This window comes from Alteromonas sp. BL110, assembly GCF_003443615.1.
In the GTDB taxonomy this organism is placed as follows: Bacteria; Pseudomonadota; Gammaproteobacteria; order Enterobacterales; family Alteromonadaceae; genus Alteromonas.
The window spans coordinates 461372-519042 of record NZ_CP031967.1 but is presented as its reverse complement, the minus strand read 5'-3'; the positions used below and the strand labels follow the sequence as shown (position 1 = coordinate 519042).

51 protein-coding genes (2 of these 51 running past the window's edge) are annotated in these 57671 nt (G+C 44.2%); 27 read left to right on the top strand and 24 right to left on the bottom strand.

The window, feature by feature from the left end; all coding sequences use genetic code 11:
- Together argS and D1814_RS02300 are read left to right on the top strand one after the other, a co-directional pair.
- Positions 1-483, top strand: partial view of an arginine--tRNA ligase gene (gene argS / locus D1814_RS02305; RefSeq protein WP_118489916.1) — the end only. It extends 1248 nt beyond the left edge of the window; the window shows 483 of its 1731 coding nt (coding positions 1249-1731); its start codon lies beyond the left edge, outside the window; its stop codon occupies positions 481-483.
- Positions 484-688: 205 nt separating this feature from the next.
- Positions 689-1255, top strand: coding sequence for an NADPH-dependent FMN reductase (locus D1814_RS02300; protein ID WP_118489915.1), 567 nt, complete (start codon positions 689-691; stop codon positions 1253-1255).
- A gap of 158 nt (positions 1256-1413) precedes the next feature.
- On the opposite strand, the gene D1814_RS02295 is transcribed toward D1814_RS02300, so the two are convergent.
- A complete protein-coding gene (locus tag D1814_RS02295) occupies positions 1414-2121 on the bottom strand; it encodes a PEP-CTERM sorting domain-containing protein (RefSeq protein ID WP_118489914.1) in 708 nt (235 codons plus the stop codon).
- 632 nt (positions 2122-2753) lie between these two features.
- Here D1814_RS02295 and D1814_RS02290 point away from each other — a divergent pair.
- Positions 2754-4286, top strand: coding sequence for an acyl-CoA carboxylase subunit beta (locus tag D1814_RS02290; protein WP_118489913.1), 1533 nt, complete (start codon positions 2754-2756; stop codon positions 4284-4286).
- Positions 4287-4298: 12 nt separating this feature from the next.
- On the opposite strand, the gene D1814_RS02285 is transcribed toward D1814_RS02290, so the two are convergent.
- The 5 genes from D1814_RS02285 to D1814_RS02265 all read right to left on the bottom strand — a co-directional run bounded on the left by D1814_RS02285 (position 4299) and on the right by D1814_RS02265 (position 10227).
- Positions 4299-4967: a pentapeptide repeat-containing protein gene (locus D1814_RS02285; RefSeq protein WP_118489912.1), complete on the bottom strand. Its 669-nt coding sequence runs from the start codon at positions 4965-4967 to the stop codon at positions 4299-4301.
- A 65-nt stretch (positions 4968-5032) separates the two neighbouring features.
- On the bottom strand, positions 5033-6883 hold the full coding sequence (locus tag D1814_RS02280) for a methanol/ethanol family PQQ-dependent dehydrogenase (protein WP_118489911.1): 1851 nt from the start codon (positions 6881-6883) through the stop codon (positions 5033-5035).
- A gap of 243 nt (positions 6884-7126) precedes the next feature.
- On the bottom strand, positions 7127-7762 hold the full coding sequence (locus D1814_RS02275; RefSeq protein WP_118489910.1) for a response regulator transcription factor: 636 nt from the start codon (positions 7760-7762) through the stop codon (positions 7127-7129).
- Positions 7763-7867: 105 nt separating this feature from the next.
- On the bottom strand, positions 7868-9124 hold the full coding sequence (locus D1814_RS02270; RefSeq protein WP_118489909.1) for a DUF2891 domain-containing protein: 1257 nt from the start codon (positions 9122-9124) through the stop codon (positions 7868-7870).
- A gap of 59 nt (positions 9125-9183) precedes the next feature.
- Complete coding sequence (locus D1814_RS02265; protein ID WP_118489908.1) at positions 9184-10227, bottom strand: PLP-dependent cysteine synthase family protein; 1044 nt, start codon at positions 10225-10227, stop codon at positions 9184-9186.
- Between the two features lie 414 nt (positions 10228-10641).
- Between D1814_RS02265 and D1814_RS02260 the strand changes: the two genes are divergently transcribed.
- On the top strand, positions 10642-11856 hold the full coding sequence (locus D1814_RS02260; protein WP_118489907.1) for an endonuclease/exonuclease/phosphatase family protein: 1215 nt from the start codon (positions 10642-10644) through the stop codon (positions 11854-11856).
- Positions 11857-11950: 94 nt separating this feature from the next.
- Here the strand turns inward: D1814_RS02260 and D1814_RS02255 are convergent, their stop codons facing one another.
- Positions 11951-12817 (bottom strand): DUF417 family protein, encoded by an 867-nt coding sequence (locus D1814_RS02255; protein ID WP_118489906.1) that lies wholly within the window; start codon positions 12815-12817, stop codon positions 11951-11953.
- 231 nt (positions 12818-13048) lie between these two features.
- On the opposite strand from D1814_RS02255, the gene D1814_RS02250 reads away from it, so the two are divergent.
- Positions 13049-13507 carry a hypothetical protein gene (locus D1814_RS02250; protein ID WP_118489905.1) on the top strand — a complete coding sequence of 153 codons (459 nt, stop codon included), beginning with the start codon at positions 13049-13051 and terminating at the stop codon, positions 13505-13507.
- A 53-nt stretch (positions 13508-13560) separates the two neighbouring features.
- Here D1814_RS02250 and D1814_RS02245 read toward each other — a convergent pair whose 3' ends face one another.
- The gene (locus D1814_RS02245) at positions 13561-13938 is read right to left on the bottom strand and encodes a hypothetical protein (RefSeq protein WP_118489904.1); all 378 of its coding nucleotides are present in this window, start codon (positions 13936-13938) and stop codon (positions 13561-13563) included.
- A gap of 278 nt (positions 13939-14216) precedes the next feature.
- Between D1814_RS02245 and D1814_RS02240 the strand changes: the two genes are divergently transcribed.
- On the top strand, positions 14217-14654 hold the full coding sequence (locus tag D1814_RS02240; RefSeq protein ID WP_118489903.1) for a DUF2177 family protein: 438 nt from the start codon (positions 14217-14219) through the stop codon (positions 14652-14654).
- Here D1814_RS02240 and D1814_RS02235 read toward each other — a convergent pair.
- Together D1814_RS02235 and D1814_RS02230 are read right to left on the bottom strand one after the other, a co-directional pair.
- Positions 14632-15795 carry a fatty acid desaturase family protein gene (locus tag D1814_RS02235; RefSeq protein WP_118489902.1) on the bottom strand — a complete coding sequence of 388 codons (1164 nt, stop codon included), beginning with the start codon at positions 15793-15795 and terminating at the stop codon, positions 14632-14634. The genes D1814_RS02240 and D1814_RS02235 overlap by 23 nt on opposite strands.
- Entirely contained in the window at positions 15792-16850 is a 1059-nt protein-coding gene (locus tag D1814_RS02230; protein WP_232368960.1) for a flavin reductase family protein, read from the bottom strand. Before D1814_RS02230 ends, D1814_RS02235 begins: the two co-directional genes overlap by 4 nt.
- Before the next feature lie 351 nt (positions 16851-17201).
- Between D1814_RS02230 and D1814_RS02225 the strand changes: the two genes are divergently transcribed.
- A complete protein-coding gene (locus D1814_RS02225; RefSeq protein ID WP_118489900.1) occupies positions 17202-18179 on the top strand; it encodes a transposase in 978 nt (325 codons plus the stop codon).
- Positions 18180-18446: 267 nt separating this feature from the next.
- Here the strand turns inward: D1814_RS02225 and D1814_RS02220 are convergent, their stop codons facing one another.
- Positions 18447-18671, bottom strand: coding sequence for a hypothetical protein (locus tag D1814_RS02220; protein WP_118489899.1), 225 nt, complete (start codon positions 18669-18671; stop codon positions 18447-18449).
- Between the two features lie 336 nt (positions 18672-19007).
- Here D1814_RS02220 and prfB point away from each other — a divergent pair.
- Both prfB and lysS read left to right on the top strand, forming a co-directional pair.
- Positions 19008-20106, top strand: a protein-coding gene (prfB, locus tag D1814_RS02215) for a peptide chain release factor 2 (protein ID WP_118489898.1) whose coding sequence is annotated in 2 segments (ribosomal slippage) — positions 19008-19082 and positions 19084-20106 — 1098 coding nt in all. Because the reading frame shifts where the segments join, the coding sequence is not laid out codon by codon here.
- Between the two features lie 23 nt (positions 20107-20129).
- Positions 20130-21698, top strand: coding sequence for a lysine--tRNA ligase (gene lysS, locus D1814_RS02210; RefSeq protein ID WP_118489897.1), 1569 nt, complete (start codon positions 20130-20132; stop codon positions 21696-21698).
- Positions 21699-21706: 8 nt separating this feature from the next.
- On the opposite strand, the gene D1814_RS02205 is transcribed toward lysS, so the two are convergent.
- Genes D1814_RS02205 through D1814_RS02195 form a run of 3 tightly spaced genes read right to left on the bottom strand, consistent with a single transcriptional unit; the run spans position 21707 to position 24046 of the window.
- Complete coding sequence (locus D1814_RS02205; RefSeq protein WP_118489896.1) at positions 21707-22648, bottom strand: ketopantoate reductase family protein; 942 nt, start codon at positions 22646-22648, stop codon at positions 21707-21709.
- A gap of 34 nt (positions 22649-22682) precedes the next feature.
- Entirely contained in the window at positions 22683-23486 is an 804-nt protein-coding gene (locus D1814_RS02200) for a pseudouridine synthase (protein WP_118489895.1), read from the bottom strand.
- The gene (locus D1814_RS02195; protein WP_118489894.1) at positions 23486-24046 is read right to left on the bottom strand and encodes an Hpt domain-containing protein; all 561 of its coding nucleotides are present in this window, start codon (positions 24044-24046) and stop codon (positions 23486-23488) included. The genes D1814_RS02200 and D1814_RS02195 overlap by 1 nt, the downstream gene beginning before the upstream one ends.
- 335 nt (positions 24047-24381) lie before the next feature.
- On the opposite strand from D1814_RS02195, the gene D1814_RS02190 reads away from it, so the two are divergent.
- The 6 genes from D1814_RS02190 to D1814_RS19670 all read left to right on the top strand — a co-directional run bounded on the left by D1814_RS02190 (position 24382) and on the right by D1814_RS19670 (position 31310).
- Complete coding sequence (locus D1814_RS02190; protein WP_118489893.1) at positions 24382-27252, top strand: M16 family metallopeptidase; 2871 nt, start codon at positions 24382-24384, stop codon at positions 27250-27252.
- Between the two features lie 74 nt (positions 27253-27326).
- Positions 27327-28925, top strand: a complete 1599-nt coding sequence (gene gshA / locus D1814_RS02185) for a glutamate--cysteine ligase (RefSeq protein WP_118489892.1) — start codon at positions 27327-27329, stop codon at positions 28923-28925.
- Positions 28926-28992: 67 nt separating this feature from the next.
- Positions 28993-29631: a transglycosylase SLT domain-containing protein gene (locus D1814_RS02180; protein WP_118489891.1), complete on the top strand. Its 639-nt coding sequence runs from the start codon at positions 28993-28995 to the stop codon at positions 29629-29631.
- A 338-nt stretch (positions 29632-29969) separates the two neighbouring features.
- The gene (locus D1814_RS02175) at positions 29970-30395 is read left to right on the top strand and encodes a hypothetical protein (protein WP_118489890.1); all 426 of its coding nucleotides are present in this window, start codon (positions 29970-29972) and stop codon (positions 30393-30395) included.
- Positions 30396-30563: 168 nt separating this feature from the next.
- On the top strand, positions 30564-30983 hold the full coding sequence (locus tag D1814_RS02170; protein ID WP_118489889.1) for a hypothetical protein: 420 nt from the start codon (positions 30564-30566) through the stop codon (positions 30981-30983).
- Positions 30984-31184: 201 nt separating this feature from the next.
- Entirely contained in the window at positions 31185-31310 is a 126-nt protein-coding gene (locus D1814_RS19670) for a hypothetical protein (protein ID WP_259462646.1), read from the top strand.
- A gap of 21 nt (positions 31311-31331) precedes the next feature.
- Here the strand turns inward: D1814_RS19670 and smrB are convergent, their stop codons facing one another.
- Positions 31332-31982 (bottom strand): endonuclease SmrB, encoded by a 651-nt coding sequence (gene smrB, locus D1814_RS02165; RefSeq protein WP_118489888.1) that lies wholly within the window; start codon positions 31980-31982, stop codon positions 31332-31334.
- A gap of 152 nt (positions 31983-32134) precedes the next feature.
- Between smrB and prmB the strand changes: the two genes are divergently transcribed.
- From prmB to D1814_RS02150, 3 genes are all read left to right on the top strand, one after another.
- Complete coding sequence (gene prmB, locus D1814_RS02160) at positions 32135-33070, top strand: 50S ribosomal protein L3 N(5)-glutamine methyltransferase (RefSeq protein ID WP_147402524.1); 936 nt, start codon at positions 32135-32137, stop codon at positions 33068-33070.
- Positions 33071-33079: 9 nt separating this feature from the next.
- Positions 33080-34177, top strand: coding sequence for a chorismate synthase (gene aroC / locus D1814_RS02155; protein WP_118489886.1), 1098 nt, complete (start codon positions 33080-33082; stop codon positions 34175-34177).
- A 144-nt stretch (positions 34178-34321) separates the two neighbouring features.
- Entirely contained in the window at positions 34322-35539 is a 1218-nt protein-coding gene (locus D1814_RS02150; RefSeq protein WP_118489885.1) for an MFS transporter, read from the top strand.
- Positions 35540-35567: 28 nt separating this feature from the next.
- On the opposite strand, the gene D1814_RS02145 is transcribed toward D1814_RS02150, so the two are convergent.
- The 4 genes from D1814_RS02145 to sodB all read right to left on the bottom strand — a co-directional run bounded on the left by D1814_RS02145 (position 35568) and on the right by sodB (position 41252).
- The gene (locus tag D1814_RS02145) at positions 35568-37115 is read right to left on the bottom strand and encodes a SpoVR family protein (RefSeq protein ID WP_118489884.1); all 1548 of its coding nucleotides are present in this window, start codon (positions 37113-37115) and stop codon (positions 35568-35570) included.
- Between the two features lies 1 nt (position 37116).
- Positions 37117-38403, bottom strand: coding sequence for a YeaH/YhbH family protein (locus D1814_RS02140; RefSeq protein ID WP_118489883.1), 1287 nt, complete (start codon positions 38401-38403; stop codon positions 37117-37119).
- A gap of 102 nt (positions 38404-38505) precedes the next feature.
- Entirely contained in the window at positions 38506-40428 is a 1923-nt protein-coding gene (locus tag D1814_RS02135; RefSeq protein ID WP_118489882.1) for a PrkA family serine protein kinase, read from the bottom strand.
- 242 nt (positions 40429-40670) lie between these two features.
- On the bottom strand, positions 40671-41252 hold the full coding sequence (sodB, locus tag D1814_RS02130; RefSeq protein ID WP_025254504.1) for a superoxide dismutase [Fe]: 582 nt from the start codon (positions 41250-41252) through the stop codon (positions 40671-40673).
- A 349-nt stretch (positions 41253-41601) separates the two neighbouring features.
- On the opposite strand from sodB, the gene D1814_RS02125 reads away from it, so the two are divergent.
- From D1814_RS02125 to D1814_RS02105, 5 genes are all read left to right on the top strand, one after another.
- Positions 41602-41952: a Grx4 family monothiol glutaredoxin gene (locus D1814_RS02125; protein ID WP_118489881.1), complete on the top strand. Its 351-nt coding sequence runs from the start codon at positions 41602-41604 to the stop codon at positions 41950-41952.
- 333 nt (positions 41953-42285) lie between these two features.
- On the top strand, positions 42286-44856 hold the full coding sequence (locus D1814_RS02120) for a TonB-dependent receptor plug domain-containing protein (protein ID WP_118489880.1): 2571 nt from the start codon (positions 42286-42288) through the stop codon (positions 44854-44856).
- A gap of 165 nt (positions 44857-45021) precedes the next feature.
- The gene (locus tag D1814_RS02115; protein ID WP_409049197.1) at positions 45022-45579 is read left to right on the top strand and encodes an RNA polymerase sigma factor; all 558 of its coding nucleotides are present in this window, start codon (positions 45022-45024) and stop codon (positions 45577-45579) included.
- Position 45580: 1 nt separating this feature from the next.
- The gene (locus D1814_RS02110) at positions 45581-46636 is read left to right on the top strand and encodes a FecR family protein (protein WP_118489878.1); all 1056 of its coding nucleotides are present in this window, start codon (positions 45581-45583) and stop codon (positions 46634-46636) included.
- 241 nt (positions 46637-46877) lie between these two features.
- Positions 46878-49808 (top strand): TonB-dependent receptor, encoded by a 2931-nt coding sequence (locus D1814_RS02105; protein WP_118495285.1) that lies wholly within the window; start codon positions 46878-46880, stop codon positions 49806-49808.
- Between the two features lie 141 nt (positions 49809-49949).
- On the opposite strand, the gene D1814_RS02100 is transcribed toward D1814_RS02105, so the two are convergent.
- Positions 49950-50144: a bacterioferritin-associated ferredoxin gene (locus tag D1814_RS02100; RefSeq protein WP_118489877.1), complete on the bottom strand. Its 195-nt coding sequence runs from the start codon at positions 50142-50144 to the stop codon at positions 49950-49952.
- A 285-nt stretch (positions 50145-50429) separates the two neighbouring features.
- On the opposite strand from D1814_RS02100, the gene D1814_RS02095 reads away from it, so the two are divergent.
- Positions 50430-51035 carry a peroxiredoxin gene (locus D1814_RS02095; protein WP_118489876.1) on the top strand — a complete coding sequence of 202 codons (606 nt, stop codon included), beginning with the start codon at positions 50430-50432 and terminating at the stop codon, positions 51033-51035.
- Positions 51036-51110: 75 nt separating this feature from the next.
- Here the strand turns inward: D1814_RS02095 and rnt are convergent, their stop codons facing one another.
- Entirely contained in the window at positions 51111-51746 is a 636-nt protein-coding gene (rnt, locus tag D1814_RS02090; RefSeq protein ID WP_118489875.1) for a ribonuclease T, read from the bottom strand.
- A gap of 340 nt (positions 51747-52086) precedes the next feature.
- Here rnt and D1814_RS02085 point away from each other — a divergent pair, with 340 nt between their 5' ends.
- Positions 52087-52959: a flagellar protein MotY gene (locus tag D1814_RS02085; RefSeq protein WP_118489874.1), complete on the top strand. Its 873-nt coding sequence runs from the start codon at positions 52087-52089 to the stop codon at positions 52957-52959.
- Positions 52960-52996: 37 nt separating this feature from the next.
- Here the strand turns inward: D1814_RS02085 and glpQ are convergent, their stop codons facing one another.
- Positions 52997-54229: a glycerophosphodiester phosphodiesterase gene (gene glpQ / locus D1814_RS02080; RefSeq protein WP_232368958.1), complete on the bottom strand. Its 1233-nt coding sequence runs from the start codon at positions 54227-54229 to the stop codon at positions 52997-52999.
- Positions 54230-54301: 72 nt separating this feature from the next.
- Complete coding sequence (gloA, locus tag D1814_RS02075) at positions 54302-54697, bottom strand: lactoylglutathione lyase (protein WP_118489873.1); 396 nt, start codon at positions 54695-54697, stop codon at positions 54302-54304.
- 856 nt (positions 54698-55553) lie between these two features.
- Here gloA and cspE point away from each other — a divergent pair.
- Positions 55554-55766 carry a transcription antiterminator/RNA stability regulator CspE gene (gene cspE, locus D1814_RS02070; protein ID WP_118489872.1) on the top strand — a complete coding sequence of 71 codons (213 nt, stop codon included), beginning with the start codon at positions 55554-55556 and terminating at the stop codon, positions 55764-55766.
- A 167-nt stretch (positions 55767-55933) separates the two neighbouring features.
- A complete protein-coding gene (locus D1814_RS02065; RefSeq protein ID WP_118489871.1) occupies positions 55934-56113 on the top strand; it encodes a hypothetical protein in 180 nt (59 codons plus the stop codon).
- Between the two features lie 261 nt (positions 56114-56374).
- Here D1814_RS02065 and D1814_RS02060 read toward each other — a convergent pair whose 3' ends face one another.
- Positions 56375-57671, bottom strand: partial view of a M20/M25/M40 family metallo-hydrolase gene (locus tag D1814_RS02060; RefSeq protein ID WP_118489870.1) — the 3' portion only. 119 nt of this gene lie beyond the right edge of the window; 1297 of the gene's 1416 nt are visible here — the last part of the coding sequence; its start codon lies beyond the right edge, outside the window; the stop codon is at positions 56375-56377.

Genomic DNA, 57671 nt, shown 5'->3' with positions numbered 1-57671 from the left:
AAAGAGGTTGCCCGCAAGGTAGGTATTGGCGCCGTAAAATACGCTGACCTATCTAAAAACCGCACAACTGATTACATGTTTAACTGGGACTCAATGCTAAGCTTTGAAGGTAATACTGCGCCATACCTTCAATATGCCTATACCCGTGTGAAAAGCTTGTTCAGAAAAGCGGGTGTGGATATGGCAACTATGCCGGTAGATATCAATATACTTGAGAAACAAGAGCACACGTTAGCTGTGTTACTTATGCAGTTTGAAGAGGTTATTGGCACAGTATCTCGTGAAGCGACACCTCATGTATTGTGTACGTATCTATACGATGTGGCTTCAGCGTTCATGACGTTCTACGAAGCTTGTCCAATGTTAAAAGACGGTATCGAGCCAACTGTACGCGACAGTCGTTTAGCACTGTCAGCTTTGGTTGCCAAAACCCTAGAGCAGGGTTTAACCCTACTTGGCATCGAGACACTAGAAAAAATGTAGCGTTCGCGGTACAACATAGTTATTGATATTGAGAAGGCTGACATAGATTGTCAGCCTTTTTTTATGCTTAACGCAAACGGCTAAAGCTACAGTTCATCAGTGCAAACATTTACTTTTATCGTTTATTCAGAACAGGAAAAGGCGCTGAATGCTTAAAAGTCGGAAACTACAAAAATATAACTCAAAATAAAGACAGGAAAATCTAATGACTAAGATCCTTGCATTTGCAGGTAGTACTCGCAAAGGTTCGTTTAACCAAGCTATTGTTAACATCGCTGCTGAAGGCGCCCGCGAGGCTGGCGCAGAGGTTACCGTTATAGATCTAGCCGATTTTCAAATGCCACTGTTTAACGAAAATGAGGAAGCCGAGTTTGGCATGCCGGAAAAAGCACAGGCGTTCAAAGAATTGCTAATGAGTCATGATGGTTTTCTTATTGCCTCACCAGAATACAACTCTAGCTACCCAGCACTGCTAAAAAATGCTATCGATTGGGCATCACGCATGGGGGAAGGTGAAAAGCCATTACAGGCATATCGCGGTAAAGTGGCTGGTATTATGGCCGCGTCAGCGGGTGGGCTAGGCGGTATGCGTGTGCTGGTGGTACTAAGAATGTTACTTGAAAACCTTGGTACTATGGTGCTGCCAAATCAAAAGGCTATTGCGAAGGTCAATACACTTATGGAAGATAGCGTAATTACGGATGAAAAAACCATTAAGCAGCTTAAGAATTTAGGTAAAGAAACTGCTGAGTTGGCCAGAAAGGTAATATAAGTTACTAGACTGCCTAACGAACGCTGATAAGGTTCTTAGAGCCTTAAATATGTTTGTTCAGTGGAATTTAAATAATGAAATTACACTAAAAGTGCTAGTCGGCATAACCGACTAGCATCGAACCTTTAAATTAGCAAAGTCTACAAATAATAAATATCTTAACCACGACTAATGACTTGTCTGCGACGTCTGAAACCTAACAAACCAAGACTACTTAGCGCAAAAATTCCTAACGATGTAGGTCCATTTACGTTCGTTGGAGCAGATGCGATATCTTCGGTAATACCAGCGTAAAGCACGTCAGACTGACTATAATTGTAAAAACCAAATGAACCATTGGCAAAGTTGCCAGAAACACTTAATTCCAGTTCTTCGTCTACAAAAACTTGAACCATCGAGGATGTAAATACTAAATCAATTGAATAGGTTGTATTGTCATTCCAGCCGGTACTTCCTAGTGTTGGGCCTCTTTGTAACTCTTGAAATCCTGACGTACTTTCATGTTGCCAAAATGTTGGTAGGTCTATGGCACCAGTAACACGAGAGATAGCTAGACCAGCGTTCGCTGTTCCTCCAAACCACTGCTGATTACTTTGTTTCCAATCTATTAAAAGGTAATCGGCGTTAGAATTATTAATATCTCCTGCATTATAACCGAGCACAAAACCGATGAAATCATCATCTGATGTGGTTCTTACTGTTATTTCACCCGATAAGGACAGCCCTTGACTATCGATACCACTAAAAAATACAGTGGGGTCACCGTTTGTTGACTGATAGACAGTATCGTTACCTGATTGTAAAGTCCAACTCCCGGCCCCTTCCGCTGTCCATGAACTTAAATCAACCAGTGCAGCTTGAGACATTTAGCTCATACAAAGTCCAACACCGCATAAAATACTATTTAATTTCCTGTTTCTCACATTTATTCCTTTATTATCCTGTGTACTTCTAGACAGTGATGAAAATTCACGTCCGCGGCCCAATAAGCAATTTTGGTGCATGTGAAATATTGCTTATTTTTCTTTAGGATAGCGTCATATGCGAGGAGGTTGGTCTAGACTTGTAAAGTTTTTTAACGGTGGCGGAGAGATGGGGGATTCAAATAATTAGCCAATTCATAGAGTATGTTAAGAATATTTAGGCATACTAAGTTGTACTTTTAATATCCTGTCGGTGAACGAATAAAACAGCTAATATTGATGTAGATAGCGCAAACTGATGCAGCCTGATTCTGGGTGGTACAACACTGCATTTTATATGCGCTTATAACTCTTAAACGGAAATATAAATCTCGGCAGCTTTCACATCACTTCCCGAGAATGTGCTATAAGCGATTCCCGCAATAACTACCCCTTCCCAATAGGGGCTACTAAAAAATTCGCGTATAAAAAAATATGAGAGACGTCTATAACAGCAATAAATGGTAGGGATGTCTTTATGCTGATATTTATAGAGCTAGTAAAGCGAATAATTTTTGGATAGAGGCACCTGTTTAATGAGTAGTGAAAAAAGTTACAAAAAAAATGCACTCGCACAGGCGCACGAAAGGTCTCAATCTACCCTAGATCACATGCGTACCGAGCTGTATCAGAAACGAAAAAGTAAAGGCTTTAATAGTGCAAGGGAAAACCTTTCACTTCTCTGTGACCCAAAAACATTTCAAGAGTATGGTCAATATGCAGTAGCGGCTCAGCGCCAGCGTAGAGGTTATGAGTCGTTAAAATCAACTACGGCAGCAGATGGCGTAATTACGGGGGTGGGGTGTGTCAATGAAGGCTTTTTTACAAAACAACAGAGCGCGGCTGCAATTATTGTCAACGACTACAGTGTTCTAGCTGGCACTCAGGGGTACTTCCATCACCTAAAGTTAGACCGTATATTTGACGTGGCGAAGCAAAAGTCTTTGCCCGTAATTATGTTTACGGAAGGGGGGGGCGGGCGACCTGGTGATACTGACGTCACAACGGTCAACTCAGGGTTACAGTGTAAGTCTTTTTCTTCATGGGCGGGACTTTCAGGAGTAGTACCTAGAATAGCGGTAAATAACGGCTACTGCTTTGCTGGCAATGCGGCACTATTTGGTGCCGCTGATATAACCATAGCGACAGCAAACTCATCGATAGGTATGGCTGGGCCTTCAATGATTGAAGGTGGGGGGCTTGGTAAATATGCGCCACAAGATATAGGACCTGTCGCATCTCAGGCGCGAAATGGCGTGGTCGATATTGTTGCTAAGGATGAAAATCACGCTGTCGAGGTGGCAAAATTTTGTTTGAGTTTTTTTCAAGGGGAAATAAAGCCTCAGCAAAGCTACTCTCAAGACGATATTTTTAGCTTATTACCAGATGATAGACGCTATAGTTATGAAGTGCGTAACATCGTTAATACATTGGTTGATAAAGACTCTTTTATTGAATTAAAAGCACAATACGGCCGTGCAATCATTACGGGCTTTTGTCGATTCAATGGTAAAGCTGTAGGGCTCTTTGCAAATGATTGTAGAGTACTCGGTGGGGCAATCGACGTTGATGCGGCAGAAAAAGCCGCGGAGTTTCTTGATATGTGTGAAGCTTTTCAAATACCTGTGGTGAGCTTGTGTGATACACCTGGCTTTATGGTTGGGCCTGAGCACGAGAAACAAGGAGCTGTGAGGCGATTAAATAAGCTTTTTGTTGCAGGCGCTCGTTTAAGTGTTCCGTTTGTCGCGGTAGTTTTGAGGAAGTGCTACGGGCTAGGCGCGCAAGCGATGCTTGGTGGCAGTACATCTAAGCCTGATTATACCGTATCTTGGCCTACTGGTGAGTTTGGGGCCATGGGGTTAGAGGGGGCAGTGAAGTTAGGGTTTAAGGAAGAGCTAGCTCAAATCAAAGGCGAAGCGGAAAGGCTTCAGCATTTTGAGAAATTGGTTCAATTGGCTTATGAGAAAGGTAAGGCGATAGAAGTTGCATCGGTACTAGAAATTGACGCGGTGATTGACCCAATTGAAACCAGAGATATTATTTCACATTTTTTGACGCAATCTTCCTAATGCCATAAAAAATCACCAATCAGTAGGGCAATTTATGCATTCATCCATAAACGTGCCTTGAAATGTAGCGTAATGAATGCGCGTACCGGTCAGATTTGCTCTGTACAAACTAGCATCGTTCAGTTTTGCTTCCTGAATATTGGCGTTAATCAGTGAAGCACCTTCAAAGTTTGCTTTGTTCATCCAAACCCGCTCTAAGCGTGCGGCACGTAAGTTGGTGTTTACCATTGTCGCACCTGATAAACGCGCTTGGTCCAAGTTAGCACCTGAAAAGTTGGAGCTAGTGAAATCAACCCCTTGACCGAAAAGCGCCCAGCCATCTACGCCTTCTAAGTTAGCATTGCGAACTTTTGAGCTGCGTAAATCTGCGTGTTTTAAGTTGGCGGTAGCTAAATCAGCGTGATCTAGGTTACTTTTCTTAAACGTCGCATAGCTTAAGTTGGCGTGCCTTAAATCTGTTTTGTTGAACTTAACGTTGGTGAATACTGCCCCGTCCAAATTTGCATGGCTCAAATCAGCACCGCTTAAGTCTGTATCGCTACACACTGTCTTTGGTTTTATTTCACATCCGTTGATAATTTTCACGTCATCTTCGAAATCGGGAATGGCACTGGCAGTTGCTGAATATAGGACAACTAATAATATGGGGAGTTGTTTGGTTGCTTGAAAACGTAAGCGCATGAGAGCTCCTTAATGCCAAGAGGCGTTTTCACCGCCTCTCGGTTGGGTTTGTTGCAAAGATAAAGCTATTGTTTAGCTAGGTTTTGCTTTTTATTGTGATTAGGAAGTTTAAATACCCAGAACGAACCACCTTGCGCGACAGGTTTGGTAAGTTCAGCCATATCTCCTCCCCACAGCGGTACTGCACCACCATACCCTGACGCTAAGCCGATGTATTGCTCACCATCCTCTTCCCAGGTGATAGGGCATGAAATGATGCCCGAGCCCGTTTGGAACTTCCAAAGTTCTTCACCGGTTTCCTCATCGAAAGCTTTGACATAGCCATCGCCCGTTCCGGTAATAATGAGTCCGCCTTTCGTCGCCAGTACCCCAGCCCACATAGGGAGCTTTTCTTTATGCGTCCATTTAATTTCACCTGAAATGGGGTCTACGGCACGAAGTACGCCTACGTGATCGTCATACATGCGCTTAATTCTAAAACCCTGTCCTAGGTAAGCTGCACCTTTCTTATAAGTCACTTCTTCGGTCCAGTAGTCTTCTTTCCAGTGGTTTGCGCCCATATAGAACCAGCCGGTATTCTGGCTGTAGGCCATCGGGTTCCAGTTCTTCCCGCCCAAGAATGGAGGCGATACCTCTATTGACTTTCCTCGTTTTTCACCCGGCTCAGGCATTGGTGGGCGTTGTCCGTCTACTTCAACTGGGCGACCCGTGTCAGGATCTATATGTGTGGCCCACGTAATGTTATCTACAAAGGGAAAGCCTCTGATGAATTCACCGTTTTGTCTGTTTACTACATAGAAAAAGCCATTTCTGTCTGCATGAGCCGTCGCTTTTATTAGCTTTCCATTATCGTAATAGTCAAATAGAACAAGTTCATTGTTGCCAGAGAAATCCCATGCGTCGTTAGGTGTATGTTGATAGAACCATTTAACCTCACCAGTGGTTGCATCTACACCCACTTGTCCGGAAGTATAAAGGTTATCCCAATCTCGCGGATCGCCGCCTTTGGCGGTGCGTTTCCATGTATTCCAAGGAGCGGGGTTACCTGCACCTATGATGATAGTGTTAGTTTCAACATCGAAGCTTGCACTCTGCCATGGTGCACCACCACCGTGGTGCCAAGCCTCAACCATTTCGCCGTTTTCATCCTTCGGCCACGTTGTCACCTCGTATGAACCACCGGTAGGCGTGCTGTCTTTTCCATTTAATCTTCCCATGTGTCCTTCTACAAATGGACGCATCCAAATCTCTTCACCTGTTTCAGGATCGCGTGCAAACAGTTTTCCTACAACACCAAACTCATCACCTGATGAACCGTGAATAAGCATGACCTTTCCTGACTTTTGGTCTTTAACAATCGTAGGTGCTCCCGTCATGGTGTAGCCTGCACGATAGTCTTCAAAGCGCTTCTTCCATTTTACTTTGCCCGTTAGCCGGTCAAGGGCAACAACGCCAGCATCCAGCGTACCGAAAAAGACTAAGTCACCATAAATTGCTGCGCCGCGATTTACCACGTCACAACACGGTCGAATCCCTTCTGGTAGGCGGTGGGCGTAGTCCCACAACTTCTTACCTGTTTTTGCTTCATAGGCGTAGATACGGGAGTAGCTACCGGTTACATAGACAATACCGTCGTACACTATTGCCTGGGACTCTTGACCCCGTTGCTTTTCATCACCAAAACTCATCACCCAAGCCGGAGATAGCATGTGTACATTTTCTTTGTTGATTTGATCAAGTCCGCTGTAACGCTGAGCTTCAGGACCCATACCATACATCAGCACGTTCTCAGGCGTCTTGGCATCATTTTCAATGTCTGCCCATGTCACGCCATCATCCGCATATAAATGTGAACTCGTACCTAAACCAATAATTACGCTTAAGGCCAATGAAGCCTTTGAATAGAACTTAGCCATAGTTTTATTTCCACTGTTACCTTGATGTTGTGTTAACAGTATGTAACTAAGTAGAGGCTCTGATAAACGGATTCCGTCCTTCAAAATGCGGGAAAAATTCCCTTAGATTGAAGTGTAATGAAAATGCTAATATATTGATTTACATGGTATATCTTTATCATGAGACAAAGTCTGTACCAAAGGAGTATAAAAAAGATACGAAAGTACAGGGAAGTTTTCCCGACCTTATTTAGTGGCGCTTGTTTAGCTGGCAATTTTGATGTAACCCTGCTTTATGGCAAGGTGAACAAACTCGGCATTTGTCTGTAGCTCAAGTTTTCGCTTGAGCTGGGTGATAACGTTTGAGACCGTCTTTTCAGAAATATTGAGGCTTTCAGCGACCTGTTTTCGGCAAAGCCCGTTCGCTATACCAAGGAATATATCCAACTCTCTTTGTGTCAGATCTGTTAAGTTGCCTCCGGAATGTGACAGGTTGAATGTAGCGAGCTCAATTGCTGTATTGTGTTCCAAATAACGCCGGCCTTTAATGATAGAGGTCACCGCGCTTATCAGCACATCAGGTTCACTTTGTTTGCTAACATAGCCCATTGCCCCAAGTTTCATAGCTCTATCGATGATGGAAATATCATCGAACATACTGAACATAAGTACTTTTGCGTGCTCCCAGCGCTGAACAATATATTCTGCTAGCGTGAGTCCGCTGGTGGTTCCTAAATTAATGTCTAAAATAATGAGGTCGAAGTAGTTGGCTCGGAGTGCATTTGTGGCTTGCTGCGCATTTTTTGCATTGGTGACGACAGCGCCTTCGAGTACCGACGATAACAGCGTAGAAAAGCCTTCTCTCACTATCGCGTGATCATCAACAAGTAAAATTTCCATAGCTGCGCTTTATTCATATCACCATAGAATGAGCATGCCACGGTAGGCGTGTGAGACGAATAGCACTTTAGTGCCCAATCATCTCACACTTTAGAAGGATATAAGTTAATTTAAACCTCGCTGTGTTACTAAGTAGCTAGCAAAACTTCCAAGCCAGTGGCTTCCCATGTAGTGCATATCACCAAACACAGCGTTTAATCCTGTATCACGGTGTTCTTTTAGCGTTTTCTTCAGTATTGGTAAGCGTGCGTCATCGTCTGGTAAAGCGCTCATGATGCCTTCAATCATCCACGCACGACTGATATTCAGTCCGTCTAGGTGAGCGAGCTTACCATCCGTTTTGTCTGTCACAGTTGCAGGCGCTAGCCAACTAGATGTTTTAGCAGTTAGAGCTGGGAAAAACGCTGAAAGCCATTGGCTGTAGTCTTTTTTAGCCATTACTCGGCGCATTAGGTCGGCTTCGGCCAAACACGGTGATAGGAAATCCTGTCCTGAAGGCTCGTAGACTAGGGGGCACTGCTTGTCGGCCTGATAATAATCTTTCACTCTAGACGTTAGCAGTGCTTCAAACTCCTTGTTATCTGCAACCTTCGCCCAGTCTAACATTAATCCAAAAGCAAAGGCGGTTTGGCTATGCTCCCCCGTTCGGATAGGGTAAGCCAATTTAGGTAACCACGCGCTTACTCTGGCTACAATTTCTTCCTCAAGCGGTAATAACGTGTCTAGCCATATTTTTGCTTCTGGAATAGGTGATTGGCGTAGTTCCGCGGTTAATTGTAGAAACCAAGCAAGGCCATAGGGACGCTCAAATGACGCGTTATTTGAGCGCTTAAGGCTAGCCAGTTCACCTTGAATGTTCTCTGTTGTAAAGCTGGTGTTGAGCTTTCTAATGATTAAGTTTTTATCAATAGTGTCTTGCGCTGTGTTTAGCATTCTTACTAAAAGCCAATGGCCATGTACCGACGAATGCCAGTCTAAACAACCATAAAAGGCTGGGTACAGTTCATTAGGCGCTTTAACGTCATCGGCACTATTCATCATGTGTTTTACTACATTCGGAAATTCTTGATGAATGCAGTGAAGTGCAAGATTGGCAAAAACGCTTTCGTAATTGTTGTTAGAAGTACCTATGGAGTAACTTGCATCTGTACTAATACTGCTGGTGCTATCGGCTTCAGCTGTTGGTGTACTAGTGGCGAAGGCGTTGTGGGTAGCGATTATGGCAGTTAACGCAACACTGCGGCGAATAAAGTTCTTTATTTTCATCTTTTTTTTAAGCATGGCTTCGTGAGCTTTTTCAATTACAAATCTATCGCCAATGTATAGTGATAGGTGATTTGAATAAAGTGCTGCGCGACGTATAGCGTGCCAGCACTTTAAGTAGCGGCTTAACGTGTAAACCGAGCGGCCTTAGTTTTAATTCAGCTTTCGATACTTTCTAGTTTGTCAGTAAACTCACTCGTACAACCAATATTTTTTAGCACCCACTGTGCGTTGTAATAGGTGTCGCCATACCTTTCCCCGCTGTCACACATAAGTGTAACAATTGAACCCGCTTCACCCTTTTGCTTCATTTGTTTGGCAATGCTAAGCGCGCCCCATAAGTTAGTTCCGGTAGAGGGGCCGGCTTTTATTCCCATGGTATTGTTTAACCAATGCATAGTAGCAATACTGGCTGCGTCTGGAACTGCAATCATGTCGTCTATAACGTCGTGCTGAAAAGAGGCTTCCACTTTAGGTCGTCCAATTCCTTCTATGCGGCTTCCACGGGTAGCAGTGAGTGTATGAACCTTATCTTTGAAGCTATCAAAAAACACACTGAATTCCGGATCGACCACAATAAGTCTAGAAGAGAGACCTTTGTATCGTATGTAGCGGCCTATGGTTGCTGATGTTCCACCTGTGCCGGCACTCATAACCACGGTGTGTGGCACAGGGTGGGGCTCGGCTTTCATCTGCTCAAAAATACTTTCAGCAATATTATTATTGCCGCGCCAGTCTGTAGCGCGCTCAGCGTAAAGGAATTGATCCATAAAATAGCCGTTAAGTTCTTTCGCTACTCTAGTAGCTTCGCTGTGCATTTGTGTAGGGCAGTCGACAAAATGACATTGACCACCGTAGCGTTCAATAAGCGCTATTTTACTTTGGGCGGTAGACTTAGGCATAACGGCAACAAACGGCACACCAATCATTTTTGCAAAGTAAGCTTCAGACACCGCCGTGCTGCCTGATGAGGCTTCAACGACCGTAGTTCCTTCTACAATTTTTCCATTACACAAAGCATACAGAAAGAGGGAGCGAGCCAAACGGTGTTTTAAACTGCCTGTGGGGTGAGTGCTTTCATCTTTTAGATAGATGTCGATACCTTGAAATGCTATTTGCTCAAGCTTTATCAAATGGGTGTCTGCAGAGCGCTGATAATCTGCATTGATGGTATTAATCGCTTTTGAAACCCAGCTTTTCATAACACTTCTCTCTTTCTATTAAATTTTTGCGCTTCACTTCGGAAATGCTTTCTGCAGTTAAAGTACAAGGACTGCAGTGCTTTCTTTAGGTGTCACGAAAAGATTATCAGTACAGTATGAGTAAATGGTTTTTTTATTCCATTTTATATCGGTTCTTATGAAATTAACTCGCACAGATGGGTTTATAGGCGCAATAATATTCCAAGTTATAAATGTGGGTAAGAATGGTAAAGATGAAAATTAATCTCAAGTGGTGAAGCCAAGGGGAAAAAGGAGCCGAAAGGAAGGTAACTTTAGATAAGGTTTATTGCACGTAACGCTAAACAGACCCTTGCTATTCTTCAGTACAAAAAAGTTCAGGATCTTCATGTATATTGGTATCTTTAAGTAACGACTTTACTATAAGGTAACAACATGAAAATTAGGGCGCTTTTCTTTGCAACTGCTCTTTTACCCGCATTATGCGTATCTACATTGGCTTATTCGGACGAAAAGCAAATGCTAAAAGTCGCTACGTTTAATGTAAGTATGGAAGCCACTAACTACAAAGCCTTGGGCATGAAGCCGAGCGACAAAGTACTTCAACACGTTCTGTCTACGGGCGAGCACCCTCAAGTTAAAAATATTGCTGAAATCATTCAACGTGTGAACCCTGATATTTTAATGTTGAACGAATTTGACTACATCGCAGATAAACGCAAAGGGGTAGAGGCTTTTATAGAAAACTACCTGAACGTTTCCCAGCAAGGGCTTGAACCGGTTGACTACCCTTACACGTACGTTGCGCCCGTAAACACTGGCGAACCCACTACATTTGACTTAGATAATAATGGTAAGGCCGAAGGTATGGGTGGCGATGCCTATGGATTTGGATTATATCCAGGGCAATACGGAATGGCGCTACTCTCAAAATACCCTATAAATGTGGATGGTATCCGTACCTTTCAAAAATTCAAATGGCACCATATGCCTCATCCCCAAGCCCCTGTTATTCCTGATGAAAATGGCAATGTGGACAATGGCACCCCTTGGTACGATGTAAATGAGTGGGCTGCATTGAGGTTAAGTTCAAAGTCTCACTGGGACGTACCTGTTAACGTGGGTGGTAAGATCGTACATGTGTTAGCAATGCATCCGACGCCACCGAACTTTGATGGAAGCGAAGACCGAAACGGTAAGCGCAATTTTGATGAAATTAGGTTGATGGCAGATTACCTTTCGCCTGACAAAGGCGCCTATATCTATGATGACACGGGTGAAAAAGTTAGCCTAGCAAACAATACGCGCTTTGTACTTGTAGGCGATTTTAATGCTGCCGATATCGGCGACAAACACCGTGAGGGTGTAATAGAACAGCTAACTGAACACCCGCTTGTCAATAACGACACAATTCCAACAAGCGCTGGTGGTGCGGGCGCGTCCGGCACTGAATTTAGTAAGCGTTTTACCGCTTATTGGGGAGCAAGAGCCGACTATGTTTTGCCATCTCGTTATGGCTTTAACGTTAACGAAGCAGGTGTATTTTGGCCTGCCAAGACTAGTGACCTGCACCGACTAGTGAAAGATCGCGAAGCAAGCTCAGATCATAGGCTAGTCTGGGTAAGCTTGTTGCTAGAACAAGATAAATAAAGGCCATAAAACGATTGCCCATTATTTACTTGTTGTTTTATATCATTTGAAATGGCCGCGGCAAGCGGCCTTGTGTAGCCCAATTTGGCCCAATCTAGTTTAGTTGCGCTTTTCGGTTTTGATCTGATACCGAATTAAATATTGTGAAGTAGGCCACTACCGCTAAATTAGCGACAAACCAAAGGTCTTTAATAACGAACTGCCCTAAACGGTTAACAATGGTGGCACTATTAAAGGTATCAGGCACGCTAAATAAAAACGTTTGAGTCATCAAAAATACGGATAAACAAGCGATTCCACTCGCAATGATCATTGGCTTGTTCTTAGTGTAAATACCTAGGCCCAAAACAAGCGCAAAAAAGACGTCAAAACTACCTATTACATTCGATGCTCCCTGTACACTGAACACATCATAAAGCCATGACATAAGCGGTGAGGTTTCTACTAACCCAACAATTGCATTGGCTTCAAACTCGAAAAACTTCATGCTCCCTATCCATAGTAAAACCATGGCTACAGGTGCAAAGTTAAGGTAAGTCAGCTGTTTATACGAAAGTTTGTCGCGATAAAACAAGAACAGAAAAAGCGGTAATACTGCGAAGTACTTGATGATGCCTTGACCACTTCCAATAATCGGGAAGCCGCCTAAATCGGCCATCCATCGCCCGGGAGATAACAAGGTGAGTAGGGGGATTGCAGTGACCAATGCAGCGAATAGCATAACCGTTTTTGCTGACACTAGCTTAAATCGTGCAGCAAATGTCATTAAAGCTAGCAGCAATAATGTAATTCCAGTGATAGCACCAAGTGCACTTTCGCTAACCATTGCACCTAACGAATAGAAGTTAAAAGTAGTTATTAATGCATTAGGGTTTGCACCCAGTAAAAACGTTAGGCCAAGAACAGCGAAGCTGAAGGCTATTAAGGCGGTTACTAGGTTTTCGGTTTGGTGTAATGTCATAAAGCATCCGTAAATACTGCAAGTTTTGCGAAGTTTATGTAGAGACCCGCCTAGGTATCACTAAAATTTCAATGGTTTGATAGTTAATTGGGCACAGCGCAGCGCACGAATAAGGATTTATCGAAAAATTAAGAACTTATCTAATAGCAATGGTCATAAGTATCGCAGGTTTAAAAAAGCGCGGTTTTTAAGTAGTGGTTGTTTAAAAGTAAAAACAAATTGAGGGAAAGAATGAAACAGGCAAGCGTTAAGATACGGCATCGGTTTGGGGCCTGGTTGGTAGTGGGCTTGTGTGCAACTTTAACGGCGTGTGGTGCGCAGCCCCCAGAAGTTATTGAACAGCCTATAGCAAGTGTTGAAGACGTCGAAAAATTAGAGCAAGTTGTTGATACCTCATTACCTTTGGTACAGCAGGCCTATTCCATTGAGTCTGAAAAAGTGTGCGATAAACACGGGGGTAACTGGAAGAAAGTAGGCCGACAGCAGGCATATGCTTGTGTGCTACCCGCAAAGGACGCTGGCAATGCGTGTAATGACAGCAGTGAATGTGAAGTGGCTTGTGTTACAGGAAACAATCAGGTGGAAGCTGGGCAAAAAGCCAGTGGGGTGTGTTTAGAAACTACCGACCTATTTGGCTGCAGAGCTTATGTATCTAATGGTGTGGTAGAGCATACCCTGTGTGTTGATTAAGCGGACGCTGAATGAAGCGCACGCTATCTGCAATGCGCTTCATATAAAATGCGTTAGTTGACGTTCGGGAAGTCGAGCCTGTCCAGTTCGCTAGCCGTTTCATTACATTCGCCTAATAGGTGTAGCCTATCTTCGGTTTGATGTGTATCGATTTCGATATAGCCGGTTTGGCAGTAACCGGTCTCTTCCAATTTATCATCAAGAGAGGCATAGAGCTGCTCTGTCATTCTATCACTGCTATCTGACGATTTTTGTGATGAGCCTCCTCGGTTTTCCGGCCCTCCACGGCCGCCACGACCACCACCTTCACCACGGCCTCCTCTGCCGCCGCCACCTTTAGCGCTTTCTCGCTGTTTCATCAATGGAATGCTAAATGCGAATAGCTTAGTACCGTCTTGCTTGATCTTAGTTTCAAAGAATATCTCATCCATGTCTAAAGGCGGTGGCCTATGAGCACACGCACTGACAATTAAGGAGGTTGTTATTATTAAGAAAGTTTTTTTCATTTTATTTTACGCTTATTTGAACCACTTCTCTTCGAGAGTCAAAGGTCTTTTAAGTTGCGGCTGCAAGTGTAAGTTTTAGGTAAAGTAATCATGCGCCGTAAAAAGGTTTACCGTTTTACCATAGCGCTAATTGTGCAACACTTGCGTATTTATATTTCAAATAACTTATATCAGCAATTTTCTTATTTACAGGGATAGGTTCCATGCTTTCCAACATCATTTGTTTTGCGAAAAATATTGTTGTGTCGTTAGTGGCAATTTTTGTGTGCTTTGGCGTACTCGATTTCATTTGGCTTGGCGCTATTGCTGATGGCTGGTATCAAAATGAAATGGAATCGCTGCTCAGAAGCCAGTTCATCACGTGGCCTTGGGTAGTGTTCTATTTAATGTATGGATGCGTAGTGTTTGTACTTGCTGTGGTAGCAAACAGAGAGAAGTCGCTACTTTATGCTGGAATAGATGGCGCGCTTTTAGGATTAGCCAGTTATGGCGCTTACAACTTAACGGCATACAGCATTATTGAAGGCTTTACTTTGTTCATCATGCTAGTTGATTGGGCTTGGGGAACTTGCCTAACCAGCGCGAGCGCTATGGCCGGCTGGTTAGGGTTTCAGTTTGTTAAGGGAAAGAGTAACGAATAATACGCTTTAACACGCTGGCGTATTGTTTAAAAAAGCCGCCAGTGTTGTAGTGCATGGCGTGTTCTTTGAATACGGCTTCTACCTTGGGGGCCATTTCTCTGTAGCGCCTAGCAGGAATATTTGGGAACAAATGGTGCTCAATCTGAAAGCTTAAATGCCCAGTAAGAACGTGAAACAGGTTGCCGCCTTTGATGTTCGATGAGCCTAGCGCTTGACGATAGTACCACTGTCCTCGCGTTTCGTTAACGCAATCTTCCTCTTTAAATGTTTCTACATCGCCAGTGAAATGACCACAGAAGATGATAGTCGACGTCCACAAATTGCGCAGTAAGTTGGCAACAAGGTTACCTGCAAGTACCCATAAAAATAGGGGGCCTGCTATCAGAGGAAATAGCACATAGTCTTTTACCAATTGACGCGCCCCTTTACTGAAAAAGCGCTTCTTAAGCTCGCTATGGGTAACCTGATTCTTGCGGTTATCTTTCTTCTTTCCAAAAAAGACCCGCTCAGCAGCCATCTCGTGATAAGACACGCCCCACTGAAACATCACGCTAAGTACGATATAAGTCGCGAACTGCCATAGGTTTTTTATACGCCATCTGAAATCGGTAGACAGGCGAAGCAAACCGTAGCCAAAGTCTCTGTCTTTGCCAATAATGTTGGTATAGGTGTGATGTTCGTAATTATGAACGCGATTCCAGCTTGCGCCATCACAGGCAATATCCCACTCATAGCCTTTCGAATTAATATGTTTATCGTTCATCCAGTCGTACTGACCGTGCATCACGTTGTGGCCAATTTCCATATTGTCGAGTATTTTAGCCGTTGCTAAGCTTAATACGCCGGCAACCCAAAGCAGCGGTTGAATGAATCCCAACATCAGTAGTATCCGGCCGCTCCATTCGCAAATACGCTGAATGAGAATAATACGTCGAATATAGGCGGCATCTTCAGCACCTACTTTCTGTTTGATATCGGCTTTGATTTCATCAAGCTGGGCGGCAAGAAGCTCGTAGTTAGGTTTCTTTTCGGTACTCGTTGCCCCAATTACTTGAGTCTTATGAGTTTCACACTCCGGTAAGCGAGCTTGTTTAATCGCTGCTTCACGGTGTTGTTTGTCTATTGCAACGCTAGTGTTCATAGTTGAATCTCCACATCGGTAACGGCTTGTGATACACACAACTGAATAAGTTGCTCTGCGCTATCTGAAAGTTCGCCAGTACGGGTATCTCTTACCACGCCCTTTTTCTTAACACATTGGCACTGATGACAGATCCCCATTCCACAGCCATAGGTCACAGGTTGTTCTGCCTGTTGAAGCTGTGAAAGCAGGGTTTGCTGATTGTCGATAGCCAAAGACTGGCCATTGTGAACCAAAGAGAAGGTTTCGCTTTCGGTAAGGCTGGTGTGGCTCACCACAGGCAGTGCAGCAAAATGCTCGCTTGAAGCGGGCGCGCCAATTGTTTTTGCATAAGTTTCTACTTGCTTGAACATGGCATGTGGGCCACATACTAACCAGTGTGCATTGGCAAAATGACACAAATGGGCTTCTACGTCGCCGTCTTTTTGCTTAGTTAAAACATCATAGGTGAAGCTTTTACGACGTTTACTGAAGGCTGATAACTCGTTAAGCAGTACATGTTCGTCTGGCTTAGCAAAATAAAGCAAATGCACCTTAGTGTGATTTACCTGTGTGTTGTTAACAGCATCGTCGAGCATCGCAATGAAAGGGGTAATGCCTGAGCCGCCCGCAATCATTAATATAGGCTTTTCCGTCTTAGGCCATACAAACTCTCCCATGGGGGCTGAGATATTTACCCATTGATTAGGCACACAGGTATGAAGGTAAGGTGTTAGTGCGCCATGGGCTTTTACCTTAGTCACCAAGCGAATCTGCTTGTCTCTTTGGTGGGTATTAGCACCACTTGCTATGGTAAATACGCGGGTGGTGAGCCTGCCATCAATTTCTATGGTCAACGCAATATGCTGCCCCGCTGTATGCGTGGGCCACGAACTATCTGGCTCAAGTACCACCTCGAGCATATCCGTGCTTAAGTTTTTTACTGTCGCAACTCTGGCTCTGAAATATCCATCGCGCCATGCGGGTTTAATTTGCTGCATCAGTACTTCCCAATAGCCCTTCCAAGAGCCGTGGTGGAATATTCGATCAGTAAATTTATCTAGTAATAGTCTCAATGTAGAAATCACACCTATTTATCGTCGGAATATCTTCAATACAAAAAGATTGAAAATATTTAAGCGTACAAGTGTACGCTAGTTCAGCGCACAAGTGTAAGCTTAAATTTTTGTACGTCAAGAGTAGAGGTGCAAAATTTGGGGGAACGCATTCGAAATGGGTTAATACTTTTGCGAAAAAATGCAAAAGTGCGGGTTCTAAACTTGTTTAAACGAGACTGTTTAAACGAGACAGGCAATGATTCGATTGCTCTGAAGCTCTGAAACTTTCGAATCTGTACCTGTGTACACTTTATTTTCAATGAATATCGATTCACTATCATGAAGAGTCAATCAAGTTAGAAAACCGCTATGCCTAAAGCCAGAAAGTCGCAGATTAGTTTAAATGATACGCCTTATTATCACTGTGTTTCACGCTGTGTTCGCCGGGCTTATCTATGTGGTGAAGAGAATGGCAAAAGCTTTGAACATCGACGTAAATGGGTAGAAGACAGAATTCACTTTTTGAGTACCGTATTCACAATTGATGTTTGTGCTTACGCAGTAATGAGTAATCACACTCACTTAGTGCTCCACGTATCTAAAAATCAAGCAGAATCACTCAGTACAGAAGACATCATCCAGCGCTGGCACTACCTATTTAAGGGAACCTTACTCTCACGGCTATATTTGTCTCCCGGGTCGAGGAAAGATTTAAGCGAGAATCAACTCGAAACTATACAATCGACTGCAGAAGTGTGGCGCAAACGACTATTTGATATCAGCTGGTTTATGCGCTCACTAAATGAATATATCGCTAGAGCTGCTAACAAAGAGGATGACTGTACAGGTCATTTCTGGGAGGGGCGATTTAAGTCACAAGCATTGTTAGATGAATCTGCTCTTGCTGCTTGCATGGCATATGTCGACTTAAACCCAGTGAGGGCTAAATTGGCAAAAACTCCGGAAGAATCTAGTTGCACTAGTATTAAATATAGAATTCAGACGGCCAAAGCGGGGAAAAAAACCAAAAGACTGATGCCTTTCATGGCGAAGTCTAACCGTGAGATGACGAATAGTTTACCTTTTACCTTTGTAGATTATCTTCAGCTTATAGATGCATCAAGTCGAACTATTCAGCCAAATAAACGGGGCAGTGTTGAACACGACTTGCCTCCAATTCTCACACGCTTAAATATTGAATTAGAGCAATGGTTAAATTTAACCACCGAGTTTGAAAGAAGCTTTAAGCACGCAGCTGGAAGGCTTATAAACCTTGAGCGATATGCACATAATCAAAACTTAAAAAGGGTTCATGGGCGACAAAACGCTCTGAGATTGCTAGGTTAAGCCCCGTTACGAATACTCTTAGCCAATTTTCATATACCTAAAACTGTCCAACAGTCTAGCTATTTTACTATTTCCCCATATTTCAGAAGCTTACCTCTTGCTCTAAAAGGCATCAGCTATCATCGACTGTAATTTTGTGGACTTTAAGAGCCCAACATCTTTTCGTCTTCTAGTTGCACAATGCCTGTCTTGTTAAAGAATGAATTATGCCTGTCACTTTAGTTAGTCACTTTAGTTAAGTGTCTGTCGAATTAGTGGAGTGTCTGTCTAATTTTTCTGATCGCGGTTTCGATATAACCAAGCGGCGATACCACTTCCAGCTATTAGCATTGAGGTAACCAGCCATAGTTTTGAAATGGGTGTTCCATTGGGGCACTGTAGCGCCATGGTTGCGCCGGCTAAATTCTGACAGTCAAAAAGTTGGCCTAATGCCAATACTAAAAGACCAAGCAGTACTCCGATAACGGCACAAGAAAAATTATTTAACGACATACTTTTCCTATTACTTTTCCATTTGTCGTTTATAACGACCATAAGGTTTGCACTGCACACTTTTGGAAAGCAAGAATGTGCTAAACCAGTGCATTACGTTGAGCTGCCAAGAAGCGTTTAATGCTTTATAAGTTTAATCTTATGGGCTTTGACCCTATTACCAACCCTTACTCCAAGCCGTTTAACGGTAATATTATTCAATTCACCTTAGGGGACTAAAAAATGTTCGTTAACTTATGCAAAAACAAGGTCGCAATATTTGCGCCAACCCCTATCAAAATTCCTTCAAATTCGGTACTATCCGCGGTCTTAAATTTTTAACGAAATAAGCGGACTATGTTTGAAATAAACCCCGTTACTAATGCGATAAAAGATATCCGCGAGCGCACCGAAGCGCTTAGGGGGTATCTTTGACTTTGATGCAAAGTCAGAGCGTTTAGAAGAAGTTATCCGAGAGTTAGAAAGTCCTGATGTTTGGAACGAGCCAGACAGAGCGCAGGCACTTGGCAAAGAAAAAGTGGCCCTAGAGCAAATCGTAGAAACGATCCACAAGCTCGACCAGGGAACTGAAGACGTTGAAGGTCTTGTCGAACTGGCTGTTGAAGCCGAAGACGAAGACACTTTCAACGAGGCGCAAAGTGAACTAGAAGGCTTAATTGAGCAACTAGAAGTGCTTGAGTTTCGCCGTATGTTCTCTGGTCCCAATGATGAGAACGACTGCTATATTGATATTCAGTCGGGTTCTGGTGGTACAGAAGCGCAAGATTGGGCCAATATGCTACTGCGCATGTATTTGCGTTGGGGCGAAGCGCACGGTTTTAAAACTGAACTTATTGAAGTATCAGACGGTGATGTAGCCGGGATTAAAAGCGCAACTTTGCGTATTCAGGGCGAATATGCATTTGGTTGGCTACGCACAGAAACCGGCGTGCACCGCTTGGTTCGTAAGTCTCCGTTTGACTCGGGTAACCGCCGTCACACGTCATTTTCATCCGCATTTGTATACCCAGAAATTGACGACGATATCGATATAGATATTAACCCGTCTGACTTACGTATAGATACCTATCGCGCATCGGGCGCAGGTGGACAGCACGTTAACAGAACGGACTCTGCGGTACGTATTACCCACGAGCCAACGGGAATTGTGGTGCAGTGTCAAAATGATCGCTCGCAGCACAAAAACAAAGATCAGGCGATGAAGCAGTTAAAAGCAAAACTTTATGAGTTTGAACTGCAAAAACAAAACGCTGAAAAACAAGCGATGGAAGACAGCAAATCTGATATTGGCTGGGGAAGCCAAATTCGCTCTTACGTATTGGATGACTCACGCATTAAAGATTTGCGCACCGGCGTGGAAACACGTAACACTCAAGCCGTGCTAGATGGCGACTTGGACAAATTTATTGAAGCCAGCCTGAAATCTGGGCTGTAAACCGAACAACGAAGTGAAAGGTTATGACTGACCAACAAACAGACGATAACAAATTGATTGCAGAGCGCCGTGCTAAGCTAAGCGCTATTCGCGAGCAGTGCCGTGCGAACGGTTTCCCAAACAGCTTCCGTCGCGAAAACTATGCGGATGAGCTTCAAGCTAAGTTCGGTGAATTCGACAAGGAAACGCTGCAAGAGCAGGGTAACAAGGTAAGCATTGCTGGCCGTATCATGGCAAAGCGTGGTCCTTTCATGCTGCTTCAAGACATGACAGGCCGTATTCAAGCTTACGCTGATAAAGACACACAAAAAGCCCTTAAAGCCAAATACGGTGCACTGGATATTGGTGACATCATTGGCGTAGCAGGTGACCTGCATAAGTCAGGTAAAGGCGACCTATACGTGAACATGGAGCAATACGAGTTGCTTACTAAAGCACTGCGTCCATTGCCAGAAAAATTCCACGGATTGAGCGATCAAGAAACGAAATATCGCCAGCGTTATGTGGATTTGATTACAAGCGAACAAACCCGCAAAACCTTTATGATCCGCAGTAAGATTGTAAACGGCATTCGCAACTATCTTACCGAGCGTGACTATCTAGAAGTGGAAACGCCTATGCTACAGGTTATTCCTGGTGGCGCGACGGCGAAGCCATTCGTAACGCATCACAATGCGCTAGATATCGATATGTACCTACGTATTGCACCAGAGTTATACCTAAAGCGCTTAGTAGTTGGTGGATTTGAGCGTGTGTTCGAAATAAACCGTAACTTCCGTAACGAAGGTTTATCTACGCGCCACAACCCAGAGTTCACTATGCTTGAGTTTTACCAAGCGTATGCAGACTACAATGACCTGATGAACCTTACAGAAGATATGCTGCGCACCTTGGCGGAAGACATTCTTGGTACAAGCATCATCAAAAACACAACTAAAGACGCTGAAGGTAATGTCACGTCTGAAGTTGAATACGACTTTGGCAAGCCGTTTGACCGCTTAAGCATGGGCGAGGCCATTCTTAAATATTGGCCAGAAGCTGATGAAGCCGCTATCCGTGACCCAGAAGCTAACCTAGATGCGCTTAAAGCGATGGCAAAACAGCTTCACATCAAAGAGCCTGAAGTTGACGGTATATGGGGTGCAGGTAAGTATCTTTGTGAAATCTTCGAAGCGACCGCTGAAGAAAAGCTTGAGCAGCCTACGTTTATTACAGAGTATCCGTGGGAAGTATCGCCGCTTGCACGTCGCAACGACAACAACCCATTCATTACAGACCGTTTCGAGTTCTTCGTAGGTGGACGTGAGTTGGCAAACGGCTTTAGCGAGCTTAACGACCCAGAAGACCAAGCTGAGCGTTTTGCGAAGCAAGTTGAAGAAAAAGATGCTGGCGATGATGAAGCTATGCACTTTGACGACGATTACATACGTGCCCTTGAATACGGCTTACCGCCAACAGCGGGTGAAGGTATTGGTATCGACCGCTTAGCGATGCTGTTTACCGATAGCTCTACCATCAAAGATGTTATCTTGTTCCCACACATGAAGCCTCAGGCGCCAAAAGACGCGCAAGAAGCGGGTGAGCAAGAGTAAAAGCGCGTTTAATTAGTCAGCGCTTTAACACGCTCTACCAAAAGGGTGTTCTCGGGAACGAGAATGCCCTTTTTCTTTGCCATTTCCACAATATAGCCGTTAATAGCATCGATTTCTGTTTGTCTACCGTAAGTCACATCCTGATGCATGCTGGAGTAGTTTTCACCTGTTGCTTTGGCTACAGATAACACGTTTTCATGGGCTGACCTTGCATCGAAATCTAGACCGTACGCATTCGCTACCTGTGTGAACTCATTGCAAATAGCAATACGACTTTGTTCATATTCAGGCTTAGTAATGTGCTTATTTTGAATATTGTGAAGTGCTGTCAATGGGTTAATGACGGCATTAACGGACAGCTTGGTCCACAGTGCTTTTAAAATATCACTGCGGTATTGCACGGGCGGAAGCGCACTATCTAAAGCAGCAATTGCATTTGCAAGCTGTGGTGCTACTTGTAAAAGGTCTGCAAGCTTTTGAGGTGATGGCGCAGCTAAATTAGGCGCGCCAATTTGCGTTACACCTAGCCCTGTATACTTCACTTGAAAATCGCCGCACGATGTATTTTCTTTTAACGCGCCATGACTCGTTGTAGCAAGAAGCAGCGGATAATCGCGGCCTAACAAATCTCGTGCAACCTCTAACCCGCCCATACCATTGTGCATTAGCACAACCGTCGGTTTACGGGAGAGATAGGGAAGCCATTGTATTAAAGCAGCGTTAAGTTGATACACTTTTAGTGGGAGAATTAACACGTCATCTTTTTCAAGAACGACAGGTGCTGGAATGGCAGGCTTTAGTGCAATGCTTTGACCATCTTGCCATTGAGCGTAAGCCGGCATGGTTTTAATGTTTCTGGGGTAGCAGTCATACGGCACGCCGTTTTTTTGAGCGCTAGCTGCAATTAAACTTCCGATGGCACCGCCACCGACTATGTGTAGTTTTCCCATTAAACTCTATTAAATGTTGTATTAGGTTACTGTTTTAGTTATGCGGAACAGGCTTATCTTTGAGACACTCTTCTACAGATGCAGACAAGAAGCGCCCTGGAATTGCCGGCCATGGGTAAGCGTCTGGTGCATTAAGCGCTTCAACCCAAGCGTGTATGTCTTCTTGGTTAATTACTTTGCCCGCATCAAAAGGTGCGGTTACCGCTATTTCGCCTTTGGATAAAGGAAGGCGCAGGTGCCAGGCATGAAGGTAGAGCCTATCTGATGCTGCACCGCCGTAAAGTGTATCACCTAAAATAGGGGCCCCGACGCTTTTAAGCGCTACTCGAATTTGATGGGTTTTCCCTGAATGGGGTTTAATAACGAAACCACGAGTTCCAGGTTTAGCTGCGCTACTGAAAAATTGAGTTATCGCTGGGCTTTCCTGAGTTTTAAGCAAAATACGCTGGCCGCCGCGACGATTCTTCATATCGCCGATTATCATGCCCTGTTTCTTTTTAGGTTTGTTACCGCTTAAGGCTAAGTAGTATTTGCTGACGCGTCTTGATGAAAAAATTTCGCCGATTTCTGCCGCCACTTTGGCATTTTTAGCTAAGCATAAGCATCCCGAGGTACCGGTATCTAGACGGTGACAAAGGTGCAGTTCTTTAACGGCGAGCTGCTTTTTTAAAACAGTAACAATGCCGTCTACTTTTCCTGCTTTTGTGCCTTTAGCTGTTTCTTGTTTTACGCCAGCGTCTTCGCCGGTGTCGTCCACAGCATCGTGCATGGCAACGCCAATAGGCTTATTAACGACAATAAGGTCAGCGTTTTCAAAGAGGATAGGGATGTGCAGCACTAGCTATTTTCTAACGCTTCGATAGCTTCTTCATAATCTAGCTCGTCAACCGCATCGATAATAGCCGTGCGTTTTTCCTGCGGTAAGGCAAGGGCGTCTAGCCATTCGTCCAGTTTATCCTGCGCGATAAACTCGCTGGCTTTCAGTGCGGCCAATAATTGCTTTCGAGCTTGCTCAGCGGCAGCGCCATTTGCGGGGGCCGAAGCGGTAACTTCAGGTTCTTTGATTAGTGCATCTACCGTGGCAATGGTTTCATCTAGCACGGCGACAAACGCAGGGTATTCATCAGCTACTTGTCTGTCGTTTCGAAAGCTACTTTCAACCGGCTTGCTTGCGTTGTGAAGCGCAAACATACCTAGATTTCCCGTTACGCCCTTAAGGGTATGAACAAGTGAATAAGCTTCAGTGAAGTCACCCTTTGCAATATGCGCTTGTAAGTCAGTATCAAGAGAACGGTATTCGTCCGTGAACTTACCTAGTAGGGTAAACAACAGCTTTTTGTTACCACTTAACTGTGACATTCCGAAGTCTATATCAAGTACTGTTGTTGACTGATCCATACATCTATCCTTTTATTTCGCAACTTCTTTTCAGACAATTTCTAGTCCAAACGCAAACCATTTGTCAGTTCATTCGTACCACTTAACGAATTCAACTGGCTAAAGCCTTCATTACTAAAGACTATGAAGTGTAAGTGTATTTCAGAAATACACAAATTAATACAATCATAGCAAAGACGAAGCAAGTAAAGCGTTAAAAAGTCTGGTAGTCTTCGAAAATTCGCTCGCGCTTTTTAAATCGTAACTTTATTTTAACCGTCAAATTAAGTTGTGACAGCAAAGTGTAGTTAGAGTGAAGGCGAGTGGAAATATGTAGTAATTTAAAAGGAATCATCATGTCAGGAAAACTGACCCTTCGTACCCTCTTTATGGCCATAGGCGTCATTGCAGTATCAGCGTGTCAGCACGTGCAGGAAGAACAGGCGAATAGCAAGTCAGATACCGCCGTAACTGCATCAAATAGCGTCTCTATTCCTTATGAGAAATATACGCTTAATAACGGGCTGACCGTCATTCTTCACGAAGATCATTCCGATCCGCTTGTTCACGTAGATGTAACCTATCACGTCGGTTCGGCGCGAGAAGAGATTGGCAAATCTGGTTTTGCCCACTTTTTCGAACACATGATGTTTCAAGGGTCTAAACACGTTGCTGATGAACAGCATTTTAAAGTTATTACAGAATCTGGCGGCAATTTAAATGGCACAACCAATACCGACCGCACTAACTACTTCGAAACTGTGCCGGCAAACCAGTTGGAAAAAGTGTTATGGCTTGAGTCTGACAGAATGGGCTACCTGCTAGAAGCCGTAGACCAAACCAAGTTTGAAAATCAAAGAGAGACTGTTAAAAACGAACGTGCACAACGGGTTGACAACCAGCCTTACGGATTGCGTTTTGAGCTTAATGGCGAAGCGCTTTATCCTGAAGGGCACCCGTATTCGTGGATGACCATTGGCTATGTAGAAGATTTAGATAGGGTAGACGTTAACGACCTAAAAGCATTCTTTAAACGCTGGTATGGCCCTAACAATGCTGTACTCACCATTGGTGGTGATATTGATGTAGCTAAAACTAAAGCGTGGGTGAAGAAGTACTTTGGTGAAATACCAGCAGGGCCTGCAGTAGAGGAGCCTGAGCCCCAGCCGGTAACGCTAAACGAAACCCGTTATGTAACCCTTGAAGATAAGGTTCACCTTCCGCTTCTTCAAATAACCTATCCTACGGTATACGGTCGCCACGAAGATGAAGCTCCGCTTGACGTTTTAGCCGATATTTTAGGCGGTGGGAAAACGTCATTGTTCTATAAAAACTTAGTAAAAGAAGGCATGGCAGTGCAGGCGGTGGTATCTCACCCTTGCCGTGAGCTTGCCTGTGAATTTCAGCTACTCGCCTTGGCTAACCCTGCAAAAATCACCTCGCTCTCTACACTTCAAAATGTGCTGAACGAAACTCTTAAAGAGTTTGAAACCCGTGGTGTCACCGCTGATGATTTGGCGCGCACAAAAGGTAAAATTGAAGCGCGTACGGTGTTTGGCTTACAAAGTGTGTCAGGTAAAGTATCTGCGCTTGCAGCAAACGAAACCTTTTACCAAACGCCTGATTTAATCGCCGAAGATATCGAACGTTATAATGCGGTGACGGCTGAAGACATCATGCGCGTTTACAACAAGTATATTAAAGATGCCAACAGCGTAGTGTTAAGTGTAGTGCCAAAGGGGCAGGTACAACTTGCTGCGGCCGAGCAAAACTTTGAGCGCCCGGTAAGAAATATTGAGATGGAAACCGCAAAGGTTACCGATAAGGAAGCCTTTACCAGTGCAGTATCAAGTTTCGATAGAAGCGTAATGCCAAAGTCAGGCGAGGCTCCGGTTGTAGAAGTCCCTGATTATTGGGAAGCTGAACTTGCTAACGGTATAGAAATGCTGGGCGTTACCAGTACAGAAACACCAACGGTAACGTTAACGCTAGGCATGGACGGCGGTATGCTGCTAGACCCTGAAGGTAAAGCTGGTACGGCTTACCTGACGGCCCTACTTATGAATGAAACTACAAAAAATTACAGTAACGAAGAATTGGCTAACGAGCTTGCTAAGCTGGGAAGTGCTATCCGATTCAGCACTGCTGGTAGGTACTCGCAGGTCTATGTATCAACATTAACTAAGCATTTAGATGAAACCTTAGCACTGTTAAAAGAAAAGTTGTTCAACCCAGCGTTTACGCAAGAAGACTTCAACCGCATGAAAGAGCGTGTTGTACAGGGGCTACAGCAGCAAGCGAAAACGCCTTCAAGCCTGGCGCGCCGTGCACGAGATCTAGTCTTGTTTGGGGAAGAAAATCGTGTAAGCCTGCCGGATGAAGGTACTTTGGAGACTGTACAAAACATCACGTTAGAAGACGTTAAAGCGTTTTACGCCAATTATTACTCACCTGATAAAGCGAGTATTGTTGTTGTCGGTAACCTGTCAAAAGAGACTATGGTAAATACCTTAGATTTCATCGGTCAGTGGCAAGGTAAAAGCTATGAGTTTGCTGATTATAGTGAATTCCCTAAGTATGAAGAAAATCAGATATTCTTGATAGATAGCCCCGAAGCTGTGCAGTCAGTGGTGTATATGGTTGACCGAAGCCTACCTTTTGATGCAACAGGCGATCACTTTAAGTCTCGTCTTATGAACTTTCCGTTAGGTGGGGCATTTAATAGCCGCATAAATCTGAACTTGCGAGAAGAAAAAGGTTTCACCTATGGAGCAAATAGCGGTTTTGTAGGTGGTAAAACACTTGGATGGTTTGAAGCAAGTAGCGATTTAACGGCTGCAAATACAGGTGAAGGTATTTCTGAAATTTTAAAAGAGATTAAACGCTACCGCACTGAGGGTGTAACAGAGGAAGAAATAGCCTTTATGCGCAATGCCTTTACGCTAAGCGATGCACTAGAATTTGAAACGCCTGCGAGCAAAGCGCGCTTTCTAAGACAGCTGCTTAGTTACGACCTGGAGAAAGGCTATCGTGAAGAGCAGCTTACTATTATCAACAATATTGATAAGGAAACGATGGATGCGTTAGCAAAGCAATATTTGAATCTCAATAAGATGCAAATTATTGTAGTAGGTGATAAAGCTAAAATTTTGCCTCAGTTAAACACGCTATCGATGCCAATTATCGAGTTATCAGTAGAGAGCAATACCCGAAAAGCGTTAAACTGATAGATTGATTTTTGTTGAATTTACACTATTGCCCCCCATAACAGGGGGCAGTATTGACATAACGGACCACCATTTTGACTGTAGACTCATCCCGTTTTGAAGCGCGTATCGCTGCGCTTAAGTCTCCCGAGTTCTTAGCTGCGCTAAAGGATATTAAGCGCGGAGTAGAGCGCGAAGCCCTTCGTATAAACCCAAATGGTACGCTGGCGCAGACGCCTCATCCTAAATCACTGGGTTCAGCGCTGACTCACGATTCAATAACTACAGACTTTTCTGAGTCACTGCTTGAGTTTATTACACCGCCCGAGAATAGCGCTGCCAAAACCATGACTCAGTTAAAAGATATCCATAAATTCGTTATCGATAATATTGGTGACGAGCAGATATGGCCTCTTAGCATGCCGTGTTTTATCGAAGATGAAGCCGATATTCCTATTGCTTACTTTGGTGAGTCAAACGTAGGAAAAATGAAGCGAGTTTACCGCATTGGCCTTAAAAATCGTTACGGTAGTATGATGCAGGCTATTGCTGGCGTTCATTTTAATTTTTCCCTACCAGATAGCTTTTGGAAATTATGGGCTGAATTGAACGGTAAAGAATATTCGCAAGACCAGATTTCAGCGGATTACTTTGGGTTAATTCGCAATTATCGCCGTCTTTGCTGGCTTATTCCTTATCTCTATGGTGCGTCTCCAGCACTCTGTGGTTCGTTCCTAAAAGGTAAAAAGCATGCTTTGCCATTTAAAAAGGTGGGTAAAGGCACGGTATACATGCCCCATGCTACCTGTCTTCGAATGAGTGACTTAGGCTATACCAGTGCAGAGCAGTCTTCGCTTAAAATCTGTTACAACCAACTCGATAATTACGTCAAGCTGTTGCGGGATGCCATGAATACACCGTCTACACGCTTCAGCCAATTTGCTGCCGGGGATGAGGGCAATTATCAGCAGCTAAGCCGCAATATCATTCAGATAGAAAATGAACTCTATTCGCCTATACGACCAAAGCAACCTACCAAGTCAATGGAAAAGCCAACAGACGCTTTGGTTCGCCGCGGTATCAATTATATTGAAGTACGGGCGCTAGACGTTAATCCGTTTTCCGCAGTGGGCATTTCACAGGCCCAGTTTGATTTCTTAGATGTATTCTTAGTTACATGTCTGCTAATGCCAAGTGCTGAGCTCGATGAAACTCAACTTAACGAAGCGAAAGAGAATATGAATAGAGTAGTACTAGAAGGAAGAAACCCGGGCCTAGTGCTACAAAATGATGGCGTGGATATCACGTTACCTCAGTGGTGTACCTCGCTGTTTAAGTCTTTCGAACAGGCCGCTGAATTACTTGATTTGGCTAACGATACTTCTCGCTACGGTGAAGCAGTAAAAACTGAGTTTGCCAAAGTACATAATCCCGAGTTAACGCCGTCAGGCAAACTGCTTTCCATGCTTTTGGAAGAGGGCAAAGATAATGGAGTGCTAGGATTAGAACTCGCACAGGCCTATCAATCTGAGATGAAGTCTTTTGAATATACGGATACCGACGCTGCAGGATTCGCTGCCCAAGCGGAAGTCTCGTTCGCTTCTCAAAAAGAAATAGAAGCGGCTGACGTAAAAGACTTTGATACATTCATACGTGATTATTTCACTGAAGCCCCAGCAAAAAAAAATGCCTGACATAGGTCAGGCATTAAAAGGTTCCAGGGAAACACACATTTTACTAGAACATTAGTTAAGACAAGCTATGAACCAAAAGTTCAAAAAACTGGTTGTTTTTTTATCAACTCTCATCGTTCTTTTTCCATTGTTCATCGCTGGATGTGCAACTACGCCTCCTAAAGACATCAGTAATTTGTGTGAAATATTTTACGAAAAGGACGATTGGTATGATGCAGCTGCTGACGCGAGAGATAAGTGGGGCGTGCCGATTCATGTGCCTATGGCCATGATGTATCAGGAAAGCTCTTTCCGTCACAATGCACTACCACCTCGCGATTATGTGTTCTTCGGACTCATTCCTTGGGGACGCGTCAGTTCGGCGTATGGTTACTCACAGGCTAAAACACCGACGTGGGCAGACTACATGCGTGAAACTGATAATAGCGGTGCGGATAGGGATGATTTTGAAGATGCGATCGATTTTATGGGTTGGTTTATCTATAAATCGCAAAAAGTGAATGGCATTTCTAAATGGGACGCCTACGCACAATACCTAAACTATCACGAAGGTTGGGGCGGCTATAAGCGCAGAAGCTATGACAGAAAACCATGGCTTAAGAAAGTGGCGTCGAAAGTAAAAGCCCGCTCGTTGCGTTACGCGACACAACTTAAAACCTGCGAAGAGGATCTTCAAAAAGGTTGGTTTATGAAGCTTTTTAGCTAGCTTTAAAATGCAAATGTTTATTTAGAATGTAGTACGCGGCTTTTAAGTCGCGTTTTTTACGTCAGTAAGAGAATTAAGATTTGAAAAGAAAAAATGAGGGATAGACGGGCGTCTATCCCTCAGCGACGCTAAGCCAAGACCGTTTTTTACCCAACGTCGAACAGGCAGTTACAAGATAGTGCAAATGATAATGATTTGCAATAGCTTTTTGGTGTGTTTTCATTTTTTATGAATATTGCTGTTTTCTTGGTTAGTTTGCAGGCGCAATCTTAGTTACTGTTTTATACTTTTTATTAACTAGCAATACTGCATTAGGTAAAAAGTAGCGACAGCAATGTATGGACAATGAAAAGTTTTGCGCACATGGCGATGTGAAGGCTCGCTTCATACAAGAGAAAAGAATATTAACCATCGACCTTAGCGGCCCTTTCAATTTAGAATTTATCCGTAAGTATCAACGTGTGGTGGGCGCAGAAAGAAGAAGTATCAACGTCCCTTGTTGGGCAAGCCTAGTTAATGTTTACGGCTTAGCGCTCGCCCCCATGGAAGCTACAGCAGATGCACAACTGATAGTAGATGAAGCCGTTGATTCAGGGCTTGTTGCCACTGCTGTAGTACTTCATGAACCCGAGGGTCTGGCGCTGCAGCAAAAGTTTTGGTCTAGAATTTACGATGCATCCACGTTGCCCTTCCAGTTTTTTAGTGAAACTTCGGAAGCATCAGAGTGGTTGAGCGAAAAAATTACTTCTGGCATGCGCGAATAGGGCGTTTACCAAAACAACAACATTATAAGGTAAGGGATAAAAGGTACGAGCAGTTCGAACTCATTCGTTTTCTCGGTTTCTATCTTTGCAATCACTTCCTTTGCATTAAATGATCTAAGCATCTCAACACTTCTTATCAACTCTATAAAGGCATAACAGGAGGTAGCTATGGTAGGAAGTCAGCATCAATATCGTTTTTTCAACGTCAATAACGTGCTATTTGATATCCCAAGCAACGTATACGACGACAGAACGGTAGACGAATGGTTCGCGGCGATTGTCAAAGAGGGGAGAAAGCGAGAACATTGGGTAATATTCTCTATTCCCGATAAAAGTTTAACTGTCACCCATACCGCGGCAAAGCAACTTTGTAGTCGGTTGCCTTATTTAAAATCTTACGGCTGCCTTGGCTTTTTGCTTTTAGCGACACACACTAACGCAAAGATTTTTCAACACAGTTTGAAAGCTACGCCTTCTAACTTTGATGTGAAAGTAAGTGAGTCGATGGAAACACTCTGTAGATCTGCGGAATTTATGTTAGGAAGTGACAACGAACTCAATATCTTTAATCGGTTTGGTTCGGGGTAACACCAAACGAACTCGTGTATTTTTACTTTGCCAGCGATAGTTATCTATGCGGATTGGTACAAAGTTTAAATAGCAGCCTTGATTTGACCTAGATCAAGTAAGCTAGCCGCAGCCATCAGGCTAATTTTTACTTTTGATCCAGATCATAATCTTCAAGCCAAGTCTTCTCTATTATTCACTTAGTTAAAGAGGAGACTTATTATGATGTGGACTATGATGAAAGACCCAGTGGTGTGGGGCTCACTATTAGGTATAGGCATTATTGTTGCGATGATGATGTACTACACCTATTTATTTATGCACAACAGCGCAGACGAAGACAAATAAGCCGCATTACGTAGCCTTGTCCTAACGTTTGTCGTTTTGAAGCGGTATATCAATAAGCACCAGTAATGCAGCTTGCCCTCCGTATTCGAGAGGGGCTTGATGGAAAGCGCGTACGTGTGGGTGCTGGACTAAGTAATGGGGCAGGGCAGCTTTTAACACGCCTTGCCCAAAACCGTGCATGACGCAAACACAGTCAATCATTTCTTTTCTAGCCGTGTGAATAAGCGCTGCAAGCTCTGCTTTTGCCATTTCTCGAGTTAACCCGTGCAAATCCAGTGTCATTTCTGGCGAGTAGTCACCGCGACGTAACTGTTTCACAATATGCGTAGACTCACCTTCTTGGCAAAAGCGCATAGGGCCTTCTTGAGGTAGTGCCGCTTGATACATGTCAGAAAAATTGAAACTAGCTGCAAGTTGCTTGCTGTGTTTTAGGTGTTTGCCTTTTATTTGCTGTGACTTCTTAAATAACTCAACCTGTTTATCAGGCTCTACTTTATCTTGTGACATAGGCTTGACGCCTTGCATTACATCAGCAAACGAAAAGGTCTCTTCTTCAGCGCTTGATGACGTATTGTGCTTATTAGCGCCCGCTAGCCCAGCTCGCCCCGTAGGTCGCTTTGGTTCAGCCAGTTGCTTTTTTAATACTTTGAGTTCTTTTTTAAAGGTTTTCATCAAATATAGCTTTGGTAAATAAACACAAGTTCAATAATTCAAAACGCCTAAATTATAACGAATAGAAAGATTCGGTACGTAGTTAATTATGTGAATCGGTATGAAGTTTGGGTATGATACCAGCTTTGAAATTTTTGATGTACCCAAACGCCATGACCGATAAGTTTTACCTTGAAGAAGCCATTGAAGATCTGCATACCCTGTTAGATATGACACGATGGGCAACCAGCCGTTTTAACGATGCGGCTTTGTATTTTGGTCATGGTACTGATAACGCGTGGGACGAAGCGACTAGCCTCGTTATGCAGGCACTGCATTTACCTCATCCTATCTTAGAGCAGGCTAGCGATAACATTCTTAACTCACGCTTGACCAAAAGTGAACGTGAGAAAATTGCCGAGCTTGTTTTAAAACGCGTGCAGACTCGTATGCCGTTGCCTTACATCACAAATGAAGCTTGGTTTTGTGGTATGCCATTTTATGTTGATGAGCGCGTGCTTATTCCACGTTCGCCATTTGCCGAACTTATTCAAAACGAATTCGCACCTTTTGTTGAGTCAGCGCCAAATACTATTCTTGATATGTGTACAGGCGGCGCTTGCATTGCTATCGCTTTGGCTCATGCATACCCTGATGCCCAAGTGGATGCCGTTGATATTAGTACTGATGCACTAGAGGTGGCCGATATCAATATTCAGGAACACGAACTTAGTCATCGTGTTTATCCCATTCAGTCAGATTTGTTTTCTAGCCTAGAAGGTCAGAAATACGACCTAATCGTTTCTAATCCACCGTATGTGGACGCGGAAGACATGGCTGACTTACCTGAAGAGTATCATCACGAGCCTGAGCTTGCGCTCGCCGCAGGCGACGACGGTTTAGACCTCGTGGACATTATGCTTAAAGATGCGCCAAATTACCTTAACGATGGTGGCTGGCTGTTCGTAGAAGTAGGCAACAGCGAAGTGCACATGAATGAAAGGTTCCCGGGCTTGGAAGTCATTTGGCTAGAGTTTGAAAATGGTGGGTCAGGTATTTTTGCCGTGCGCAAAGACACACTCGTACAGTATTTTAGTAGTAAGGATTAATAGTTAATTATGTCAGGTAACAGCTTCGGAAAACTTTTCACTGTAACCACGTTTGGTGAAAGCCACGGCATTGCAATTGGCGGTGTAGTAGACGGTTGTCCTCCAGGTCTTGAGATCACAGAAGAAGATCTTCAGGTGGATTTAGACAGACGCAAACCAGGCACTTCGCGCTATACCACCGCCCGAAGAGAAGACGACGAAGTACAAATTCTATCTGGCGTATTTGAAGGCAAAACCACTGGTACAAGCATTGGTTTATTAATTAAAAATAAAGACCAGCGAAGCCAAGACTACGGCAATATTAAAGACCGCTTTCGCCCAGGTCATGCTGACTATACTTACGATCAAAAATACGGGAGCCGTGACTATCGTGGTGGTGGACGTTCATCAGCCCGCGAAACAGCTATTCGCGTAGCCGCTGGCGGTATTGCGAAGAAGTACTTAAAAGAGGTGCATGGTATTGAGGTGTTGGGTTATTTGTCTCAGCTTGGCCCTGTGTCCGTTGATAAGGTGGACCACAGCGTTACCAACACCAACCCGTTTTTCTGCCCAGATGAGTCTAAGTTAGATTCGCTGGACGAATACATGCGTGATCTTAAAAAATCTGGCGACAGCATTGGCGCAAAAGTGTCGGTTGTAGCTAAAAATGTCCCTGTGGGCCTAGGCGAGCCAGTCTTTGATAGGCTGGATGCGGAAATCGCCCACGCTATGATGGGCATTAACGCAGTGAAAGGCGTTGAAATTGGTGATGGCTTTGATGTTATAAACCAAAAAGGTAGTGAACATCGCGATACGCTAACGCCAGATGGTTTCTCTTCAAACCACGCAGGTGGTGTATTAGGCGGCATTTCTACCGGTCAGGATATAGAAGTGCACATGGCACTTAAGCCGACCTCGAGCATTTCGGTACCGGGTAAGACTATCAATAAAGACAATGAAGAGATTGATATAGTTACCAAAGGACGTCACGACCCGTGCGTAGGTATTCGTGCTGTGCCGATTGCTGAAGCAATGCTGGCACTGGTATTGATGGATCACTTGCTGCGTCACCGCGCGCAAAATGCAGGCGTGCTATCGACCACGAAACCCATTGCGGGTCAGGCATAGCCTTTTTAATCGTAACTAGGCTTAATCGCATTATTTACGCGATCGAATAAAACGCGCAGTATCAAGGTTGTATTGCGCTAAATGTTCTTACTATTCGCCACTACCCGTTTGCGCTAGTGGCGTTTTTGCATATGGAGATGTAGATTGTCATCTAATGGTCTAAACCATCCCGAAAGTGCCGATACAGGCCTAAAAAGTAGCAAAACTGCGCTCTTTATCCTTGCTATTACCTACTGGCTTTACTTCGGGCAACTTGGCGTACTTGTTCCATACTTAGGGATCTTCCTTGATGGACGGGGATTTTCTTCTGCCGACATTGGTGAGCTTTTTGCCGTCATTACCCTAGCTCGTATTTTAGGCCCTGGCTTGTGGGCGGGCGTTGCTGACAAAACCGGTAACGCGATAGGCGTTATGCGTTTAGGCTGCTTTCTTACAGTACTCACTTTCAGTTCTGTCTTTTACTTTACCAGTTTCTGGGGGCTTACGCTGGCGTTCGGCCTAATGATGATGTTTTGGACCGCAGTATTGCCTCAGCTTGAAGTCATCACTATGAACACGGTGGCGAAAACCAAGGCTACCTATGGGCAAATAAGGCTATGGGGAAGTGTTGGGTTTATTTGTTTGACGGTAGGTGTGGGTAAGGCCCTAGATATTTTTTCTACCGATACCCCTGTGCATGCCAGTGTTGGTGTACTTGCACTTTTATTTATAAGTACCCTGTTTATACGCGCGCCGAAAGAAGCTGCGCCTGAATCGTCAACGGCGGGCAGTATTTGGAAATACGCTAAACAAAAACCTTTTGCCATATTTATTTTCGCTTCTGCCTGTCTGCAAATTAGCTTCGGCGCGTATTACGGCTTTTTCGCCCTTTACATGCGAGACCTTGATTACAGCGGACAACAAACCGGCATCTTTATAGCGCTAGGGGTACTTGCCGAGGTGGGTATATTTCTGGTTGCCCGCAGGCTCATTAGTCAATTTGGCGTGTGGAATCTATTGTTTGTAAGCATCGCACTCACAGGGCTTCGTTGGTACGTGATGGCGGCGTTTGCCGACAGTTTTATGGTGATTGTATTAAGCCAGCTTATTCATGCCTTAAGCTTTGGGTTAACCCATGCGGTATCGGTACATTTTATCCACCAGTTTTTACCTAAGGCATACCATAGCCGCGGGCAAGCTGTATATATCAGTGTAGCCTTTGGCCTTGGTGGCGCATTGGGTAATTACATGGCGGGGCAGCAATGGCAGCAGGGCACTAACGCTTACGAGGCCTTTGTTACTGCAGCAGTGTTTGCCGCAATCGGCGCGCTGTCATTACTATTGTGTTCACGAAAAGAAATGGAAAGCGCACAAGCAGCTTAATACCTTTTTCTGAGGGAGTACCGCAGGCCTATCCCTGCGGTGCGCGTTTACACTCGGATATTACTTCAAAGCCATCGGCCCCATTGTCTTGCTCTAGGCGTACGTCGAATTTCCATAGCCTGTGCAAGTGACGCATGACTTCATCTTTAGATTCACCTAGCGGTATACCCCGCTGAGGAATATAGCGCAGAGTCAGTGACCGATCCCCACGCACATCCACGTTATGCACCTGAATGTTGGGTTCCAAATTACTCAAATTGTATTGGGCGGAAAGCTTCTCTTTAATAATTTGATAACCCCTTTCATCGTGGATAGCACTGACTGCAATAAAGGGTTTGGTGGTGTCGTCTTCAAGGGCAAACAATTTAAAATCCCGAATCACTTTTGGTGATAAAAACTGACTGATAAAGCTCTCGTCTTTAAAGTTCTCCATAGCGAAATGCACGGTTTCCAGCCAGTCTTTACCCGCAATACTGGGCAAATATTTATAGTCTTCCTCAGTAGGCGACTGACATACCCGTTTAATATCCATGAACATGGAAAAGCCAAGGGCATACGGGTTAATGCCAGAGTAATAAGGACTATTGTATTCAGGCTGCATCACGACGCTTGAATGACTATGTAAAAACTCCATCATAAAGCGGTCGCTAACTAAGCCCTCATCATACATCTCATTGAGGATATGGTAATGCCAGAAACAAGCCCACCCTTCGTTCATCACCTGGGTTTGTTTCTGCGGATAAAAATACTGCGAAACTTTGCGTACAATACGCACAATTTCCCGCTGCCACGGTTCAAGCAAAGGGGCGTTTTTCTCAATAAAATAGAGCAGATTTTCCTGAGGTTCTTGGGGAAAACGAATTTTTTCTTTGTGCTTGCTGTGCGGGCTATCTGGCAAGGTGCGCCAAAGCTCATTCACCTGGGATTGAAGGTAGGCTTCGCGCTCTTCTTGCCTGTTCTTCTCTTCTTGGAGTGAAATCTTCTGCGGGCGTTTGTATCGGTCAACGCCATAATTCATCAGAGCATGACACGAATCAAGCATGTTTTCGACCTCGTCATAGCCGTACTTCTGTTCGCATTTAGCAATGTAGTTTTTAGCAAAGACCAGATAATCGATAATAGAGCTAGCGTCGGTCCAGGTTTTAAATAAGTAATTACCTTTAAAAAACGAATTGTGCCCGTAGCAGGCATGGGCCATTACCAGCGCCTGCATAGTAATGGTGTTCTCTTCCATTAAATACGCAATGCAAGGGTCAGAGTTAATAACAATTTCGTAAGCCAAGCCCATTTGTCCACGACGATATTGTTGTTCAGTTTGAATAAATTTTTTGCCAAAGCTCCAATGGGTATAGTTGAGCGGCATACCTATACTGGCGTAGGCATCCATCATTTGCTCGGCGGTAATAACCTCAATTTGGTTGGGGTAGGTATCTAACTTAAACTTTTTAGCGATGCGATCGATGTGCTGCTCGTATTCTTCGATAAGCGGAAATGTCCAGTCGGGCCCATCGCTTAGCAAATGTCGTTTTGATGATTTAGCCTTGCTGTTTTCTTTTGCGATAGCGTCGGTTGTCATATTAGGCTCCTTGCTGCGCATCTTGCTCAGAGCGTTTGAATAGCTCTCTGAACACAGGATAGATGTCGGCCTGGGTTTGTATGTGCTTACATACAAAATTGTCGTGAGTGGCGGCGACTTTCTCGTATTCACGCCATAGGCTTTGGTGCTGTCTTTCGGTTATTTCGATATAGGCATAATAGCGGGTGGTCGGCAGCAGTTTAGAGGTAAGCAAATCGCGGCATTGGGGCGAGTCATCGGCCCAGTTATCGCCATCTGACGCCTGTGCTGCATAAATATTCCAATTTCCATCGCTATAGCGCTCGCGGACAACCTCGTCCATTAGCTTCAAGGCGCTTGAAACAATAGTACCGCCGGTTTCTTGAGAATAGAAAAACTCCTGCTCGTCCACTTCTTTAGCTTGTGTATGGTGGCGAATATATACCACGTCTACGTTTTCGTAAGTGCGACTTAAAAATAGATAAAGCAAAATATAGAAGCGTTTTGCCATTTCTTTAGTGGCCTGGTCCATAGAGCCAGATACGTCCATTAAGCAAAACATTACCGCTTTACTCGAAGGAAGAGGGCGCTTGTCATAGTTCTTAAAGCGCAAATCAAACGTGTCGATAAATGGCACTCGGCCAATTTTGGCTTTTAAGGCCTCAATTTCTTCTTTAAGTGCATTAATAGCCAGCGTATTGTCGTGCTTGTCTTCTACAAGCAGTACCAGTTTTTCTTCAAGTTCTTTAAGTTTCTTTCTATCACTTCCGCTTAGGGCTATACGCCTTGCTACAGAACCTTTGAGTGAGCGAACAATATCAAGGTTGCTCGGTACGCCGTCGGTCTGATAACCGGCGCGGTAAGTTTCAAACTGGGTGACTTTATCGAACTGATTTTTTTTTAAATTCGGAAGCGCCAAATCTTCAAATAGCAAATCTAAATATTCGTCTTTGGATATTGAAAATACGAACTCGTCTTGCCCTTCACCTTCATTGCTAGCGTCGCCTTCACCAGCGCCTTTACCGCCACCACCTGGCGGTCTGTCAATTTTGTCTCCTGCGGTGAATTGGTCATTGCCTGGGTGGACAATATCTCTGCTGCCACCGCGCCCTGTATGGAATATAGGTTCAGAAATATCTCTGGCTGGAATGCTAATTTGCTCGCCAGAATCTACGTCGGTAACAGAACGTTTGCCCACTGCATCAGATACAGCACGCTTTATCTGCTGTTTGTAACGCTTGATAAAGCGCTGGCGGTTTACCGTACTCTTGCCTTTGCTGTTTAACCTTCGGTCTATGAAATGTGCCATACACACCTGCTTGAGTTATTGTGAACTACAAATACCGGTGCTAAAGCGCGCTTAGCGCACGCTATAGCACCCTATACGTTCTAGAAGCTTCCAGCCCTTGGGCTATGACGCTTTTCGTACGCGTAGGTACCATTCACAAAGCAAGCGAACTTGTTTTTGCGTATAGCCTTTTTCGGTCATACGATTTACAAAGTCGTCGTGCTTTTTCTGCTCTTCTGCTGAGCCTTTGGTGTTAAAAGAAATAACTGGCAGTAAGTCTTCCGTGTTAGAGAACATCTTCTTCTCGATGACGGTGCGAAGCTTCTCATAACTTGTCCACGCTGGGTTTTTGCCGCCGTTATTCGCACGGGCTCGCAAAACAAAGTTAACGATCTCGTTACGGAAATCTTTTGGGTTGCTGATCCCTGCAGGCTTCTCTGTTTTTTCTAACTCAGCATTCAGTGACGCTCTGTCGAACAGCTGCCCAGTTTCTGGGTCGCGATACTCTTGGTCTTGGATCCAGAAATCAGCATAGGTGACATAGCGGTCAAATAGATTTTGCCCGTATTCAGAATATGACTCTAAATAAGCGGTTTGAATTTCTTTGCCTATGAACTCCACATAGCGGGGGATCAGGTAGCCTTTTAAAAACTCCAAATACTTATCAGCGGTTTCTTGGGGGAACTGTTCTCGCTCAATCTGACGTTCCAACACGTAGAATAAATGCACTGGATTCGCCGCCACTTCTTGATGATCGAAGTTAAACACGCGAGAAAGGATCTTAAATGCAAAGCGGGTGGATAATCCCTCCATACCTTCGTCGACACCAGCGTAATCGCGATATTCTTGATAAGACTTCGCTTTCGGGTCGGTGTCTTTTAAGCTTTCTCCATCATAGACCCGCATTTTTGAAAACATGCTGGAGTTTTCAGGCTCTTTTAATCGGGATAGCACAGTAAACTGCGCTAAGCATTCCAAAGTGTCAGGTGCACATGGAGCGCCACTGAGCTCACTGCTATCGAGTAGCTTTTTATAAATGCGAATTTCTTCGCTTACTCTTAAGCAATAAGGGACTTTCACAATATAAACACGGTCTAAAAATGCTTCGTTGTTTTTATTGTTTCTAAACGATTGCCACTCAGATTCGTTTGAGTGTGCCAATATTAACCCATCGAAGGGAAGAGCAGAAAAGCCTTCCGTTGGATTATAGTTGCCTTCTTGAGTGGCGGTTAATAGCGGATGCAGCACCTTAATTGGCGCTTTGAACATTTCAACAAATTCCATTAACCCTTGGTTGGCTTTACACAGCGAACCTGAATAACTATATGCGTCAGGGTCGTTTTGTGCATATTGCTCTAGACGGCGAATATCCACTTTCCCAACGAGTGCCGAGATATCCTGGTTGTTCTCATCTCCAGGTTCGGTTTTAGCAATGCCAACCTGATCAAGTACCGAAGGATAAACCCGTACCACTTTGAACTGGGTAATATCGCCATTGAACTCATGAAGGCGCTTGCGAGCCCACGGTGACATGATGGTTTTTAGATAGCGCTTAGGAATGCCATATTCTTTTTCTAAAATGTCGCCATCTTCTTTGACGTCGAATAGGCAGAATGGATGATCATTCACTGGTGAGCCTTTGAGCATGTAAATAGGTACGTGCTGCATCAACTCTTTGAGTTTTTCGGCCAGCGACGATTTGCCGCCACCTACTGGGCCGAGTAAATAAAGAATCTGTTTCTTCTCCTCTAGACCCTGCGCGGCATGCTTGAGGTAAGAGACGATTTGTTCAATGGCCTCTTCCATGCCATAGAATTCTGAAAAAGCTGGATAACGAGAAATGACGCGGTTAGAGAAAATGCGGCTTAGCGCCGGGTCGTTGGCAGTGTCAATTAATTCTGGCTCACCAATGGCTTGTAACAAACGTTCTGCTGCGCTTGCATAAGCACTTTGATCTTCCTTACAAATTTCAAGGAACTCCCCAATGGTGAACTCTTCCTGTTTCCGCTCTTCATAGCGGCTTTGATAGTGTTCAAAAATACCCATGAATACCCCTTAAATACGGAACCCCGTAATTTCAGCTTAGTCGGTATTTGGGAAAAGGATAGTAATTATTGTGTATAGTTTTTAATCTTTTCGTCTAATAAAAAATGCAACTTTTATAAGAATTTAGTGTCTCTTAATGAAGCTTTTCGCATAAACAAAAGCCCCGCTAATGAGCGGGGCTTTTTATTCGTATTCTTTAACGCTATGTAGCACAACGTGTGTACTACAAGAAGGCGTAAGCCTTACGCAAAGTTTTTGCTTGCGAATTCCCAGTTAACTAGTGCCCAGAAGTTTTCTAGGTACTTAGGACGCGCATTACGGTAATCGATATAGTAAGCGTGTTCCCAAAGGTCGACAGTTAGTACTGGTGTTAGGTCATCGCCAGAGATAGGCGTTTCAGCGTTGCTAGTGTTAACGATATCTAGGCTACCGTCTGCAGTTTTAACGAGCCACGTCCAGCTAGAGCCGAAGTTGTTAACAGCTTTGTCGTTGAACGCTGCTTGGAAGTCTGCAAATGAGCCCCATTTCGCGTTAATCGCATCAGCTAGTGCGCCAGTTGGCTCGCCGCCGCCATTCGGGCTAAGGCAGTGCCAGTAGAACGTGTGGTTCCAAACTTGCGCTGCGTTATTGAAAACACCGCCTTCAGAAGATTTGATAATTTCTTCTAGGCTTTTGTTTTCCATGTCAGTACCTTCAACTAGGCCATTAAGCTTAGTTACATAAGTAGCGTGGTGCTTGCCATAGTGGTACTCAAGCGTTTCAGCAGAAATATGCGGTTCTAGTGCATTTTGTTCGTATGGTAATGCTGGTAGTTCAAAAGCCATGACGGTCTCCATGTTGGTTTAGTATTGTAGTCTAAAGCACACTTATCTTCGCCTGTTCAATAAGTGCCAGTCAACGCTTAGCTGACGATATCACTCTAGACGCTAAAGCATATCCCAAATGTGGGGATAAAGTCTTATAACTCAATGACAAAATTGTGAATTTTTTTGCAAAATCTATTTTGTGGAAATATCGCGTTGATAGATATACAGGTAGATAGGGAGAGAGCGTACTAAAAGATCAATTCAGTAATGGGTAATTAAAAGGGATTTTATGATACCCTTCGCCTTGATAAATCATTTATGCATTCCCATCTTAGAGGGAATACACTTTTGTGCTCAGAGGAATCAAATGGATAATACTGAAAATCAATCAACGCTAGATAGAATCAAGCAGCAAATCGAAGAAAACCCAATTTTGTTGTATATGAAAGGTTCTCCTAAGCTACCTAGCTGTGGCTTTTCTTCACAAGCATCACAAGCGTTGATGTCATGTGGCGAACCATTTGCTTATGTAGATATTCTACAAAACCCTGATATTCGTGCTGAACTACCTAAATATGCCAATTGGCCTACCTTCCCTCAGCTATGGGTTGAAGGTGAACTTGTTGGCGGGTGCGATATTATCATTGAAATGTTCCAACAGAACGAGCTTCAGCCGCTTATCAAAGAGACAGCTGAAAAATACAATGAAGACGAGTAAATCTTTCGATTTGTAGCAGGTCTCCGATATTTTAAGTATCGATTAAAAAGCTGGCTTTGTGTCAGCTTTTTTCATTAAAAACTACCAAAAATTCCGCACTTTTATTCCCATCAAGATAATATAGACAGGTCAGAAATAAAGATCCTCTACGGTTTGAAAAAATATTTTTATTCTGTCGAAAAAGGTTTGTTTTTTAATATCTTGCGTTCTATAAAACATTCAGCTGGCCGCAAATGAGTCAGTGTTGAAGGTATAAAACAACAACCTCTCGAAATACTTTTTTATTGTGTGAATAACGCTGAAAGTGTTTTAGAGAAAATCCGGGAAACCACCATGAATACATCCTTGTCTTTATTGACCAAAAACGTGCGCGGCGTATTAGCTGCATCTGCGGCGTTTTCAGTAATGGCTACAGCACCTGTTTATGCGCAAGAAGCAGAAGAGAGTGCTAAAGCTGAAGATTATGAACAAATCGCCGTCGTTGGTTCGCGCGCAGCGCCTCGCTCTGTAGCAGACTCAGCGGTTCCAATTGATATTATTTCTGACGAAGAGTTCAAGCAGCAGGGTGCCACAGATATGGTATCTATGATGCAAACTGTTGTTCCGTCTTTTAACGTAAACGACCAGCCAATCAACGATGCTTCAACGCTAGTTCGTCCTGCAAACCTTCGCGGCATGGCATCGGACCACACGCTAGTGCTTGTAAATGGTAAGCGTCGTCACCGCTCTGCGGTTATCACTTTCCTAGGTGGCGGTCTATCAGACGGTGCACAGGGTCCTGATATTTCTGTAATTCCAGCAGCGGCACTTAAGCAGGTGGAAGTACTTCGTGACGGTGCAGCGGCGCAATACGGTTCAGATGCCATCGCGGGTGTAATTAACTTCGTACTGAATGATGCGTCAGAAGGCGGTACATTTGAAGCGCGTTACGGGTCTTATTACGAAGGCGACGGAGACATGATTCAGCTGTCAGGTAACGTAGGTCTTCCACTATCTGACAAAGGTTTTATTAATCTTTCAGCCGAATACCGTACTGCTGACGATACGTCTCGCAGCGTACAACGTGACGATGCAGCGGCGCTTATTGCGGCGGGCAACACTTTTGTAGAAGACCCAGCACAAATTTGGGGTTCTCCTGAAATTAAGCATGACATCAAGCTTTTTGCTAACGCAGGTGTTGAGCTTTCTGATACGTCAGAAGCATATATATTTGGTAACTTCGCCGAGCGTGAAGTTGAAGGCGGATTCTATTATCGTAACCCACATAACCGAGGTGGTGTAAACGATGGTGGTACAAATGAAGATGGTGAGCAACTACTTCTTGTTGGTGATTTAACTGGTGATATGTCAGGTAATTGTCCAACTGATATCGTGGTTGGCGATAACGTTCTAGAAAACCCGACGTACATCAACCAGGTACAGAACAATCCAGATTGTTTCGCATTTAACGAGATGCTTCCTGGCGGTTTCACACCTCGCTTTGGCGGTACGGTAACGGATATGTCTCTTGTCTTTGGTACGAAAGGCGAGTTGGACAACGACATTACTTATGATGTGAGTTTAAACCTTGGTCAAAACGAAGTTGATTTTGCTATTAGCAACACAATTAACCCGTCACTTGGCCCGGATACGCCAACATCGTTTAGCCCAGGTCGTTATACGCAGTCTGAGCAAACGCTTGATATTGATTTTACAAAACCTTTCGATGTTGGTTTGTACGAGCCGCTATTCGTAGCGACTGGTTTCCAATATCGCAACGAAAGTTATGAGAGCGTTGCAGGTGATACTGCCTCTTATGAAATAGGTCCGCTGGCGACACAAGGCTTTGGCATTGGCTCAAATGGTTTCCCTGGCTTGGCGGCCAATAGCCAAGGTCGTGTGTCCCGCAACAACATCGCGCTTTACATTGATGCAGAAGCCTATATCACTGAAAACTTCATGCTAGCCGGTGCGTTACGTTACGAAGACTTCTCTGATTTTGGCGATACCACGAAAGGTAAAATTGCTTTCCGTTGGCAGGCGTTAGAGAACATTGCGTTCCGTGGTGCATTCTCAACAGGCTTTAAAGCACCAACGCTTGGTCAAAGTAACGTGCGTAACGTAACCACAGCATTCGGTACAGGTGGCGAGCTTATTGACCGTGCAACGCTACCACCAACAGACCCAGTATCACAGCTCAAAGGCGGCGAGCAGTTAACACCTGAAGAGTCAGAGAGCATTACATTTGGTGTGGTAGCAGACTTTGAAAATGGTTTATTCATTACTGCTGACTACTACAACATTGAACTGACCGACCGTATCAGTACGGCGTCAGGGATTGCGTTAACTGAAGACGATATTGCAGCACTGCTTGCGCAAGGTATTAATGACGCGTCTAGCTTCCAAGAGATCAGCTTCTTTACTAATGACTTCGATACAACCACCGAAGGTCTTGACGTAGTAGCTAACTACTCTATGGAGATGATGGGCGGCGAGACTAAGTTCTCTCTTGCGTATAACTGGACATCTACAGAAGTAGACCGCGCGTCTGAGAACATCTCTGACTTCCGTATTCGCATGTTAGAAGATAACCTTCCGGCAGTGCGCTACAGTGCAACAGCAAACCACACTAACGGTGACTGGCGCTTCCTTGCACGCTTGAACTATTACGGTAGCATCTTTGAAGATCACTTAGATTCGGCATTGCCTATTGAAAAAGTAGGTTCAGAGTTTACTGTGGACTTAGAAGTGGCTTATAACTTCACAGAAGAGTTTACTGTAACCGTAGGCGCGAAAAACGCCTTTGATGAATACCCAGATGAAAATACCCAGTATGCCGGTATTGCAGGTTCGTTGTATCCAACTACCTCACCAATCGGTATTAACGGTGGTTTCTATTATCTAAGAGGTGTCTACACGTTCTAATCGCTAATACTAGCGAAAACAACTTTCACAATTGTTTCGACGTGGAGGGGAGCGTTAGCTCCCCTTTTATTTTCAATATCGAACATCATTTGCGTGAAAAGTCATGAAGAAACAGGCATTATTGATGCCATTGTAAGCAATTCGAAACACACAACTTTTATTATTATGACAAGAAAGTCGACAGTAGCTGAAACCTTTTTAAAATACCGTTCGAAGTTAATGCGCGCGGTAGGTTCTATTGTTGGCGCCGACGACATTGAAGATATCGTGCAGGAAGCTTTTATAAAAAGCTACGAAGCAGAATTAAAACAAGAAATACAATATGAGCGGACATATATGCTCAAGACAGCGCGTAACTTAGCGCTGAATCATGTTGCAAAAGCAGAAAACAAAAACAAGCAGCTGGACGACATGGACATTTTGCCTTACGAACTAGTGGGGCACAGTTTAGAAAAAAATGTAGAGAGTAAAGAGCGCTTTATTCATTTTTGCCGAGCGACAGACACGCTGTCTGCTGATGTAAAACGCGTATTTTTGCTTAAGAAAGTATATGGCATGCGACAAAAAGAAATTGCAGAGCTTGTGGGGCTAAGCGAAAGCACCGTAGAAAAGCATGTCGCCAAAGGTTTAATGATGTGCTCTAGGTATTTAGCAGAGCTTTCAAACGACAGTGCATCTCCCCGTGCAACTGCTACCGCGACTCAGGACATAAGCAGTAGTTAACATGAACAATATTCGCCAGTTTTCAAGTAAAGAAGATATCCAAGAGCAAGCGTGCCTCTGGGTAAGCCGTCTCGATCGCGGTTTAAAAAGTGACGAAAAAGTAGAGCTAGACACTTGGTTGGCAGAGAGCAATGCTCATCGCCAAGCTTTATTAGAGGCGGCAAGCTTGTGGGACGATATGTCGGTGCTTAATGAATTAAGCGGCTTATTCCCACAACCAACAGCAAAACATACCACCAAAAGGCGTGCCCTACCGAAAAACGCTGTATGGGGTATTGCTGCCACTTTCTTAGTCATGGCAATCGCAGTCGGCGTTGTTGTTCAGCGCACTTGGCTTAATAGCGCGCCTGAATTTGCTGCTGTTAGCCAAAAATTTCAAACGGGGGTTGGCGAACAGAAAAATGTAACCTTATCCGATGGTTCGCAGCTACATCTAAACACCAACTCTTTAGTAACGGTAGATTTCACATCAAGTGCACGTAATATTGTGCTTTTGAAAGGCGAGGCTCACTTTGAAGTCGCTCACGATAAAACGCGCCCCTTCTCCGTTACCGCTGGAAATAATACAGTCACCGCAGTAGGTACCGCGTTTAACATGCAGTATGTCGACGACAATGCATTTGAACTTGTTGTTACCGATGGCAAAGTGTTAGTAAAAGATCGCTTTAAAGCGTCATCTTCAAATGAATCATTGTTTGGTAAGCGCCCTGTTACAGAAGAAGGTCTGCTAATGTTCGCAGGCGAGAAAGCGACTGTTTTGGGTAAGGTAGAAGCCCGAGAAAGTATGTCGCAAGATGAGATTGATGATGATTTAGCGTGGCAGCAGGGCATGATTGTCTTTAAAGGCGAGCCTCTTGAATCTGTGCTTCTGGAAATTGGGCGATACACGCCAGTTCGTTTTCATATCTCTGACGATAGTCTGCGTAAGCGCAGAGTGGCGGGCTATTTCAAAGTGGGTGATATAGACGGCTTGTTGTCGGCACTGGAAAGCAGCTTTAATATTACCTATGAGAAAGTAACAGAAACTAGCATTGAGCTTAAGCTAGCGAAAAGATAAATATGATTTCATAGATAGGTGCTATTGGTGATTCCCTGTTGGCATCAATTTATTTAATGTGACAATATAACTAAAATAATAAGTACATCGATTATACATCTTGCATTACGGCAATTTAGCGATAAGCAGGCAAACCAAAAAGGCAATAGAGAAGCTGCATGCCCTTGCGTGTTCGGCTAGTAGTGTCTCGCATAAAAAAACGGCGTGGTTTTCTCGCTTTACGCTTGCATCGCCGTTAGACATTGCCTCTAGTATATGTTTGTTTTTGTTCACGACACAGTTACTTTATGCGCAAGACGAGGGCTATTCACCCTCAGAAAATCCCCCACCTTCAGAAACCATTCCGGTGTTAGCACCCGATGCGTTTAGTTTCTCTATTCCAGCACAAAACGCTAACGAAGCTTTAACTGAATTAGCTAAACAAGCCAATACGACACTTTTGTTTCCTTTTGATTTGGCGAAAAAAGTGACGACCAATGCGCTTGAAGGAACGTTTACCTTAAGTGAAGCATTGGCTCAACTTCTTGAAGGAACAGAATTGGCGGTGGTAGCCGACGAAAATGGGGCGCTGAGTATTCGTTCCCGTGCATCGCTAACAGCACAAAATAAACAGCCTGATGATGATGAACAGCCTGATGACGAGGGCCAAAATGGGCTTGAAAAAATTGCTATCGTTGGCTCTCGTAACGCGCCGCGAAGTGCAGTCGACTCGGCGGTTCCTCTTGATGTTATTGGAGCCGATAAGCTAAGTTCACAGGGCAATAGCGACGTTCTTTCCATGCTAAGCGTTATGGTGCCTTCACTTAACGTGAACGACCAGCCCATCAATGACGCTAGCAGCTTAGTGAGGCCAGCAAATTTAAGAGGTATGTCTTCAGATCACACTTTGCTCCTATTAAATGGCAAGCGACGCCATCGCTCCGCGGTCATTACGTTTTTAGGCGGGGGACTATCTGATGGTGCTCAAGGTCCCGATATATCCGTTATACCTGCTTATGCGTTAAAACAAGTGGAAGTACTGCGAGACGGGGCGTCTGCCCAGTATGGCTCAGATGCTATCGCTGGTGTGATCAATTTTGTGCTAAAAGATGACCGTGAGGGAGGGAGCGTTGCGCTTAAAGTCGGAGGATACAGCGAGGGCGATGGTGAACTGTTTCAAATACAGCTTAATAAAGGCTTTGCGCTAGGAGAGTCGGGGTTTTTTAACGCCACTGCGGAATACCGACAGCAAAACGGCACGTCGCGTTCGTTACAGCGAGACGATGCTCAATCGCTAATTGACCAAGGAAATAGCTTTATTGCCTCGCCATCTCAAGTTTGGGGAGCTCTAGATGTTAGCGAGGATATTAAACTCGCACTCAATGCAGGTGGCGATATTTCGACAACGTCTCATTTTTATAGCTTTGCAACCGCTGCGAGAAGAGAAATAAACGGAGGGTTTTATTTCCGAAACCCGCAAACTCGCGAAGGTGTTTTTAGCCGAACGGATCCAAATACTGGCGAAAGCCGCCTTATTGTTGCTGATTTAGATGGACTAAACAGCGGTATAGCGTGCCCTTCAATTTCCTTATCGAATGACAACGTACTAGAGGACTCTAACTACCAGCTTATTGCCGATAACACTACAGCACTTGGTGCAAACTGCTTTGCCTTCAATGAGTGGTTCCCGGGTGGTTTTACTCCTCGGTTCGGAGGGACGATAACCGATGCTTCTCTTGCAATGGGTATAAAACATGAATTGCGTCACGGTTGGGCGATGGATATCAGTGCTACCTTAGGCTATAGCGATATTGAGTACACCATATCAAATACGGTCAATCCTTCGCTGGGCCCGCTAAGCCCAACGACCTTTTCGCCAGGCGGGGTATCGCAAGTAGAGCGCACGTTTAATCTGGACTTTACGAAACTGATCCAGACTTTTTTTGAGGACCCGGTGAGCATAGCAGCAGGTGTCGAGTGGAGAAAAGAGTCGTATTTCCAAAAAGCGGGCGATGAAGCCTCGTATATTGCAGGCCCATTCGCTTTAGAGCCACCGATAGGCTTAAGTGAAGGCTTCTCAATAGGCTCTAACGGTTTTCCAGGTTATCAGCCTCAGTCTGCTGGTCACTGGAGTCGCAGCAACTGGGCAGCGTATGCTGATGTGGAGTTTTATGCAACCGAAGCGTGGCAGTTTGGTCTAGCAACGAGGGTAGAGCATTTCAGTGATTTCGGGTCGACTTTCGATGGAAAGCTAAGTACGCGCTACACACTTAGCGAAGAGTTTGCACTGCGAGGTTCTGTCAATACGGGCTTTAAAGCACCGACGGTGGGGCAAAGCAACGTTATAAACGTGACCACTGCCTATGGTGTTAATGGTTTAGAAGACCAAGCAACCTTGCCTCCAACCGACCTTATCTCTCAGCAGCTTGGGGCCACCCCGCTGACGCCTGAAGAATCAGTAAACTTTAGCTTGGGCATAGTTATGCAAGCAGGTGAAAACTTCTTTGCTACGCTTGACTATTTTAATATTCGCCTTATCGATCGTATTAGTACTACATCGGCCATTCCTTTAACCGATAAAGACGTTAATGCGCTTATTGCTCAAGGGCGCCCAGATGCGGCTCGATACAATTCAGCTAAGTATTTTACGAATGATTTTGATACTAAAACACAGGGGGTCGATTTAGTTGTTAACTACAGCTTTGCGTTAAACGACTGGTCAAACTCAGTGTTAGTTGCCTACAACTGGACAGACACGCAAGTTGAACGTGTATCTTTGTATCCTGTGCTAACCGATGGTGTAATCACGCTACTGCCTAACTTAACTGAGGCACGGGTACGTATGTTAGAAGACAACCTTCCGGCTCATCGGGGTAGTATTACGCTGGAGCAATCAAAAAACGAATGGGCATTTACTTGGCGGTTAAATTACTACGGTAAATTTTATGAAGACCATCTTGATGCTTCGGCTGGTTTGGATATTTACGGCAGTGCTCTAACCACTTTCGACGTTCAACTCACTTGGAACGTTTTACCTGACATTCAGCTAACACTTGGCGCACAAAACGTGTTTGATGCGTTGCCAGATGAAAACCCGTTTAAAGGAGAGGTGGGGGCGCTTTATCCACCAACATCGCCGGGCGGCATTAACGGCGCTTTTTACTATGCGGGTGTGGAGTATCGCTTTAAATAGCTAATAGTGTTGACGGAGCTAATTTGGGAAAAGGTGAGGGAGCAAAACCGAGCTTTTCCAGATGAATAAAGCTTTAGCTTAAGTAGATAGGCAAAACGTGTTCGGCAATAAGGCTGTGCTATTTAGCCTTGGACTTTAATATTAGCCGACGTTTTTGAAAAGTGACTCATCAATGATGGTTTGATCGATAATTTGTTGCGCCATGTTGATGCACTTACCGCACTGTGAGCCTAGCTCTAAATGTTGGCGTAACTCACGCACATTTCCCACGCCGTTTTCTTCAACCGCCGCGCGAATGCTTTTATCTGTTACCCCATAGCACATGCAAACAAACATTAAACGTACTCCAAATGAATCTGTAAATGATAATAATTGTTATTCTTTGTTTTGGCAAGCAGATAATGGCAAGTTTAATAAACCGCAATTAGGTAATGACTGGGTAATATCTGGATAACTATTTATGCGGACTAGTATTATTGGTACGAGCAGTAAAAAAACTCATTGTTTAATATTGTTATTTCTTTATTCGTACCTATTTTCTGAGGAGGAAATTTCCTATCAAAGTGGTTACGCAATGTAATCACTTCTATTATTACAATCCAAATATAAATGGAGAGACTCATGAGTGTATTAGTTGGCCGCCCAGCGCCTGATTTTACTGCAGCTGCGGTACTTGGTAGCGGTGAAATCGTAGATTCTTTCACACTAAGTGAAGCAATCAAGGGCAAAAAAGCTGTTGTATTCTTTTACCCGCTAGATTTTACTTTTGTATGCCCGTCTGAGCTTATCGCTTTTGACAAGCGTTTTGACGAATTTAAAAAGCGCGGTGTTGAAGTAATTGGTGTTTCAATTGATTCTCAGTTTTCACACAACGCGTGGAGAAATACCCCAGTAAATCAAGGTGGTATCGGTCCAGTTAAATACACGCTTGTTGCTGATGTAAAACACGACATATGCCAAGCATATGATGTTGAGCACCCTGAAGATGGTGTTGCTTTCCGCGGTTCATTCCTTATCGATGCAGAAGGTATGGTACGCCACCAAGTAGTAAACGATCTTCCTCTTGGTCGTAACGTTGACGAAATGCTTCGCATGGTTGATGCACTAGCGTTCCACGAAGAGCATGGCGAAGTTTGCCCTGCAGGTTGGACTGAAGGTAAATCAGGTATGGACGCATCACCTGAAGGTGTAGCTAAGTACCTATCTGAAGAAGCAGATAAACTATAAGCTAATCTGTTCAAAGATAATAAGAAAACAGCGCCTTTTGGCGCTGTTTCTGTTTATGGCGTTTATCGAAAAAAACTACTCTTGATCTTCCACAGGCCAGCCACCCAACGCCTTGTAGCGATTGACCATATAGCAAAATAGCTCGGTGGTTTTCTGTGCATCATAAAGTGCGCTGTGCGCCTCATTTTGGTCAAACGATATGCCTGCCGCCCGGCACGCTTTTACCAGCACAGTTTGACCGAGAGCAAGGCCAGCAAGGCTGGTGGTATCGAAGGAAACAAATGGATGAAAGGGCGTGCGCTTTATATTGCAGCGTTCAATGGCAGCATTAACGAAGCTTTGATCAAAAGTTGCGTTATGAGCAACGATAACGGAACGCTGACAATCTGCATTTTTCTGTGCTTTGCGAATGCCTTTACATAAATCCTTCATGGCTTCGCTTTCCTCAATAGCACCTCGCAATGCGCAATTCGGATCAATGCCATTAAATTCTAATGCTGCAGGCTCAAGATTAGCGCCCTCGAACGGGTCTATATGGTAGTGAAAGGTTTGATCAGGATGCAGTATTCCGTCTTCATCCATTTTCACTGTAACTGCTGCTAGTTCTAATAAGGCGTCAGTACCTGCATTAAATCCGGCCGTTTCAACGTCGATGACAACGGGAAAATAACCTCGAAAGCGCTGGGAAAGAAGGGGAGGGTTGGCAGACATAAACACTCTTGTAAGACTAGATTGCAGAAACTGGTCGGCTGCTTTAAATGCGAACCTACCTGCGAAACGTATTAGCAGACAGAATTATCGCAAGGATATCTTCGAGTTGCCAGTTTCAATTTGAAAACCTCGAAGATGAGAAGCGCTAATAGTACGAAACGCTAATGGTATTAAACGCTAAACTTTTCTACACTTTGGACGATAATCCTATTAACCATGAATTTTTCAAACACTCAATTTGCGGTTTAAAGCGCATGGGTACAATTTATGGCTCTTAGAGATTGGTGGGCGTATGAAAGGCCTACATCTATGTTAATCTGACTTTCGTTATGGTGTCGAAATGGTGTCGAAATTAAAATATATCGCTTTATTGGGGATGGTGGGGTCATTGTCGTCCCATGCTGCCATGCGGCAATATTCTGCAACCATAGAAAGCTCCAACTGGCGTATTGATACTGACACGCGCCTGCAATGTACACTTAACCACGAATTGCCTGGTTACGGCGAAGCCATGTTCACAAGTTCTGCGTCAAAACAGCTCAACATGGAATTTGAGTTAGATATGTATATGCTACCAAACAAGTTTGATGTAGCTGCGGTTTACTCTGTTCCACCGAAATGGATGCCTGGTGTGGCGCCAAAGACCATTGCAGATATGTCTATTCGCAAGCAATACAACGGCGACCTGCCGCAAGATGCTGCATGGACCATGTTATCTGAATTAGAAAAAGGCTTTTGGCCCACGATTTATTACCAAGATTGGTATAACAAGTACGACCAGGTAAGTGTGGCATTGAACGCGAGCAACTTCTCAGGCGTGTATCGCGACTTCGTTAAATGCGTGTCGAATTTGCTGCCTTTTAGTTTTGATGACATTGCCTACACGGTGTTGTCTTATCAGAACAACAGCACGGAACTTACTAAGTATTCGCAAAAGCGTTTAACCATGATAGGCGAATATTTAAAAGAGGACAGCGAACTAGAGCTTGTGCTTCTTGATGGTTATACGGACAGCTACGGTGGCCGTTACAATAACGAACAGTTGTCTATTCGACGGGCTAATGAAGTAAAAAGTTATTTAACTACGCTAGGTGTACCTGAAGATAGGATCCAGCTAACAGGCCACGGTGAAAAACGTCATATCGCGCCAAACGATACGCGAGAAAGCCGCGCGCAAAACAGGCGCGTAGTGGTACGACTATCCAAGTCATAGGCGCTTGCTAAAGCGCCTTAAACCCGTTTAACTTGCGTTAATTTGTTTTGTCTCGCCAGGTTAATACAGGCACTAAATGGTCGGTAAAAACGCCGTCAGCTCGAATATCTTTTTGCAATACATCTAAAATTTGTTCTCCAGACATGCCCGCTGGAAGCGCATCCTGACGATAAGTGTAGGGGTGAATGGTAAGTTCATTATCGTGAGCGTACTTAACCCAACTAGCTGCTTCTACTTTCCCTTTAGCCATAGCCTTGGTATCCATTAAATGGCCTAACCAAGGGCCTATGCCGTTTGCATACTTCGCGACTTGCTTCATGCCATCTTGTGTACGCAGCCAATCGTAGTCGGTGTCGCTCTCGCCCCAATCGTTCTCGCCAATCAGCATAACTACTTTGCCCTTATACCCAAGGGTTTCACGAATGCGTTTGACCTCGTTAAAGTCAAAGCACTGCAGGTAACTATTGCCGTTTTCTCCCGCAAACCCGTAGTTTTTTAATGTGTCGATAACCATCTTACTGGCATCAATACCTTCAGTAATGTGAAAAGCAGGGGACTTTACTTCTGGGTATACGCCTACAGACGTACCGAATTGGCGATTAAGTTCGCTGATTAGCTCAAAGTGTTCACTTAACGTGGCCACTTTAAAATTAGCCTGGGAGCCGCGGTACCTACTTTTAAAAACTTGTTTGCCATCACTGTTGGCACGCTCATGTACCCGCAATGCTCGAAGCTCTTCGAGGGTGAAGTCACGGGCGTAATAGCGTCCGTCCTCTCGGTGGCGCGCTGGAAAAATATCTTCTACATTAGTGACTGTCTCCAAGTGAATGTCGTGCAGTACAACGGGGATGTCATCTTTGGTTATAACAACATCCTGCTCTATAAAGTCAGGACGCAGCGAGAACGCTAGCGTGGCTGCTTCAAGGGTGTGTTCGGGCAAATAGCCAGAAGCACCGCGATGGGCGATAACGGTAAAATGCAGTTTTTCACTAGTGGTATGTTCTGCTTCAGCGTGCGAGGTTTTACTATTCGTAGCATCAGCTGCAAACGCACTCTCAGAGGCAAGGGAACCTGTAAATAGCACCACCAAAGCAGGTAGTAACGATGCCAATCTAGTCGTGTATCTATTGCGCAACCTAGCATTGCCCTTTAATCTCAGCTTGAGCTGGTTCGACGAACCCGCTATACCCTTGCTTACCCAGTTTAAAGAAAATAATAAGCGGTTACCTAGCATGTGACTGCCACTCCATGTGTTTACTTTTATCGCCATCTTATTTATTCCGTACATTTCACAGAAAGCTTATGTTACAAGCGCTTAAAAGATATTGGCGACGTCGTGCTGCTATAGTGAAATAGACTTATTTTGAATAAGTTCTATGGCATACCCATCTGGGTCGCAAACAAAAGCGATGACGGTAGAGCCACCTTTTACAGGGCCGGGTTTACGATACACCTCAGCGCCATTTGCTTCTAAGTTTTCACAAAACTGATAGATGTCGTCTACTTCAATGGCGATGTGGCCGTACGCGTTACCCTTATCATAGGTGTTGTCACCCCAGTTATAGGTAAGCTCTAACACAGTGCTATCGGTCTCTTCTCCGTATCCTACAAAAGCGAGGGTGTACTCATACTCTTTGTTTTCTGATTGTCTGAGAAGGCGCATGCCCATCAATGAGGTGTAGAAGTGAAGTGAAGCCTCTAAGTTTTCAACTCGAAGCATGGTGTGAAGCATTCGCATAACTATTTCCTATTTGAACCATCAGAATTACCCGATGGTACACTGCATTGTAAGTGCGCGTTTGCAGTTGACACAAGTATCCAGAACTCTAGCTGCACAGAACTCCATCCAGACAAAGCCCTGCAGAGTACTTTCGTTGGTAAACGCAAACGACACGCTATGATAATGGGGAAATGTTAACGCTTTAAGACAGTTTTACAATTCCACTTAAACGTATCAAAAGCCCCACATGCCGATATTATCATTTAGGGCGACGTGGCTAGCTTAACAGGTAGGCCAGCATTTCAACAAAACTCTCTACTTCAACATGCATTGATACATCACATTTTTACTCAATTTCTTTATCAGGGGATAGCGCATCTAACTTTTCAGTGGTCTGGTTTATCGTTTCTTCAGTGCGTTCGCCGATGGCAACTTTCATTCCTGCATCTAATAGACGATGTGTAATAGTTTTACCCAACCTTTGCCGCAGCCTGTCACAATGGCGGTTTTACCTTATTTTGACTACATGTTTGCCTTATTAAAACCTAGTTCTATAAAAGGATAAGGTTAACCTGGCTAATATCCGACTTGTATAAACATATAAATTCATGGTCGCCATAGTCGCCATAATAGTGGGGTAAGATTGCAGTGTTTAAAAAATAATCCCGAAATAATTGGACATCCTGACAAATTATCTGTATTGTCTCGCTCGCTCTAGATATGTTTTATGCTTTACCTAATACTGCGCTGTACCTTTCTTTATACCTTCAAGTTGAAGTTCTAGATAGATATACAACTGCTTTACTAGCTTAGTTATGTCTATTGCTATTCGGTGGCTTCCACCATTACATCAATTTTTTAAAAGGTTATTATTATGTCTAATTCTGTAAACGGTACAGTTAAGTGGTTTAACGAAGAAAAAGGTTTCGGTTTCATTACTCCTGAAGCTGGTGGCAAAGACGTATTCGTACACTTCCGTTCAATCACTTCTGACGGCTTCAAGACTCTTGCTGAAGGTCAAGCGGTTAGCTTTGAAGTTGAACAAGGCCAAAAAGGCCCACAAGCTGCTAACGTATCAGTTCTTTAAGATCTGTAAGCTTGTTTCGGGTTATTTCTCCCATTTGAGATAACCCGCAAAGATGGGCTCTTTTACACGCAAAGCGGCGTAAAACGAGCCTAATTTTCGTTTTTAGATTTCTTAACCCAACCTGCGAGGAATTCAAAACAAACAATATCAATAAAGAAGTATTTAATATGCAATATCAAAACCCTATCTCTATGTTTAACAGCCCTATTCCAGGTGCGTTAATTTCAAATATCTCTATTAACAAAACGTCCGTTGCCTTTAAACATGCGAATACTTATCAGCATGTAGAGTTATCATCAAGGCAAGAAGCGAAGCGATTTGTTGCCCAGCTTATGCAAGCTAACTAATTATCGCTCAGTGCTTCAAATAGTGGATACACATTGGCTAATGTAAAACCGCAAGCCTTATACAAAGTATCTACCATAAAATGCGCACTTCATAATTATTCAAGTTTTAAACGCTTTATAAGCTTGCCGTAATCCAAAAGAGAATAACGGCGTTAAATCGTGTCAAAACTAATTAAATGAGTATATGTGCGGTGATAAGTAAAGCACTGGCCAGCACAAGTGTGTACTGACCGTTGCTCATGTAGAAATGATCTGTGATTACTACTTCGCTTTTAAGTTAACGTCTGAATCTGCTAACAAGTATATGCTCGCTGCATAAGCTGCGATGTTTTGCGCCAGTTCATCAGGGTTAATCTTATCTAACGTATCATCAGGCGTGTGATGAAGATCGAAATAATCTCGTCCGTTTTGATTTAACCGGATAGTAGGTACGCCTTTCGCTGCTAGCGGTATAATATCTGGACCGCCACCGGCAACGTCTGAGCCACCACGAACTATACCCAGAGGTGATAGGATCTTTGCGATTTCATCGACCAGTACAGTTGCTTTAGGATTCACATTCGAAACAAGTTGCCAAATTGTTTGTGCGCCAAAATCAGACTCTGTAGCAAGTACGTGGTTAGCAAGGTTCTTTTCATGCTGTTTTGCATAAGCAAATGCGCCTAACAAGCCTACTTCTTCAGCGCCAAACATAACTACACGAATGGTGCGTTTAGGGCGTTCAGGCAGTGATGCAATTAATGCGGCTGCCGCTGTGGTGATAGCAACGCCCGCGCCGTCATCAACAGCGCCGGTGCCTAAATCCCAGCTATCTAAGTGGCCACCAATAAGTACAATCTCTTCAGGCTTTTCACTGCCTACTAAATCCAGTATTACGTTGCCGCTGCTTACTTCGCCTTTCCACTTTGACTCAGAGTGGAGCGATAACGACAGTGGTTTTCCTAAATTGTGTAGGCGTCGTAAATGATCAGCGTCGGGGTTCGAAATAGCAACAACAGGGATGTCTGCCCAGTTATCTCCGTCTGAACTCATCATGCCTGAGTGAGGGAAGCGATGAGAGTCTGAACCTACCGAACGTACAACTAAAGCTTCAGCGCCACCACGTTGCGCATGTTGCCAACCAATGCGTCGACGCTGATTAGCTTGACCATAGCCCGCACCCGTTTGGCTTTTTACCATGGCATCGCCATCGACAAACGCAATTTTGCCTTTAAGCGCGCCGTCTTTGACTGCGGTTAGCGCGTGAATGTCTCTGAAATACACAATGTCAGCGTTGATCTCGCTCTTTGAAGGCGCTGCGCCACCTAGCGCTGTGCCGTAAAGGGGCTGCATGTATGGTGAAGTAAGTGAAATATGTAAGTGACCCCTGTCCCAGAAGGGCATGGTAAACTCTTCAATACTCACTTTATCAAATCCGAGGCGCTCTCCTACCTTAACGCCCCAGTCTCTGGCTCGCTTTTCAGCTTCCGAACCGCCTAGTCGTGGGCCTATCTCTGTGGTTAGTGATTCTACGATGCTATAGCCTAAGTCACTTTTTAGCGCTTTTTGAATTAGCGTT

What these genes read in the sequence shown, in the direction of transcription:
- D1814_RS02300 (WP_118489915.1), top strand. Translation starts at nt 689, where the DNA reads ATGACTAAGATCCTTGCATTTGCAGGTAGTACTCGCAAAGGTTCGTTT.
- D1814_RS02295 (WP_118489914.1), bottom strand. Translation starts at nt 2,121, where the DNA reads ATGTCTCAAGCTGCACTGGTTGATTTAAGTTCATGGACAGCGGAAGGG.
- D1814_RS02290 (WP_118489913.1), top strand. Translation starts at nt 2,754, where the DNA reads ATGAGTAGTGAAAAAAGTTACAAAAAAAATGCACTCGCACAGGCGCAC.
- D1814_RS02285 (WP_118489912.1), bottom strand. Translation starts at nt 4,967, where the DNA reads ATGCGCTTACGTTTTCAAGCAACCAAACAACTCCCCATATTATTAGTT.
- D1814_RS02280 (WP_118489911.1), bottom strand. Translation starts at nt 6,883, where the DNA reads ATGGCTAAGTTCTATTCAAAGGCTTCATTGGCCTTAAGCGTAATTATT.
- D1814_RS02275 (WP_118489910.1), bottom strand. Translation starts at nt 7,762, where the DNA reads ATGGAAATTTTACTTGTTGATGATCACGCGATAGTGAGAGAAGGCTTT.
- D1814_RS02265 (WP_118489908.1), bottom strand. Translation starts at nt 10,227, where the DNA reads ATGAAAAGCTGGGTTTCAAAAGCGATTAATACCATCAATGCAGATTAT.
- D1814_RS02260 (WP_118489907.1), top strand. Translation starts at nt 10,642, where the DNA reads ATGAAAATTAGGGCGCTTTTCTTTGCAACTGCTCTTTTACCCGCATTA.
- D1814_RS02255 (WP_118489906.1), bottom strand. Translation starts at nt 12,817, where the DNA reads ATGACATTACACCAAACCGAAAACCTAGTAACCGCCTTAATAGCCTTC.
- D1814_RS02250 (WP_118489905.1), top strand. Translation starts at nt 13,049, where the DNA reads ATGAAACAGGCAAGCGTTAAGATACGGCATCGGTTTGGGGCCTGGTTG.
- D1814_RS02245 (WP_118489904.1), bottom strand. Translation starts at nt 13,938, where the DNA reads ATGGATGAGATATTCTTTGAAACTAAGATCAAGCAAGACGGTACTAAG.
- D1814_RS02240 (WP_118489903.1), top strand. Translation starts at nt 14,217, where the DNA reads ATGCTTTCCAACATCATTTGTTTTGCGAAAAATATTGTTGTGTCGTTA.
- D1814_RS02235 (WP_118489902.1), bottom strand. Translation starts at nt 15,795, where the DNA reads ATGAACACTAGCGTTGCAATAGACAAACAACACCGTGAAGCAGCGATT.
- D1814_RS02225 (WP_118489900.1), top strand. Translation starts at nt 17,202, where the DNA reads ATGCCTAAAGCCAGAAAGTCGCAGATTAGTTTAAATGATACGCCTTAT.
- D1814_RS02220 (WP_118489899.1), bottom strand. Translation starts at nt 18,671, where the DNA reads ATGTCGTTAAATAATTTTTCTTGTGCCGTTATCGGAGTACTGCTTGGT.
- lysS (WP_118489897.1), top strand. Translation starts at nt 20,130, where the DNA reads ATGACTGACCAACAAACAGACGATAACAAATTGATTGCAGAGCGCCGT.
- D1814_RS02205 (WP_118489896.1), bottom strand. Translation starts at nt 22,648, where the DNA reads ATGGGAAAACTACACATAGTCGGTGGCGGTGCCATCGGAAGTTTAATT.
- D1814_RS02195 (WP_118489894.1), bottom strand. Translation starts at nt 24,046, where the DNA reads ATGGATCAGTCAACAACAGTACTTGATATAGACTTCGGAATGTCACAG.
- D1814_RS02190 (WP_118489893.1), top strand. Translation starts at nt 24,382, where the DNA reads ATGTCAGGAAAACTGACCCTTCGTACCCTCTTTATGGCCATAGGCGTC.
- D1814_RS02180 (WP_118489891.1), top strand. Translation starts at nt 28,993, where the DNA reads ATGAACCAAAAGTTCAAAAAACTGGTTGTTTTTTTATCAACTCTCATC.
- D1814_RS02175 (WP_118489890.1), top strand. Translation starts at nt 29,970, where the DNA reads ATGGACAATGAAAAGTTTTGCGCACATGGCGATGTGAAGGCTCGCTTC.
- D1814_RS02170 (WP_118489889.1), top strand. Translation starts at nt 30,564, where the DNA reads ATGGTAGGAAGTCAGCATCAATATCGTTTTTTCAACGTCAATAACGTG.
- D1814_RS19670 (WP_259462646.1), top strand. Translation starts at nt 31,185, where the DNA reads ATGATGTGGACTATGATGAAAGACCCAGTGGTGTGGGGCTCACTATTA.
- smrB (WP_118489888.1), bottom strand. Translation starts at nt 31,982, where the DNA reads ATGAAAACCTTTAAAAAAGAACTCAAAGTATTAAAAAAGCAACTGGCT.
- prmB (WP_147402524.1), top strand. Translation starts at nt 32,135, where the DNA reads ATGACCGATAAGTTTTACCTTGAAGAAGCCATTGAAGATCTGCATACC.
- aroC (WP_118489886.1), top strand. Translation starts at nt 33,080, where the DNA reads ATGTCAGGTAACAGCTTCGGAAAACTTTTCACTGTAACCACGTTTGGT.
- D1814_RS02145 (WP_118489884.1), bottom strand. Translation starts at nt 37,115, where the DNA reads ATGACAACCGACGCTATCGCAAAAGAAAACAGCAAGGCTAAATCATCA.
- D1814_RS02140 (WP_118489883.1), bottom strand. Translation starts at nt 38,403, where the DNA reads ATGGCACATTTCATAGACCGAAGGTTAAACAGCAAAGGCAAGAGTACG.
- D1814_RS02135 (WP_118489882.1), bottom strand. Translation starts at nt 40,428, where the DNA reads ATGGGTATTTTTGAACACTATCAAAGCCGCTATGAAGAGCGGAAACAG.
- sodB (WP_025254504.1), bottom strand. Translation starts at nt 41,252, where the DNA reads ATGGCTTTTGAACTACCAGCATTACCATACGAACAAAATGCACTAGAA.
- D1814_RS02125 (WP_118489881.1), top strand. Translation starts at nt 41,602, where the DNA reads ATGGATAATACTGAAAATCAATCAACGCTAGATAGAATCAAGCAGCAA.
- D1814_RS02120 (WP_118489880.1), top strand. Translation starts at nt 42,286, where the DNA reads ATGAATACATCCTTGTCTTTATTGACCAAAAACGTGCGCGGCGTATTA.
- D1814_RS02115 (WP_409049197.1), top strand. Translation starts at nt 45,022, where the DNA reads ATGACAAGAAAGTCGACAGTAGCTGAAACCTTTTTAAAATACCGTTCG.
- D1814_RS02110 (WP_118489878.1), top strand. Translation starts at nt 45,581, where the DNA reads ATGAACAATATTCGCCAGTTTTCAAGTAAAGAAGATATCCAAGAGCAA.
- D1814_RS02100 (WP_118489877.1), bottom strand. Translation starts at nt 50,144, where the DNA reads ATGTTTGTTTGCATGTGCTATGGGGTAACAGATAAAAGCATTCGCGCG.
- D1814_RS02095 (WP_118489876.1), top strand. Translation starts at nt 50,430, where the DNA reads ATGAGTGTATTAGTTGGCCGCCCAGCGCCTGATTTTACTGCAGCTGCG.
- rnt (WP_118489875.1), bottom strand. Translation starts at nt 51,746, where the DNA reads ATGTCTGCCAACCCTCCCCTTCTTTCCCAGCGCTTTCGAGGTTATTTT.
- D1814_RS02085 (WP_118489874.1), top strand. Translation starts at nt 52,087, where the DNA reads ATGGTGTCGAAATTAAAATATATCGCTTTATTGGGGATGGTGGGGTCA.
- glpQ (WP_232368958.1), bottom strand. Translation starts at nt 54,229, where the DNA reads ATGGCGATAAAAGTAAACACATGGAGTGGCAGTCACATGCTAGGTAAC.
- gloA (WP_118489873.1), bottom strand. Translation starts at nt 54,697, where the DNA reads ATGCGAATGCTTCACACCATGCTTCGAGTTGAAAACTTAGAGGCTTCA.
- cspE (WP_118489872.1), top strand. Translation starts at nt 55,554, where the DNA reads ATGTCTAATTCTGTAAACGGTACAGTTAAGTGGTTTAACGAAGAAAAA.
- D1814_RS02065 (WP_118489871.1), top strand. Translation starts at nt 55,934, where the DNA reads ATGCAATATCAAAACCCTATCTCTATGTTTAACAGCCCTATTCCAGGT.